This window comes from Ohtaekwangia sp. (genome assembly GCF_036786105.1).
Taxonomy (GTDB): Bacteria; Bacteroidota; Bacteroidia; order Cytophagales; family Cyclobacteriaceae; genus Ohtaekwangia.
Genome location: NZ_DAIQRQ010000022.1, coordinates 1 through 57671, shown reverse-complemented (window position 1 = coordinate 57671; position 57671 = coordinate 1). Strand labels below are relative to the sequence as shown.

Annotated in this window: 43 protein-coding genes (1 of these 43 running past the window's edge); 11 read left to right on the top strand and 32 right to left on the bottom strand. The window is 44.2% G+C overall.

The window, feature by feature from the left end:
• The 5 genes from treZ to surE all read right to left on the bottom strand — a co-directional run.
• Positions 1-750 carry the 5' portion of a malto-oligosyltrehalose trehalohydrolase gene (treZ, locus tag V7Q33_RS11475; RefSeq protein WP_333819926.1) on the bottom strand. Its footprint begins 1098 nt before the window's first position, so 750 of the gene's 1848 nt are visible here — the first part of the coding sequence; it begins with the start codon at positions 748-750; the stop codon falls past the left edge of the window.
• Entirely contained in the window at positions 728-2920 is a 2193-nt protein-coding gene (glgX, locus tag V7Q33_RS11470; protein WP_333819925.1) for a glycogen debranching protein GlgX, read from the bottom strand. Before glgX ends, treZ begins: the two co-directional genes overlap by 23 nt.
• The gene (locus V7Q33_RS11465; protein WP_331976012.1) at positions 2910-4211 is read right to left on the bottom strand and encodes a glycoside hydrolase family 57 protein; all 1302 of its coding nucleotides are present in this window, start codon (positions 4209-4211) and stop codon (positions 2910-2912) included. Before V7Q33_RS11465 ends, glgX begins: the two co-directional genes overlap by 11 nt.
• Positions 4198-5547 carry a glycosyltransferase family 4 protein gene (locus tag V7Q33_RS11460; protein WP_333819924.1) on the bottom strand — a complete coding sequence of 450 codons (1350 nt, stop codon included), beginning with the start codon at positions 5545-5547 and terminating at the stop codon, positions 4198-4200. Before V7Q33_RS11460 ends, V7Q33_RS11465 begins: the two co-directional genes overlap by 14 nt.
• 248 nt (positions 5548-5795) lie before the next feature.
• Complete coding sequence (gene surE, locus V7Q33_RS11455) at positions 5796-6530, bottom strand: 5'/3'-nucleotidase SurE (protein WP_331975018.1); 735 nt, start codon at positions 6528-6530, stop codon at positions 5796-5798.
• A gap of 92 nt (positions 6531-6622) precedes the next feature.
• Between surE and V7Q33_RS11450 the strand changes: the two genes are divergently transcribed.
• The 3 genes from V7Q33_RS11450 to V7Q33_RS11440 all read left to right on the top strand — a co-directional run bounded on the left by V7Q33_RS11450 (position 6623) and on the right by V7Q33_RS11440 (position 9101).
• Positions 6623-7510 carry a diacylglycerol/lipid kinase family protein gene (locus V7Q33_RS11450; RefSeq protein ID WP_333819923.1) on the top strand — a complete coding sequence of 296 codons (888 nt, stop codon included), beginning with the start codon at positions 6623-6625 and terminating at the stop codon, positions 7508-7510.
• Positions 7511-7800: 290 nt separating this feature from the next.
• The gene (locus V7Q33_RS11445; protein ID WP_333819922.1) at positions 7801-8439 is read left to right on the top strand and encodes a hypothetical protein; all 639 of its coding nucleotides are present in this window, start codon (positions 7801-7803) and stop codon (positions 8437-8439) included.
• Positions 8415-9101, top strand: coding sequence for a hypothetical protein (locus tag V7Q33_RS11440; protein ID WP_333819921.1), 687 nt, complete (start codon positions 8415-8417; stop codon positions 9099-9101). The genes V7Q33_RS11445 and V7Q33_RS11440 overlap by 25 nt, the downstream gene beginning before the upstream one ends.
• A 277-nt stretch (positions 9102-9378) precedes the next feature.
• Here the strand turns inward: V7Q33_RS11440 and V7Q33_RS11435 are convergent, their stop codons facing one another.
• From V7Q33_RS11435 to V7Q33_RS11400, 8 genes are all read right to left on the bottom strand, one after another.
• Positions 9379-9795 carry a hypothetical protein gene (locus tag V7Q33_RS11435; protein WP_331975010.1) on the bottom strand — a complete coding sequence of 139 codons (417 nt, stop codon included), beginning with the start codon at positions 9793-9795 and terminating at the stop codon, positions 9379-9381.
• 61 nt (positions 9796-9856) lie between these two features.
• A complete protein-coding gene (locus V7Q33_RS11430; RefSeq protein WP_333819920.1) occupies positions 9857-10837 on the bottom strand; it encodes an NAD(P)H-quinone oxidoreductase in 981 nt (326 codons plus the stop codon).
• Between the two features lie 211 nt (positions 10838-11048).
• Positions 11049-12026 carry a cytochrome b/b6 domain-containing protein gene (locus V7Q33_RS11425; RefSeq protein ID WP_333819919.1) on the bottom strand — a complete coding sequence of 326 codons (978 nt, stop codon included), beginning with the start codon at positions 12024-12026 and terminating at the stop codon, positions 11049-11051.
• 47 nt (positions 12027-12073) lie between these two features.
• Entirely contained in the window at positions 12074-12529 is a 456-nt protein-coding gene (locus V7Q33_RS11420; protein ID WP_331975004.1) for a hypothetical protein, read from the bottom strand.
• A gap of 146 nt (positions 12530-12675) precedes the next feature.
• Positions 12676-14352: a GAF domain-containing protein gene (locus V7Q33_RS11415; RefSeq protein WP_333819918.1), complete on the bottom strand. Its 1677-nt coding sequence runs from the start codon at positions 14350-14352 to the stop codon at positions 12676-12678.
• Between the two features lie 67 nt (positions 14353-14419).
• Positions 14420-14758 (bottom strand): hypothetical protein, encoded by a 339-nt coding sequence (locus tag V7Q33_RS11410; protein WP_331975000.1) that lies wholly within the window; start codon positions 14756-14758, stop codon positions 14420-14422.
• 132 nt (positions 14759-14890) lie between these two features.
• On the bottom strand, positions 14891-17167 hold the full coding sequence (locus V7Q33_RS11405; protein ID WP_333819917.1) for a GAF domain-containing protein: 2277 nt from the start codon (positions 17165-17167) through the stop codon (positions 14891-14893).
• Positions 17168-17318: 151 nt separating this feature from the next.
• On the bottom strand, positions 17319-20051 hold the full coding sequence (locus V7Q33_RS11400; protein WP_333819916.1) for a triple tyrosine motif-containing protein: 2733 nt from the start codon (positions 20049-20051) through the stop codon (positions 17319-17321).
• Positions 20052-20464: 413 nt separating this feature from the next.
• Between V7Q33_RS11400 and V7Q33_RS11395 the strand changes: the two genes are divergently transcribed.
• Genes V7Q33_RS11395 through V7Q33_RS11385 form a run of 3 tightly spaced genes read left to right on the top strand, consistent with a single transcriptional unit; the run spans position 20465 to position 24664 of the window.
• Positions 20465-22291: a PAS domain S-box protein gene (locus V7Q33_RS11395; protein ID WP_333819915.1), complete on the top strand. Its 1827-nt coding sequence runs from the start codon at positions 20465-20467 to the stop codon at positions 22289-22291.
• Between the two features lie 10 nt (positions 22292-22301).
• Positions 22302-22754, top strand: coding sequence for a response regulator (locus tag V7Q33_RS11390; protein ID WP_333819914.1), 453 nt, complete (start codon positions 22302-22304; stop codon positions 22752-22754).
• 2 nt (positions 22755-22756) lie between these two features.
• Entirely contained in the window at positions 22757-24664 is a 1908-nt protein-coding gene (locus V7Q33_RS11385) for a hybrid sensor histidine kinase/response regulator (protein WP_333819913.1), read from the top strand.
• 44 nt (positions 24665-24708) lie between these two features.
• On the opposite strand, the gene V7Q33_RS11380 is transcribed toward V7Q33_RS11385, so the two are convergent.
• From V7Q33_RS11380 to V7Q33_RS11340, 9 genes are all read right to left on the bottom strand, one after another.
• Positions 24709-27648: a PAS domain S-box protein gene (locus V7Q33_RS11380; RefSeq protein ID WP_333819912.1), complete on the bottom strand. Its 2940-nt coding sequence runs from the start codon at positions 27646-27648 to the stop codon at positions 24709-24711.
• Between the two features lie 30 nt (positions 27649-27678).
• Positions 27679-28098: a hypothetical protein gene (locus V7Q33_RS11375; protein ID WP_331974986.1), complete on the bottom strand. Its 420-nt coding sequence runs from the start codon at positions 28096-28098 to the stop codon at positions 27679-27681.
• 149 nt (positions 28099-28247) lie between these two features.
• The gene (locus V7Q33_RS11370; RefSeq protein WP_331974984.1) at positions 28248-28973 is read right to left on the bottom strand and encodes a sensor histidine kinase; all 726 of its coding nucleotides are present in this window, start codon (positions 28971-28973) and stop codon (positions 28248-28250) included.
• A 135-nt stretch (positions 28974-29108) separates the two neighbouring features.
• Entirely contained in the window at positions 29109-29603 is a 495-nt protein-coding gene (locus tag V7Q33_RS11365) for a GAF domain-containing protein (RefSeq protein ID WP_331974982.1), read from the bottom strand.
• A 106-nt stretch (positions 29604-29709) separates the two neighbouring features.
• A complete protein-coding gene (locus tag V7Q33_RS11360) occupies positions 29710-30381 on the bottom strand; it encodes a response regulator transcription factor (protein WP_331974980.1) in 672 nt (223 codons plus the stop codon).
• Positions 30382-30394: 13 nt separating this feature from the next.
• Complete coding sequence (locus V7Q33_RS11355) at positions 30395-30763, bottom strand: response regulator (protein WP_331974978.1); 369 nt, start codon at positions 30761-30763, stop codon at positions 30395-30397.
• Entirely contained in the window at positions 30756-33965 is a 3210-nt protein-coding gene (locus V7Q33_RS11350; RefSeq protein WP_333819911.1) for a PAS domain S-box protein, read from the bottom strand. The genes V7Q33_RS11355 and V7Q33_RS11350 overlap by 8 nt, the downstream gene beginning before the upstream one ends.
• A 490-nt stretch (positions 33966-34455) precedes the next feature.
• Positions 34456-34914, bottom strand: coding sequence for a low affinity iron permease family protein (locus V7Q33_RS11345; RefSeq protein ID WP_331974974.1), 459 nt, complete (start codon positions 34912-34914; stop codon positions 34456-34458).
• An 80-nt stretch (positions 34915-34994) separates the two neighbouring features.
• Positions 34995-37424 (bottom strand): glycoside hydrolase family 95 protein, encoded by a 2430-nt coding sequence (locus V7Q33_RS11340; RefSeq protein ID WP_333819910.1) that lies wholly within the window; start codon positions 37422-37424, stop codon positions 34995-34997.
• Between the two features lie 112 nt (positions 37425-37536).
• Between V7Q33_RS11340 and V7Q33_RS11335 the strand changes: the two genes are divergently transcribed.
• Positions 37537-38415: a pirin family protein gene (locus V7Q33_RS11335; RefSeq protein WP_333819909.1), complete on the top strand. Its 879-nt coding sequence runs from the start codon at positions 37537-37539 to the stop codon at positions 38413-38415.
• A gap of 114 nt (positions 38416-38529) precedes the next feature.
• On the opposite strand, the gene V7Q33_RS11330 is transcribed toward V7Q33_RS11335, so the two are convergent.
• From V7Q33_RS11330 to V7Q33_RS11320, 3 genes are all read right to left on the bottom strand, one after another.
• On the bottom strand, positions 38530-39684 hold the full coding sequence (locus V7Q33_RS11330) for a glycoside hydrolase family 5 protein (RefSeq protein ID WP_333819908.1): 1155 nt from the start codon (positions 39682-39684) through the stop codon (positions 38530-38532).
• Between the two features lie 584 nt (positions 39685-40268).
• Positions 40269-41963 (bottom strand): RagB/SusD family nutrient uptake outer membrane protein, encoded by a 1695-nt coding sequence (locus tag V7Q33_RS11325; RefSeq protein WP_331974967.1) that lies wholly within the window; start codon positions 41961-41963, stop codon positions 40269-40271.
• Between the two features lie 11 nt (positions 41964-41974).
• Positions 41975-44974 (bottom strand): SusC/RagA family TonB-linked outer membrane protein, encoded by a 3000-nt coding sequence (locus V7Q33_RS11320; RefSeq protein ID WP_333819907.1) that lies wholly within the window; start codon positions 44972-44974, stop codon positions 41975-41977.
• Between the two features lie 902 nt (positions 44975-45876).
• On the opposite strand from V7Q33_RS11320, the gene V7Q33_RS11315 reads away from it, so the two are divergent.
• Entirely contained in the window at positions 45877-46749 is an 873-nt protein-coding gene (locus V7Q33_RS11315; protein ID WP_331974963.1) for a glycoside hydrolase family 43 protein, read from the top strand.
• Between the two features lie 365 nt (positions 46750-47114).
• On the opposite strand, the gene V7Q33_RS11310 is transcribed toward V7Q33_RS11315, so the two are convergent.
• From V7Q33_RS11310 to V7Q33_RS11300, 3 genes are all read right to left on the bottom strand, one after another.
• Positions 47115-48422 carry a chorismate lyase gene (locus V7Q33_RS11310; protein WP_331974961.1) on the bottom strand — a complete coding sequence of 436 codons (1308 nt, stop codon included), beginning with the start codon at positions 48420-48422 and terminating at the stop codon, positions 47115-47117.
• Positions 48423-48523: 101 nt separating this feature from the next.
• The gene (locus V7Q33_RS11305) at positions 48524-48937 is read right to left on the bottom strand and encodes a hypothetical protein (RefSeq protein WP_331974959.1); all 414 of its coding nucleotides are present in this window, start codon (positions 48935-48937) and stop codon (positions 48524-48526) included.
• 924 nt (positions 48938-49861) lie between these two features.
• Entirely contained in the window at positions 49862-51430 is a 1569-nt protein-coding gene (locus V7Q33_RS11300; protein ID WP_331974957.1) for a GAF domain-containing protein, read from the bottom strand.
• 512 nt (positions 51431-51942) lie between these two features.
• Between V7Q33_RS11300 and V7Q33_RS11295 the strand changes: the two genes are divergently transcribed.
• The 3 genes from V7Q33_RS11295 to V7Q33_RS11285 all read left to right on the top strand — a co-directional run bounded on the left by V7Q33_RS11295 (position 51943) and on the right by V7Q33_RS11285 (position 54742).
• Positions 51943-52803, top strand: coding sequence for an AraC family transcriptional regulator (locus tag V7Q33_RS11295; RefSeq protein ID WP_331974955.1), 861 nt, complete (start codon positions 51943-51945; stop codon positions 52801-52803).
• A gap of 89 nt (positions 52804-52892) precedes the next feature.
• Entirely contained in the window at positions 52893-53732 is an 840-nt protein-coding gene (locus V7Q33_RS11290) for an MBL fold metallo-hydrolase (RefSeq protein ID WP_333819906.1), read from the top strand.
• A 125-nt stretch (positions 53733-53857) separates the two neighbouring features.
• Entirely contained in the window at positions 53858-54742 is an 885-nt protein-coding gene (locus V7Q33_RS11285) for an MBL fold metallo-hydrolase (protein WP_333819905.1), read from the top strand.
• 535 nt (positions 54743-55277) lie between these two features.
• Here V7Q33_RS11285 and V7Q33_RS11280 read toward each other — a convergent pair.
• The 4 genes from V7Q33_RS11280 to V7Q33_RS11265 all read right to left on the bottom strand — a co-directional run.
• Positions 55278-55718, bottom strand: coding sequence for a hypothetical protein (locus V7Q33_RS11280; RefSeq protein WP_333819904.1), 441 nt, complete (start codon positions 55716-55718; stop codon positions 55278-55280).
• A gap of 265 nt (positions 55719-55983) precedes the next feature.
• A complete protein-coding gene (locus tag V7Q33_RS11275; protein ID WP_333819903.1) occupies positions 55984-56181 on the bottom strand; it encodes a hypothetical protein in 198 nt (65 codons plus the stop codon).
• 163 nt (positions 56182-56344) lie between these two features.
• Entirely contained in the window at positions 56345-56782 is a 438-nt protein-coding gene (locus tag V7Q33_RS11270) for an SMI1/KNR4 family protein (protein ID WP_333819902.1), read from the bottom strand.
• A 12-nt stretch (positions 56783-56794) separates the two neighbouring features.
• Positions 56795-57671 (bottom strand): HNH endonuclease signature motif containing protein (locus V7Q33_RS11265; protein ID WP_333819901.1); only part of this gene is annotated, 877 nt, incomplete at its 5' end.

Genomic DNA, 57671 nt, shown 5'->3' with positions numbered 1-57671 from the left:
CTCTATAAAATAGTGCCGCACGCCATCGCTGCCGGCATCATCAAAATTCACGGCATTGCCCCAGGGTGTTTTGTATTTATCAGTAAAATACGGTGCATATTCCTGTATATAGTTTCCCTCCGGCCCCAGGTGATTATATACTACATCGAGCACAACGGCCAGGCCATGCGTGTGGCATATATCTACCAGGTACTGTAGCCCCTGGGCACCACCGTACGACTGCTGTACAGCAAAAGGAAAGACACCATCATAACCCCAGTTACGACTGCCCGGAAATTGTGCTACCGGCATGATCTCGATGGCGGTTATCCCCAACGAGAGCAGATAAGGAATTTTCTTTTCAATAGCACGAAATGTACCCTTATCGGTAAAGGTGCCTACGTGCAGCTCATAGAATATATATTCATCGATCGGTATATTTTTCCAGAGCTGGTCATTCCATTGAAAATGATTCAAATCAACAGCCTGTGAAGGTCCGTGTACGCCCTCGGGTTGCGAGAGCGATGCCGGATCAGGAAATTCTTTCTGATCGTCAAGCACAAAGCTGTACAGGTCGCCCGGGCGCAACAGGTTGGTTGTGCAAAGCCAGTAACCGTATTCCTGCTCCTGCAATCGCAGCAACTTGTTATTGTCGAGCAGGCGCAGGCACACTTTCTTTACGTTCGGCGCCCATACAAGAATTTCTGCAGTTCCGTCTCCCCGGAAATTTACTCCTATTGAACGCCTGCTATGCTCTATATTTCTTATCATACACAATCGGGTGTAACAGCAAAAGGATAGAACGTCCTTCTACTGATATAGTCTTAGTCGCATCATATACTTTCCCCTCTCCCTCACCTACTACACCCGCTGCTGTGTTCAGCAGCTCGATCCATTTTTTACCATATTTTGCCGGCGGCAATTTATACTGCAATGCTTCATGGTGTGCGTTGAAGATCAGATAAAAACTATCGTCTATCGTTTGCTCTCCCTTCGGGCCCGGCGTGTGTATACCTCTGCCATTGAGGAATACAGCCAGTGACTTGGCAAAATCGTGGCTCCAGTGCTCTTCGCCCATTTCCGTTCCATCGGGCAGAAACCAGGCTATATCTTCAAGACCTATACCTTTAATAGGCTGGCCCTGGAACCAGCGCCTTCTGCAAAATACCGGATGGTTCTTGCGCAAGGCTATTAACTGCCGTGTAAATTCAAGCAGTTCGTTATCGGCATCCTTCCAGTTGATCCACGATATCTCGTTATCCTGGCAATACGCATTGTTGTTACCTTTTTGTGTGCGGCTGATCTCATCGCCCGCGAGCAACATGGGCACGCCCTGCGAAAGAAAAAGTGTAGTGAGTAAATTACGTTGCTGTCGCTTGCGTAATTCCAGTACAACAGGGTCTTTCGATGGTCCCTCCTCTCCGCAGTTCCACGAGCGGTTATGATTTTCACCATCGTTGTTATTCTCACCATTGGCTTCGTTGTGTTTATCGTTATAAGACACAAGGTCGTTCAGGGTGAAGCCATCATGAGCGGTGATGAAATTTATACTTGCTGTAGGACTGCGATAATCGCCCTGGTACAGATCGGAGCTGCCGGTAAGGCGCTGTGCAAACTCGCCCAGCATACTATCGGCACCACGCCAAAAGTCGCGCATGCAGTCTCTGTATTTACCGTTCCACTCCGCCCAGTCAGAAGGAAATTTACCTACCTGGTATCCACCTTCTCCTATATCCCACGGCTCCGCGATAAGCTTTACCTGCGATATAACGGGGTCTTGATGAATAATATCAAAGAATGCACTGAGCTTGTTTACTTCATGCAGTTCGCGGGCCAGTGTAGAAGCTAAATCAAACCGAAAACCATCTACATGCATTTCCAATATCCAATAGCGCAGGCTGTCCATCATCAGGCGCAGTACGTTCGGAAGATTTGCATTCAACGTATTGCCCGTTCCGGTAAAGTCCATATAGTAACGCTTGTCTTCGTTCACCAATCGATAATAACATTCATTATCGACACCGCGAAAACAAAGTGTGGGTCCCATATGGTTGCCTTCTGCTGTGTGATTATATACTACATCGAGTATAACTTCAATGCCTGCTTTGTGCAATTCCTTCACCATGTTCTTAAACTCGGTTACCTGCTCGCCCAACACACCACCGCTTGAGTACCGTACTTCCGGTGCAAAGAAACCAATGGTATTATAGCCCCAATAGTTAGTCAATCCCTTTTCAACCAGGTGACGATCGGCTATAAAATGATGCACCGGCATCAGCTCAACGGATGTGATACCGAGATTTTTCAAATATTCAATTACTTTCGGATGAGCCAGCGCGGCATACGTGCCCCGTATATCTTCCGGTATATCCGGATGCAGCATGGTGAAACCGCGTACATGCATTTCGTAAATGATAGTCTTGTGATAAGGAATACGGGGTGGCTTGTCGCCTTCCCAGTCAAACTGTTGATCCATTACCACGCACTTCGGCAAAAAAGCAGCACTATCGAGCTCGCTATAGCTGAGATCTTCATCTATATGCCCTACTTCATAGCCAAAGAGCGAATCGTTCCATTCTATCTTTCCGGCTATAGCTTTTGCATAGGGATCGATCAGCAGTTTAAATGGATTGAAGCGCTGGCCGTTCTTCGGTTCATACGGACCTTCTACCCGATAACCATAAAGTTGCCCGGGTTTCATATCCGGTACATAGACATGCCATATCTGGTGTGATCGCTCAATCATTTTGATTCGCGCATACTCTGTTTCATCTTTAGGATTTTTAAAGAGACAGAGATCAACACCGGTGGCCTTGTCGGCATATATTGCAAAGTTTACTCCGTTGCCATCCCATATCGCGCCTAGCGGATAGGGACTTCCCGGATATGTTTTAATTTTTTGTGTTGTTACAGGTTCAACATCCAGTTCATTAATGTTCATACGTATTCTCCAGGTTCATAGCCCATGTGGGAACGTGTAGCTTTCTTCTCCCTTCTTCAGATTGTATGGCCCCGGCTTTTTGATTGTTTACCGGATGGCGCTCGTGCTTGCCTACCTGGTAAGCAAAATCATTCAGCACATTCATATAGTTCATGAACGCTTCATACGGTGAATTATAGGGACTGAAGTATGCATGCACATTTCCATCATCATTCTTCTTGGTTGACATATAGTAAAAATGATCGCTCGTCTGCAGCCAGCGCCAGCGCTCCAGCAGTTCGGGATCGTCCAGATTTTTAACTTCCTGTTCAAGTTTTACCAGCGTATCGAATGCATCGCGTTGCATATCGTTGCCCAGCCAGGCCGACAAATCGCGTTCCTGGTCTGCCCATGATATATAGGATGGTACCGACAATACATCGTATGGTTTTACCTGTTGTATAACTTCAGAAGGTGTTGCCATCTGAAAGCGTTTCTGTTTTGCTACGGCTTTCAGAAATCCTTCGAGGAATTTTAATATACCTGTATTGCGCTTCTGATGTTCGCCAAACGTTTCATAGTCCATGGCGAGCACCACCAGATTTTCATGTGCCGGTATACCATTCAGCCAGTTCATATACTTTTCAACGGTAAGCCGTTGTCCGCCCTGGTTAAAGCGGAATGCTATATCATCGCTGAGGTGATAATTGCGTGGAAATATTTTCAGCATCTGCTGTTCAGGATGCTGGTATAGATGGTGCGGACTGCGATGATGCAAAACGCGTTCGATACCATCCACAAAGATGCCGTTGAAGCCAAGTGCTTCTGCACGTCTTCCAATCTCATCACTATAGATCAGTTCGGTATTACGAAATACAGACGGGCGCACACCAAAAAGCTCGTGAAGTTTGGCAGCGTGGTCCAGCACCTGCATTTCAAATTCATCGCCCGGTATAAGGCAGGCCAATGAATGATGATCTGTTTCCGACAAAAATTCGACAGAAGATGTAGCTGCCAGTGCACGGAAGCTGTCTAACACTTCGGGAGTATATTCGCGAAACTGGTCGAGGCATACACCCGAAATGGAAAACACAACTTTAATCTGCGGATAATTGCGAATAAGTTTCAGCAACAGCGCATTTGTGGGCAGATAACTTTCTACAGACACACGCTCGGCAATCAGTCGGTTCTGTCGTTCATCAAAATATTCTGCACTTGATCCAATATCAAAAAACCGGAACGGGCGCAGTCTTCTGGGTTGATGTACTTGAAAGTATAATACCAGGTGTTGGGTTGTTTCAATTAAGCTCATAGTAAATTGTTTTAATTTTTTTAGCTGCCTTTTCCCACGTCATGTTCTTGATCTCATTGAAGCTGTTCTTCTTCAATGTATCCGATAAACTTTCGTACGCTAACACATTGCAGATGGCATCGGCCAGTGCATCAATGTTCCAGAAATCGACCTTGATGGCGTGCGGCATTACTTCTGCCACACCCGACTGGTTTGACATAATTACCGGTACACCCGCCTGTATAGCCTCCAGGGGCGTTATACCGAAGGGTTCGGAAACGGATGGCATTACATATAGATTGGATATAGACCAGACTTTATCAACGCTTTCGCCTCTTAAAAAACCGGTAAAGTGAAAGCGAGACGAAAGCCGTAACTGTGCCACCCGCTCAACAACCTGCGGAAAAAGGTCCCCTGAGCCTGCCACTACAAAATGTACATCCGGAAACTTCTCTAACACTTTGCGGGCCGCCTCTATAAAGTAAAACGGCCCCTTCTGAAAAGTAAGTCGCCCGAGAAATGTTACAATCTTGGCATTATCAAATGGCTCATACGATGCCAGTGCTTTATAGCGTTCGCGTGGCGTTATACCATTGTGTGTAACTTCTACTTTATCAGCATCGGCCTGATAGCGCGATACCAGTATTTTTTTCGTCCAGTTGCTTACAGCAATGATGCGATCGGCCGCTGCTATACCTTTACGTTCGATCTCGTATACTACAGGATCTACACTTTCTCCGGAGCGATCATATTCCGTGGAATGTACATGGGCAATCAGTGGCTTGCCACTTGCTTCCTGCGCGGCTATACCGGCAGGAAATGTCATCCAATCATGTGCATGGATAACATCAAATTCATATTGCGTTGCAAGGGCTGCAGCTACTTCAGCCAATTGTTGAGTCTCCAGTATAAGATTGGGACCATACGTTCCTGAAAACCGATGGGTAAACGTATCAACAATCTCAATTTCTTCTTCCACAAATGATACTGTAGGATCAAGCTGATAGTTCCAGCTCTCCATGGCAACAAGCGGTGTAGTACTTCTTGCCGTGCGATAGGGTGAAAGAAACGATTCTACTTCGAGTGTGGTAATATGCATGTGTTCGCCTTGCAATATTTCACCCGGCTCTTCAATTCTTTGTGTAACCGTTATGCGGCGCCTGTTTGCGGGAACAGGAACCATGCCGGCATCAATGAAGTGTACCTTTGCAACATTCTCATTGCCATATAACTTTGGTACAACAAACAAAATATCAACTCCTTCCTTAATCAATGATTTGGTTAGTCCAAAGCAAGCGGTTCCAAGTCCTCCCGAAATGTGCGGAGGAAATTCCCAACCAAACATTAACACTCTCATATCAGCGATCTCCTCATAAATTTTATGTGTCCAGACAATTACTCACTTACCAAAAAATTGCAGCGCTATTAATTTCTTTAATTTTTATGCCAAGCAATAGCAAGTGCGTGATTTTATTTTCACGTTATAACACAGAGGAGTATATGTATCGTGTTTTCTTATACTTTTCTTCACACATCGTTAATATGTTGATACATCAAATGCAACCGGTATACAGTATATATAGTATAGATGTTATAAAGCTTTTTTTAAGTAGTGGGAGTTTTCTGTAGCACTTTCATCAATTCCTGTTCGTTGGTAAGATCAAGCCGCAGCGGAGTGATCGACACCCACCCGTTATCAATGGCCCAGCGATCTGTTCCTTCTTCAGCAGCCTCCAGGGGCACTACGGTAAACCAGTAATGTTTGCGGCCCATGGGGTCAGTACCCGGAACAATCTTGCCATCGTATTGCTGCACGGCCTGTCGTGTCCACTTTATACCTACCGGGTTAGGTGGAAAGTTTACATTTACCAAGGATAGGTTCGGGTTCTCCAACAATAGCGAAAGTGTTTTCTCTACAAAGGGTTCTAATGTATTAAAGTCAGGCTCTGCTTTACCGGCAGGTGTACTCAATGCTATACCTTTCATGCCCAATAATACTGCCTGCTTGGCACCTGCCAGCGTACCGGAATGCCACATGGAATTGCCCAGGTTGGAACCCATATTTATACCGGAGAGCACTACATCTGTGCTTGACAAATGCGAGCCGAGTGCTACGCAATCAGCTGGCGTACCATTTACCCGATAGGCCTCTATATTTCCGAAGTTGATAGGCGACTTCTTATAGAACAATGGACGTGATGCAGTAATGGCATGTCCCATGGATGACTGCTCCACATCGGGCGCTACTACACGTACTTCGCCGAAGCGGGCGGCTATCCTGGCAAGGCACGCTATGCCAGGGCTATAGATGCCATCATCATTTGTGACAAGTATTTTCATGCAAGACTTCTTTTCTATCGAAATAAGATCATTAATATTCGTACCAGGCACTATAATTATTTCCGGAGTGCTATCAGAATGAAGTCGCTCGTATGAAGTCAGCAAAGTTTATACACAATCCCAAGGCAGGAGAAGGCTCTGAGATCGAACACAAAATCGTTTCATCACTACTAAAAGCCGGATATACATGTAGCTATTCCTCTACAAAAGAAGAGGGATGGGAAAAATTGGAGGCAGGCGAAGAAGACTTCATTGTTGTAGCAGGTGGCGATGGCACCGTGCGGAAAGTAGTGATTGAATTATTAAACAAGCGATTGCCTATTGGCCTTATACCACTCGGTACTGCCAACAATATTGCCAAAACACTCGACTTGCCGGAAGACGCTGATTCGATTATACAGGGATGGAGCGCCCAGAGGACAAGACCGTTTGATGTAGGACGCATCTATAATCTGAAAGAAGAGAAATTCTTTCTGGAAGGACTTGGTTTCGGAGTTTTTCCCAAACTGATGCGGGCGATGCAGAAGGAAGGCAAAAAGAAAGAGGTTCCGGACAAGAAGCTGCGCACAGCCCTGGAGTTGCTTCACGATATTATTATGACCTACGAAGCGCGCACATGCCGGATACAGATTGACGATGCCGAATACAGCGGTAACTACCTGATGGCTGAAGTGATGAACACACGATCAATCGGCCCGAACCTGAACCTGGTTCCGTTTGCCGACCCGGGAGATGGCGAATTTGAGGTGGTATTGATCGCAGCCGCTCAACGCGACCAATTTGCCAACTATATTCTCAGTAAGATTATGGGAAAAGAAGAGCCTGCCTTTTTCAACATTCTCAAAGCCAAAAAGCTCAAAATATACTGGGAAGGCGTTCACCTGCACGTAGACGATGCCTACATCAAATTATCGAAGGCCATCGAGATCAAGGTGGAGCTGCAACCCGATGCCGTCCGGTTCCTGACGGTTGAACATTGATGATTTTTACCCGGATATTACATCGGTCAGAAAAAAAATTTTAAACTTTTTTTTGGACTTTTTTTTCAATACATATCTAAAACTTAGGTATATATTTTCAAAATTTATACAGGTAATTATTGTATATATCCCCCTTGTACTCATTAACTCGAATTTTCGGGTATACCATATTCGGTATAATTCAAATATACTTGTACTATAACCGATAGCTTATACCTAAAACGAATCAACTCAACTACATTATATCTATGAAACGAAAACCTATCCTATCAAAACCTGCGGTCATTATTATGGCGCTTATTATCAGCACGGCATGTTCAGAGCATCCCGTAACGATACAGAACGATTCTCCCGGCAGCTCAGGCACCGGTACAGTAAGCAGTGCAGCGCGAACTGAGCAACAGACAAATCCTTTCAACCCAACGGTAGGTGCCCCTATTGATTATGACCAGGGCGAGCGTTGGATCGACAATTACGAAAGCTCCAGTACCACTCAGGCAACTTATACCATTAAATCCGCTCCACTGGCCGCCATTCTAAGCGGTGGTAACTGCGTGGGCATCAGCCTGGTATATGCCGTGGACTTTCAACATCGCTTACACATACTCCCTATTGGTGTGAATTCGAATGGCCGGTGGATCAAGTCGAAAACGGTGTACACTCAAAATGGTGATGTAACGTGGCAAACAGCACAATGCTGGATCAAGAATTATACGGGGTCGGTACAGTCTCACTTTTTCGGGCAAAATACGTTCTCACGCCTGTGGACCGGCGGTAAGGCAGATGTGGTGGTATCGTTTGCCAGAGACGACAACAATAATCCACAATTGCTGTTAACGGCTCCTTCGCCAGCTCGCACAAACGGCAGAACGGCAGGCTCAGGTTATGAAGATGCATCTTCTCCATGTCCACCGGTATGTCCAAAGTAATGAGCGATATGGTGCATGAAATCTCCAAGGCACTGATTTATATCTCTTATTTTTCAATCGTTGTGCCTATCTATTTTCTCGTTAGAAGAAAACATGTTTTGAAGTTTCGGCAATACCGGCTGCTGGGTATTTTCTTCCTGGCATCGGTAGTTACGGATATTGGAAGTTATATATTGGCGAGATACCAGATCGCCAATATATTCCTGATCAATGTTTACTTTATCGTCAGCTTTGGAATATTGAGCCTGATGTACGCACGCTTACTTCGCAATGCAAAGCCTGCCATATACTCGTTCTTTGCATTCAGCGCGGCCGTATTCGTTATCGATACATTCTGCATTCACGGTATAGAGCGCATGCAGAATTACGTTACTACGCTATGCAGCGTATTGGCGCTTGGTTATGCCGTTGTATATTACGACCATCTGTTGGGTACAACCGATGCCCAGAAGATAAAGCGGTTGCCGTTCTTCTGGATCAACACCGCTGTGGCGTATTACTTCGGACTCAACCTGGTGATCTTTATCTTCAGCACATTCGTATTTGAAAACCTTCACGAAGATGAAGTGCTCACCGTCTGGATGTTTCATAACCTGAATAATATTATGAGGAATCTACTGCTCGCAGCTGGGCTATACTATGCCGGGGAAAAGAGGAGTTGATTGTCTATGAAAATTGAACAAGAACATCTGATAACGGATAACTAATAACCGGATAATGAATACTTATTTTCCGTGTCATTCTGTGAAATCTGTGGGAAATAAATGCATTTTGTTCCCGCAGAAATCACAGAATAGCACAGATCGTTACAGGGTAACCGTTAGCATACTCTTCCTGACAACGATTAACAAATGTCGACCCGTTGGAAATTTGCTATCAGTACTGAAAAAACAGAAATTTAAAAACTCGCTGATATTAGTGTAAGCTGGCTGTTCTCCGCTAACTATTCACTTCTACTCTAAAGTGATCGAGCCACTCCAGAGCTTCGTTCTGCTTGTTGAAAAGCTTGGTGGTAATGGAAAACTTATTTACTGCGCCTAAAATAAGATTGATATAGTATAATTTGAATGCATTACCATTGGTAACGATCGCTGCTCGCCTGAGTCCCGCCTGTGCGGCTAACGGCATCATCTCTTTTTCAAACCACTTGCGATTATCCGGACTGATTACACCCTGGCGCGATATATCCGAAAGCATACAATCCACCGGGTATTTCCTGCCATACTCAAGCATGGCCATAAACGGTTTTTTATATTCTTCGGTAGAAGGGCTGCCATCCCAGATCAACACCAACAGTCGCTTTTCAGGATAATAGGTTACAGAGGCATAAGGTGCCTCAAAAACTTTCGGGTTCATGCTTCGAATCTACAAATATTTTACACGGCAAACATACCTCTCGCTCTATTTCGCCATTTGTTCACGTAAGCAAAACAATCTTGCCAATATGCTCGCTGCTCTCCATAAGGCGGTGTGCAGCGGCAGCTTCTGCTAAAGGAAAGGTCTTGTAAATAACAGGCTTTATTATACCGGATATGAGCCATGGCCATACATATTTTTCGAGGTTGGCAGCTACAGTCGCCTTAAATGCACTATCGCGAGCCCGCAGGGTCGAGCCGGTAATCGTAAGGCGCTTGCGCATGATCTGTGAAAGTTTCATCGACACTTCATCACCCCGCATTACATTGATCAACACAAGTCTTCCTTCTTCCGCCAGTATATCAAGATTGCCCGAAGTATAGTCGCCACCGATCATATCCAGTATAACGTCTACACCTCTGCCTTCTGTTACCTGCAGCATAACATCTCTGAATTTCTCTGTTTTATAGTTGATTGCCCGACTGGCACCCAGCGACTCGCAAAAGTTACATTTCTCTGCGCTGCCTGCTGTGCTATATACCGTTGCTCCCCACGCCTTTGCCATCTGTATAGCGGCTACCCCTATACCACTGGAACCCCCATGCACAAGCAGGCTCTCTCCCGACTGCAGTCTTCCACGGTCAAACACGTTGCTCCATACGGTGAAGAATGTTTCGGGCAATGATGCGGCCTCAGAAAAATCGAGGTTGGCAGGTATAGGCAGGCATTGTCCTTCCGGCACGGCGCAATACCCGGCATATCCACCTCCTGCTACCAAGGCACATACACGATCTCCAATGTTCCAGCGAGTCACTCGCGTGCCAATCTTCGCTACAATGCCTGCTACTTCCAGCCCCGGTATATCTTGTATTGTTCCTGCAGGGGGCGGATAGTGACCTTTGCGCTGCGCTATATCGGGACGGTTCACACCTGACGCTTTCACTTGTATAAGCACTTCCTGTTCAGCAGGTTCAGGTTGCGGGCGCTCCTGCAACTGCAACACTTCCGGGCCGCCCGGTTGTTCAATCACGATCGCTTTCATATACTATACATGTTCTATGAACAATGTTAGTAAAAAAATGATTACTTGGGATTGACCTATCCCCCACCCATCTGGGCACGAACAAAAAATGGGCACACCCGAAAGTATGTCCATTAAAATTTATTTCCCGGGAAGCAGAAGAAGATTTAAATCACTCGCGCGGGAGGATTAACGGATGACAACAAATACTGTTAAAAAGGGAGGAATTGTACTACTTGCAAGACTGTTGTGCACGCTCGGACACTGTTGAAAGTGCAGAGTTATAGTCCAGGAGATCTTTTGTCTCCTTATCCAGTATCACCGTAATCTCTTTAATTACCGTGTCGAGCTCGTTCGCACATTTCTCCAACATCTCAATATGTGAATTAAACGTCTGGGGTGAAAACTCATCTTCTGATGACCTGGTGAGTTTGACCAGATATACAAGACCCAGAATCCTTGCCAATGGCCCACGTACTTTGTGAGAATTGAAAAATGCGTACTCAATAAGCTTCCGATTCAACATCTGGATATCTTTTGTTCGCTCTTCAACCAACGCTTCCAGTCTTTTACTGTAACTGGCGATAACCTCATTTTGCGCAGATACTTCAGCATTTGCCTCCTCCAATTTTTTATTGGCCTCGAACACGCGCTCACGTTCTCTTTCAAATTCAAGTTTATACTCAAAGCTGATATAAAGTATATTACCGATACGCATCAGTATTTCAAGAACGTTCATAGCAACGTGATCATCACTGCGCAAATCTGCAACCCATTCCGGTCGATAGAGCTGGGTAAGGATCATACCCGTCATAATCATCAAATAGAGAGCAACGAAAACTATGCGCTCCCGGCCGGTAAAAATAATGATCAACGCAATGATAAGACCAAACATGTCGAATCCATTCACGCTAAACATACCGCCCTGAAAAAAGAATCCCGCTGTAATCGAAGTCATAATCATGCCAACGGATACATATTTAGACCATCTGGAGCCGTGGCTGCGGATTACCCATATATAGCAGGCTACAAAAACCATCGCGGTAATAACAGCTTTCAGAATATTATCAAAGCCGCGTCCACAAATAGCGTCGTACAGTATATAGATAAAAATGATCAATACTGTACTGCGTAAAAAACGCAGTAAAATATTCACCTCAAGCGTAAAGCTTTGCTGCGGATATGGATTGATCAGTTTCATTTGCATCATTCTGTTCCTGAATTTGCTAACAGGCACATGGTATGATCAGTACATCTTTATTTATGAACCAGGCATGCCTGCATGTTGAGAATAGTATACGCCTGCTCAACATTATCAACATAAACGGTTTCAATCCTGGCCTCCGTTAATTTCATAAAGTAACCAGTGGCACCGCTGTCGCGATACGTGTTCTCGCGCACTACCATAATTCTTCGGAATCTTTGCTCCGGGCGGACAATTGAAAAGTATTTCTTTACATATTCTGACAGTGCCAGCACAGCGTACTGCTGCGACTCAAAACTGATCCCCTGATGGTTTAATGTATTGAATATGATTGCCGTTGGATAACGCTCTGCAGCCAGATCCGACATACTGTCTATACCGGCACGAAATATACTCTCGGGTGTAAATCCCTCCCACGTTACCTCCATAACCTCACCTTCCAGCATGGTAATGGTAAGATATTTACGACCCGATATAGTAGTGAGCTTCAACAACTCTACTGCACTCACGGAGCTTTTACAATTTGTTATTGTTTTATTGCGTGACATCCCTGTGATATTATTCGATAATCCTACACTTCCTTTTCTTCATGGCACTTACCCTGTCTGGCAATACCGTTTCAGTTTCTGACAGCAACTTTATATACCAGCCTATACTATTGGCCCGCTTTCAATCTCCGAAGTTCTTCTTCTGTAGCTTTAAGTTTCTCTATTATTTTAGTGGTAGCCTGCCGGTTGCTCTCCGCTACTTTTTTAGCACGTTCAGCTTCTTCTTCCCGCACACGGTCTAATTCCTTTTGCTTGCGCACCATTTCCTCCTGGGTGGCCTGCAGTTCTTCGAGATTCTGGCGCATCTCCTCTTCTGTGGAGCGCATCTCTTCTGCCTGACGCTGTGATGCCTCCAGCAGACTCTGCATCTTATCTGTGGTTCTCACGGCCTGCAATGCAGACGCTACAAACTCTCCTGCCTTCTCAAGGAATTGGATCTGGTGATCCTCAAATTTTTCAAGGCTTGCAAGCTCAATGATCGCTTCTGTTTTATCGTTGTACTTCATCGGCACAATCAATAAACAGCCTGGCGTTGCTTCGCCCATACCGGATGTGATATAGGTATACCCCTGCGGAAGTTTGGTAAGCATAGTAGTTTGCCCTTCCAGATAAGCCTGACCGATCATGCCCACGCCAATCTCGATTCTGCGCTCAATGAATTTTCTTCTATCGAAAGCGTAGCAAGCTGCCAGCTCCAGGTAAGGTTTTTGTTCATCTTCTTTTATCACAAATAAACCTCCCTGCTGCGCCTGCATGTAGCGGGTTAAGAAGCGTATTACTTCCTGCGACAATTCACTCAGATTATTCTGATGATTTCGTACCGTCTCCGAAAATTTGGTAAGTCCTTCGTTTGTCCACAACCTGCGCTCTTCCTCGCGTTTCATCTGCTTCAGCTGATCACGCATATTGGTAAGTCTGCCCGCGAGGTTCGTTTCGTTCAAAGGTTCGTTTTCATCATTCAAACCATTCCACTCGATGCCATATTTACCCTGCGATATACTCTCAATAAATTCGCTCGCCTGCTGCAGGTTCACGATGGAGCTCTCGATAACTTTCTTCGGATCTGTTATTGTCTGGTCGGTACCGGGGTTAAAAACATATTTCCGGTTATTTTGATCCAATTCTATGAGCAGCGTTGATCGACTGCGATCATCGTTGCGTATTTTGTAAACCACGTACCCCAGTGTTGGCAATCCTATGAGTAGTATAAATGCCTGCAAGTACAAATTATTATTCACTGCGGCCTGATACTCTTCTTCGGCTGTTGTTTTTATCTGTCCTTCAAATGCTACGATTTTGGTATTTATTTCGTTCCATTGCAAATACACTTTAAGACCACGGTCTTCCGCCAGCATGTTACGAAATGTAGCCATACTGTCTATGTCTACCATTCGCTTCATTTCAAGGATAAATTCTGCATACTCCTTGTAAGTGTTGCGTAAGCCATCCAGCGGCCCAACATCATAACCTTGTTTAACCAGTCCTTCTCTTAAGATGTCGAAATTTCTATCAATGCGGCCTGTAGCTTCTTCTGCGGGACCAAACATTTCCGGCTTTTTGGTAATAAAATAGCCACGAACAGCAAGATCGAAATTATGCAAGAAGTAATTAACAAGTTGATCTGATCGAGAGATTATTACTTCTGATTCGTGCATGGTCTCGCTATTCTTTACAATAATCTTTTTGTTATAAAAGATCAGCGCAACGTTAACAACAAGTAATGCCGAGACAAACGCTATGACAGCAACAATGCTATTTTTCTTAAGAACTTGAAGAAATTTCATAAATGTTTTATCTGTTTAACAACTCACAATCCTTACTTCCGCAGTACATCTGTCATCCAGTAACTTCTCAAAACTTTCTTATCCACTCCAGCGCAGTACTTGCCTCGATGAAGTATTTTGTGTGCATCACTTTCTTCTCTTCCGCCTCGGTATGAGCCGCCTGCATATCGAGCTGGGCGAACATATTCTCCGGAACAATAAAGGCAACATGGGTAATACCTGCCTTCACCACCTCAGGGAACCACACATTTCTGACGTGGTCTACTCCTCCTTTAGGATATATAGCAATCTTCTGTAAGTTCACAATACACTTGCGGATGGTATAGTGGTGTATCATCATCAATTCATACCGGATTGCTTCTGCGAGTTCTTCATAGGAAACGAATCCGCTAAATATTATATCCAAATAGCCATCGGCATGGTTAAAACTTATCCGTACATGTTCCGTCTCCAGGTTTTTCATCCAGCTTTATATTCATTCCGTGATATATACTTGTTATTCTGATATATACCCGGATATACGTTCGCGTGCTTCATTTTAAACAGGATTGCTCAGTGCGGCAATGATCTGTTCTTTCTCTTCAAGTTGCTGACGCAACACCGCTTCATTTTCTATAAATTCTCTCACCGTTTGCTCCATCATCGTTTGCTGTGCTATAACCTGCTGCTCCTTCAAGGCAAGCTCATCTGACTTCGCCCTGGTTTCAGCTTCCTGTATACGCAGCTTTTCAATAGTCTTGGTCATCATCTGCTTTTGTGCTTCCAGTTGAGCCGCGTTACGTTCTAATTCACGCGTGCGCTTGGCTTCACTCTCCATTGTAGCCTGCAGTTCTTCCATGGTCTGGCGCAACTCTTCTTCCTGTGCCTGACTTTCCGTCAATAACCGGTCAGCTTCCTGTTTTGCCTGCATAATCACGGTTACATCCTTAATAAAGACAGCAACCGCAGTTACTGCTCCATCCACGGAACGAATCGGAACATAATGAACTATATAATTTTTGCCTTCAGACTCATTCTCCATCTCTATCAATTCGCCAGCAAGCGCCCGATCATATATTTGTTTTAGTCCTTCATACGAAGAAAGAAGCGTTAACAAATTAGCACCTGCCTCCAATCGGATTCCCACGCGCTTAAACTCTTCAATTGCTGCCCGGTTATAGCTTAATACCTTATAAGCATGATCGAAAGTGACAATGGAATCGGTTGATGCGTTCATCATCTCCTGCAGAAAACGCTCTTTGTTTTGCGTCTCTGTAAGCACACGCATCATTTCGTCCTGCGTAGCGGCCAGCTCTTCCATATTCTGGCGCATCTCTTCTTCCTGTGCGCGCATTTCTTCTGCCTGCTGGCGGCTCAGTTGCAACAGTTTCCGGGTTTGTTCGTTAGTGCGTGCTGCCGCTACAGCAGAGGCTATATTTTCGCAGACTTTTACAATGAAATCCTGCTTATAGGTTTTATAGGGCTCGAATGATGCAAGTTCCAAAACACCATATATAGTCTCGTTTACTTTGAGAGGCACAATAAAGATGCAACGTGGCGTAGCATAGCCCAATCCGGATGTTATGTTCACATAATCTGCCGGCACCTGACTCATGAATATGGGCGCACCTTCTTCCCAACACTGCCCTACCAGACCCTGACCTCTGTAGATGATCCGTTCTTCGAATTTCTTTTTATCCCAGGCATAGCATGACAACAGTTTGAGATGCTCCTCTTCTGAGTCTTCAGAAGCACTTTCACAGATGAATAAACCTCCCTGATTGGAGTCTGTATACCGTACCAGGTTACTGATAATAGCATCGCCCAGTTTTTGAAAATCGTTCTCGTTGCGAATAATCTCGGCAAACTCGGCAAGGCCAGCCACAGACCAGTTACGCTGGCGTTCGTTTTCAGCATTGCGCTTCAGGTTCTGACGCATGTCGATCAGCGCTTTTCCCATTGCATCCTTATCACTCAGTAATGTGAAGGAAGTGTCGGTATAATTGCCGTTGCCGATCTGCTCGGCGAACGTAAGCCTGGCGTTCATTCCTACCATCAAGCCCTTGATCGCCTTCATGATCAATCCAATTTCATCATTACGCTCGTTGAACTTGACGTCAACCATATCGCCTTCACCCATCTTTACAATGACTTGTTTTAACTGCATAATCGGTTTCACAACCTTTTTAACAGTGAAGTAATACGAAGCAATGGATGCCACCGTGCAAAACACGAGCATGCCTATAAGTAAATAGATAATGGTTACCCGGTTGTATGCCTTCTCGCTATAAATGGCTTGCATGTGGTTTTTTTGGAAGAGCAACGTCTTGTCGAGCTTGCTTTCAATTTGCTTCACATTGGGGGTAATGTTACGGTCAAGAATCTTGATGGCCTTATCTAATCGTACCGGATTGTAGGAAGAATCCGTCTTCAGCAATTCCATGATTTCATTTTGGCCCAGCAGCATTTTCTGAACATCGGTCAGCAAGCCATTTATTTCTTCCGTGAGCTGAGCGTCATGGGCATCGGCGCATATCTTTTCAAGCCTGCGCTTCAACGCAAGGTAGTCTACCTTGTGTATATCAATGAGCGTTTGCTTGTCTTCAGGATTTGGTTGAAAAATCCAACGGTTTGTAAGACGCAGTGAGTTATACTGCAATTCGTTGAGATCTTTCAACGAAAGATATACAGGAGAATATACCTGCTGAACTTTGTTTTCGAGCTCTTCATTGGTATTAAGAGACCGATAACAAACGAATGTTACTAGGGCCGCCACCAAAACGATAAACAGGTAGCCGGCTGACATCTGCCCTGATAAAGTAAATCTAATTTTCATACTCCACGGTTGGGACACTTGGGTCGATTTTAAAAGAACTATGGCAAAGGTAAATCTGCGGTATACAATAGTATGTCTGGTTTAATGCTTACCCACGAATCAATATTTACTGAAAATCGCCTCCGTATAAATACATAGACCTAGCCCTATATTAGGTAGCACCCTTACCCGAGAGAAACGTTTTCAGGCCTTTTTCTACCGGATAAACCAGGAGGGCAATAACAGCCTGCACAAAGAAGTTCACCACGGGCGAAGTGTCTGTAGTCCAATAACTGGCAGCCAGATTCTGAATCAGTTCAATGATGAGGATCAAGGTGAGAAATGTGAGTATCCGCGTAATAAATTCATAGCGATTGCCTTTTTGATTCCGGTTTAAACGGAACGTGAGAAACAGCAGTGATCCGAAGAAAATTATTTCGAGTAAATAGAACCACGAAGTCTTCCAATAAGGAGGCACTACTCTAAAATGCATGAGATGTGTTTCCGATGTCTCACCCAACGCGTCCTTTATACGCACGTGGAGGTCATATGTGCCCGCCGGCAACAGTTGATACGACAAAGAAGCATCTGAAGTCCAATCTGTCCAGTTTCCGGATAGGCCATCCAGCTTATATTGATACTGTAAACCTAACAGGCCCAGGTAATCGGGATGAATAAATTCAAAGGCAAGCGAACTGTTATCCTGATCAACTTTCAGATTTTTCAAAGGCAGTGGCTTTCCATCCTTACTTAACACCTGTTTTACCAGCACTTTATGCAGTGAAGGTTGAGCGGTGTACGTCTGCGATGATATTTTGTATAACTCATTCGTTCCGGTCGTTACCCAGAACTGTCCATTAGGCTGCACGTACAGGGATTTGATCTGCTTGAAGAATCCCAACACGTTAAGGCTTTCGTGCGATATGCGGCTGTCAGACAAACAGGTCCATTGTGAATTGTGATATACCCAGATGTTTTCGTTGCTCTGAATAACGCGATCAATCTTGCCAAGCTCTTTTCGCATAGCCCGATCGTGCAACAGGATGTTGCGGGTAGAATCGTAGTAAAAACAGTCGTGCGAAGCAATGAAATATATGTTGCCCTTGCGGGTGAACGCGTAGACATTGTCGTTATAAGCATTCTCGATACGCAGCGTACTGAACTTGGAGTAGGCCTGGGCACTGTCTTGTTTTAACCGGTATATGGCGTTGCGGCCACTGAGCCATATCTCATTCTTTCGTTCGTTATTGATGTGTATTACTTCATCATCAATAGTGCGGGAAGTAACCAACGCCCAGGATGCCTGTTTCTTGGAGAATATCTTAAGCCGGTGATCTACCGTAAAAGAAACGATTTCGCCCGTGCTGCCATTACAGGCAAATGCCAGTGTATGGTCTGAATCGATCTTTGTTGCTTTTCCATGTTGAATTTCAAAGAGACCACCACTGCCTCCCGCTATTATACTGTTTCTCCATTGTTTTATGCTCACACTCTTGCCAGTATAGCCGGCTACCGGCCGGTAGCGATACTGTATTTCATCAGGTGCCGATTTTTGCTCTGTCCGATTTTTGTGCGAACGCACGAGAATCTTATTCTGAATATTTTTTACCTCTGTCTTGGTATCTGCTATAACAGGAGGTGTCTCTTTTTCTTTCGCTTCTGCTTCTTCAGATTTCTTCTTTTTGGAACGCAGGAATCCAAAGAGCTTGCGATTTGATTTTGTTTCTACCGGAGGCTCACTCTCCTGCACGGCTACCTGTTGCGTTTGCACTGGTTTACGCTGTGTTGCCACGTTACGCCTGCCAGTCGATACAGGCGCTTCTTTCACTGCCTTTACCGTTTCCAACAGGTACAGGCCTGTGCTTGTGCCGATGTATACGGAGCCTTCAAAGGGCATTACTGACAGGAGATTACCATCTATACCTGGAAAATTGGAATAACAACGGAACGGCAATGCGGGGGCAATGCGTGTAAAACCATACGCGTGTGCCACCCATATACCCTGATCGCGATCGCTTCCGAGGGCATACACCTCATTGTCAGGCAGGCCCGTGTGATAGTTTACAATCTTATCCAGTGTACCCGTGGTGGTTTTGATGAATACTACACCTCCGCGAAGCGTGCCTATAGCAACAAGGTCTTTGTTTACCCACCGGCACGAGGTAGGCTCCGACCGTTCCAGGTATCGGTCATCGTTCAGGTTAACGCGTGTAGCACCGCCGTTGCGCAACCAGAATAACTCGTTCTGATGTGTGGCCACGAGAGATACGGAAGGGTTTTCAGGTTGTGCTGCTGCGAACACGACCCATGCACCTTTAGGCAGCCCCGTTTCTGTTACCTGCAACGTTTTTCCCGCAGGTATATAAAATGATTTGTCTTGTGCCTGCACGATCAGTTTGCCGGAAAGCAAAAACATATTCACAAGGCTGTTGTCTTCAGGTGCGGGAATGCGTTGGATGGTTCGCTTCGCCTGATGGTATATGTAAAGCGCTTCGCTGCTGAGGAAGAAGATATCATCGCCCTGCTGTTCAATCTTGAAAACTCCTTCAGAAGATACTTTTTGAGGCAGCGCTATATATTGAGCCATAGAAAAGCCCATGGTATATTGCAAATACCCAATGCCCATTTTACCGGCAACATATACCTGGTTGGCAGGCGTTACATGTATATCATATACAGTACCGGGGCACGACACAAGATCCCAATGGCGCCCATCGTAGTGTAAGACTCCATGTTTGTTGGCTACATAAACAAGCCCGTTAGCATCTTGCTCTATGGCGAAATTCTCTGTATCGAAACGATTATTATCGTAGGTATGCTGTGTTAAAAAATAATCCCCCTCCTGTGCAGCACCTGTTATGTAATATAAAATCAAAAAGGCTGCAATAATTACCTGTCGCTTCATCCTGTTATCGGTTAGGTGTCCCGCAAGTTTCGAACAATGCGTTGCACAAGCAGACTGTGCGGGACCTATATGTACACTCAAATGTAGAGCAATCCGAAAAAACTGTTTCTCTGCAATATTCAGGAAGGGTACGTGCTTTAATTACCGAGCAAAATGTCTGTAATTCTACGGAACACCCCTTCGGTAAAACGTTAGCAAACGTACCGTTACGTTCATGTGCGTTTAAACGCCTGCACAGATAAAACCAGATGGCCCGGAGCCACCGGTAAATTCAAATCATTACGCTTGGATAAGTTCATGCAGAAGATTATCTTAAGTAACGATTCTGTTACTCTATAGCAACATACTTGTGTCGGGGCGGTGTGGAAACCAGTATGAAGCACCACGGATTGGAGATTAACCACGTTAGTATCATGATCGAACCGTTCGCTACAAAACCGTTAACTGAAAATGCATCCCTGCAAGCTTCTATTGTAGAAAACGCTGAAGATGCTATTGTGAGCAAAACTCCGGATGGTACAATTACCAGCTGGAATCGCGGAGCTGAAAAACTGCTGGGATATACGCACGCCGAGGTAATCGGTAAAAATATAGCACAGATCATTCCGGCCGATCGTTTGCAGGAAGAAACGCTGATCACAACACGCATTCTCAAAGGTGAATTCATCGATCATTACGAAACAGAGCAGGTACATAAGAACGGCAAAACTATATATCTTTCCATAATGGCATCGCCGATCCGGAATGGCGCAGGAGAAATTACGGGTATCGCCAGCATTGCGCGTGATTTCAGGCGGCATCATACACCACAGGAAACATTCAGATCGCTGTTGGAATCAGCACCTGATGCCATGATCATTGTAGGCAACGATGGAAGGATACAAATGGCGAATACGCAAACTGAAAAGCTTTTTCTCTTCACCCGCGATGAGTTGCACAATCAAAACATTGAAGTACTTATCCCCGATCGTTATCACAAGCATCATCCTAAACACCGTGAAGGATTTTTCCATGATCCGCGCGTGCGCGGCATGGGTATAGGCCTGGAGTTATACGGTAAACGAAAAGATGGCACCGAATTTCCGGTAGAGATTAGTCTCAGCCCGCTGGAGACAACGGAAGGTATACTGGCACTGGCGGCGATTCGCGATATAACGGAACGAAAGAAATCGGAAGAGAAATTTAAAGGATTGCTGGAGTCTGCCCCCGATGCCATGGTGATTGTAGGCCAGGATGGAAAGATACAAATGGTGAATGCGCAGATTCAGAATATATTTCAATATGAAAGGCGTGAGATAGAAGGTAAGGAAATAGAAGTACTTATACCGGAGCGGTTTCATGGTGCACACCCGGGGCATCGTAAAAATTTCTTTCGTGATCCGCGCATCCGCGGCATGGGCATAGGCCTGGAGTTATACGGTAAACGAAAAGATGGCTCTGAATTTCCGGTAGAGATCAGTCTTAGTCCGCTCGAAACAGAAGAAGGTACATTAGCACTGGCGGCGATACGCGACATTACAGAACGCAAGCTTGCCGAGCAACGCATCCAACAGCTGAATCTTGAACTGGAAGAGCATATCGTAGAACTGGAGTCATTTTCTTATTCTGTATCGCACGATTTGCGTGCCCCTCTCCGGGCCATCGATGGCTTCATTGCCATGTTTCTGAATCGCTTCGAAACCACCGATGAAGAAGGTAAACGTTTACTTGGCAATATTCGCCGGAACGTTACTAAGATGGGCAATCTCATTGACGACCTGCTTACGCTCTCGCGCATCGGTATGAAAGATATACAGGTCACGCCCATCGATATGAATACCCTGGTGCAATCGGTACTCGAAGAGCTGAAAGAAACAAGAGGTAACGCCGAAGTTGAAGTGCATGAACTACCGATGGCAGAAGCAGATATAGCGTTGATGAAACAGGTATTCCTGAATCTCGTTTCCAACGCGTTTAAATATTCATCCAAGAAAGCCGCACCGCATATCATTATAGGATGTATACCGCAGCATGGAGAAACACATTATTATGTAAAAGATAATGGTGTAGGTTTTGACATGGAATACTATAACAAGTTGTTTGGAGTTTTTCAGCGGCTTCACAATCCGCAGGAATACCAGGGAACCGGTGTTGGACTCGCCATTGTGAAACGAGTTGTATCGCGCCATGGAGGAAAAGTGTGGGCGGAGGGTAAAGAAGGCGAAGGTGCGATTTTTTATTTCTCTCTGAAAAAAAACTAACCCCATTTTAATGGAACACGCGGACCGAGTTGAAATTCTTTTGGTGGAAGATAATCCGGATGATGCCGAGCTCACGATCTATGCATTGAAGCAAAGCGACAAGCATATAAATTTTCTTCACCTGAACGATGGTGTAGATGCACTGGATTTTGTGTTTGCCAAAAAGAACTATGAGAACAAGCGCATTCAAAACGATTTGAAACTTGTGCTGTTGGATCTGAAACTTCCGAAGATTGACGGCCTTGAAATTCTGCAACGCATTCGAAATGACGAGCGCACGCGATCATTGCCCGTGGTAATTCTGACCTCTTCGCGCGAAAAGAAAGATATTTGTACAGCGTATAACCTGGGTGTGAACAGTTACGTTGTAAAACCCGTTGAGTTTGAATTTTATGTGCAGGTAGTAAAAACATTAACTACATACTGGAATAGCATTAATGAAAAGCCGGTTGGGCAACTCTAACGATGAATACAACCACCGCTCCCGATGCTGACATTGTTCTGGTAGAATATAGCGACCAGGACTCCAAGCTAATTACCGACACACTGGTAAAAAACAATATTCTAAACACAACCGTACGGTTGAAAGACGGCCATGAACTGCTGGACCTTGTGTTTGCACGTGGCCCCTATGAGAAAGCATCTGTGAAGATGCCAAAAGTTATTTTATTAGATGTGCATCTTCCTACAGTAAGCGGCCTGGATGTTTTGCGCGAGCTGCGCAACAACAAGCGCACAAAGAATATACCGGTAATGGTGTTCACCTCTCAGGAAAGCGACAGCGAAGCATTTGAACGATACAAGCTGGGGGTAACTGCCTATATTCACAAGCAGCTCGACACCGAAAAATTTGAAGAGGCATTGCTGCAGGTACAGCTATACCTGAAAACCTATCGTATTCTGATACTCGAAGATAATCCTGATGATGCCGAGCTGCTGCTATACCAAATTGCCTCCTTCAACATTCAGCTCATATCACGTATTGCCGGCACCCGGGAAGAATATATACAGGCACTGGATACGTTCGATCCGGATGTAGTAATAGCCGATTTTAATATACCTCCTAACTTCAATGCGATACAAGCCATTCGTTTGCTGCGCAAGAAAAATCCACGCGTGCCTTTTATACTCATCTCGGGAGGATTGACCGAAGAATTTGCGGCAGGTTGTCTAAGCGAAGGTATAGATGACTACCTGCTGAAATCAAACCTCAAGCGCTTTCCTATCAGTCTCACCAACATGCTTCGCAAGAAAAAAGTTGAAGATGAAAAGGATCTTGCCTTGCAAATGCTGAAACAAAGTGAAGAGCGTTATCGTGAGATTATTGAAACAGCACAGGAAGGTATATGGGTGCTGAATGCCGAAAACCAAACCATCTTTGTGAACAAAAGGCTGGCCGAAATGCTTGAGTATACCGAAGAAGAGATGATGACGAAATCTTTCTTCCATTTCATGGATGAAGATGATCGTGCTACTTCGGCTGAACATTTTAATACATTGGGTAAAGGAAAAAAGATTCAGCTTGGAATCAAGCTCAATTCAAAAAGCGGAAAGAAGGTGTGGACATCTATTTCCGGAAACCCGCTCTATAGTAAAGATGGTCGCTATACCGGTGCCTTTGGTATGATCACGGACATTACTGCACTTAAAACTGTGCAGTTTAATCTGGAATCGAAAGTAACAGAACTGAATGCTTTTTTATATCACACCTCGCATGTATTGCGCGGACCAGTATCATCCAGTCGCGGGTTAATCAATGTGCTGCACATGATGTCGCAGGACCCGGAAGAGAAAGAATTTCTAAAGATGCTGGATGATTGCAACGTAGATATGATTACCATGCTGGAAGAGCTCACACGTATCTCCACACTCTATTACAAACCGATGATCCATGAGCGGATCGACTTTGGCGATGTAATACAAGAAGCCATCAACGATCTGAAGGAATACCCGGGCGTGAGCCAAGCCCATTTCTCCACGTATATAGATGATCACATTGAATTTTATAGCGATCCTTTTGTGCTTCGGCCAGTCTTTATATCGTTATTCAAAAATTCAGCTACCTACTGCAGCGAGACCCGCACGTGTAATATATATACCACGGTAACCCAAAAGAATGGCACTATTCGAATTGAAGTAACCGACAACGGCGATGGTATTGCGCCCGAATTTCAATCGCGGGTATTTGATATGTTTTACCGTGCTCACAAAAAAGCCCGCGGGCCGGGATTAGGATTGTATATCGTAAAACATATTGCAGAACGCATGCAAGGCCAGGTTTCCCTGCGAAGTGAAGCGGGGAAAGGCACAACGGTTATACTTTCGGTCCCTCTATCCTCCAGCTCCGTTGTAGCCTCCTCCTCACTTAACTAACAAACCATAAAACAAACAACCCAATACTATATACAAAAGCCTTTCTATACTTTTTCCGTTTTTGCTGTAGTGTACTTGATCAGTTTGGCCCGCAACTCATCCGGGTTGAACGGCTTGCTGATAAAATCATTCATCCCCATTTCCACCACTTTATCGCGCATGCCATTCATGGCAGATGCCGTTAACGCTATAATGGGTATATCTCTGAAATATACTTCTTCCATAGAGCGGATTTTGTCAGATGCTTCATATCCATCCATGCCTGGCATCTGCAGATCCATAAATATCAAATTGTACGACTTGCTCCTGATCATTTCCAGTGCTTCGAGGCCATCGTTGGCGATCTCTACCTGTGCACCCCATTGCTGCAGGAAGTTTGAAGCTACAAGCTGATTGATCTTGTTATCTTCCACCAGCAACACTTTCACCTGTTTGTCAGGCAGCAATTGCTTTGTGTCTGTTGCATTTTCTGCCGCTACGGTGTTCTCACCTTCTTCGAAGAGCAGTTCGAACGAGAAGGTTGATCCTTTGCCCGGCTCACTCTCCAATTCTATTTTGCTGTTCATTAAAGCCAGCAGACCTTTTGTAATGTTCAGGCCGAGCCCGGTTCCACCAAAGCGTCTTGTGATATCATTATCAGCCTGCGAAAATTGCTCAAATATAGTCTTCAGCTTATCCGGTGCTATACCTATACCGGTATCTTTTATCTGAAAGCGCATTTTAACTCTGCCTTGCTCCTCGCCTACCTTGCTAACGGAAAACTCTACATATCCCTTCTCGGTAAATTTGATAGCATTGCCCAACAGGTTGGTAACAATCTGCGACAATCGCACTGTATCGCCTTTCACAAATTCAGGCAAAGACACATCGTAGTTGAAGCGAAGCCCGATCTGTTTTTCCTGCGCCCGCATCTCCAGCATCTGCCATGTATCCGACAACATATCGCGGAGATTAAAATTTATGGACTCCAATACAATCTTACCTGCTTCAATTTTGCTGAAGTCCAGTATATCGTTAATGATGATGAGCAGGTTCTGTCCCGAGAACTTCAGCAGATCCAATCGTTCCTGCTGATCTTCGCGCGGAGCATTCTGCAACAACAAATTGGTAAGTCCTATAATCGCGTTCATCGGTGTTCGTATCTCATGGCTCATCATCGACAGGAAAAGGCTTTTTGCTTTGGTAGCTTCTTCTGCCTTCTCTTTGGCGATCTGCAGAGACGCTTCAAACTCTTTGCGCTTCGATATATCGCGGGCAGATGTCTGGAAACCGATCATATCACCTTTGCCATTAAAGAAAGGATGTGCGTTCGACTCCAGCCATACATACGATCCGTCTTTGCGTGTGGCGCGGTACTCTACCATTGCCGACTTTCCACTGAACACAACAGACTGCATCACTTCTTTTACATACGCCTCATCGTCCGGATGTATATTATCATACGGCGAATGGCCTATCATCTCTTCGGGTGTATATCCCAGTATCTCTTTTACGGAGGGGGAAATATAGGTGCGTGTTGCCGTTTCGTCAATGAGATATAGTGTGATCAGGTCTTTCGAGTTACTTGATAACAGCCGGTATAGTTCCTCGCGTTCACGAAGCTTGTTATGCACTTCTTTCAACTCGGTTATATCGCGGGTAGTACCTATATATCCCTGCAACGAACCATGCTCATCCAGCATTTGTATGCCTTCACTGTTCACCCAGCGAACACCGGTTGTGGGATTTATAACACGGAATTCCGTCACAAAATTTCTGGCACCGGCCAGTGCATCGGCCCATTCGGCCAAAACCTTGTGGCGATCTTCGGGGTGAATTACCTTCATCCATCCTTCACCTCTCGCTTCACTCTCGGAAATACCACCTATCTCGCACCATCTTTTGTTTACGTACGTACAGAGGCCGGCAGCATCCGTCTGGAATATGCCCACCGGAGCATTTCCCGCCAGCAATCTGAATCTCCTTTCACTTTCTGCACGCTTAATATCAATATGCTTAAGCTCCGTTATATCACGGGCAATGACGCTAACTTTATATACATGTCCATGTTCATCAAAGAGCATGCGTACACTTTGACCAATCCATTTTTCTTCTCCCGATTTGGTTACCATCAGGAACTGGTTGTAGCTGCTGCTCTGTAAGTTCTTTCGCTGTGTTTTATAAAAATTGATTACACTCTGCTGATGGCTGAGATGCACCAGCTCCCAGTACTTCATTTGCTGCAACTCTTCCTTGCTATAGCCAGATACGCGTTCCATTACCGGATTTGCAAAAGCAAAATTTCCACTGGCTTCTAATTCATAAATAAGGTCCGGAGCTTCTTCTACAAGTTCGCGATACTGACGTTCGCGTATCTCAAGATGATCCTGCAGCATCCTGATGTGCTCAAGATTACTGCGGATCTCTTCTTCACTTGCCAGCAGCTCCTGATTCAACACACTCAATTGAAAGTTGGATTCTTCAAGATACTTCGTTTTAACATTCATCTCGGAGATTACATACTTCAATTCAATCTGTCGGGTTACATTGTTGGCCAACGTGCGCAATCCGTTGAGCTGAAAATCATTCAGCTCCCGCGGTACGCTATCCATCACACACAACGTTCCTATCTTATGTCCTTCAGCGGTCGTTAACGGTACGCCTGCATAGAAGCGTACACTCATTTCGCCAGTAACGAGTGGGCTATCAGCAAAGCGTACATCTCTGCGCGCATCCGTCACAATCATGATGTCGTCCTGTAATATAGCATGCGCACAGAATGCATGCTCGCGTGGCGTTTCCTGTATTTGCAACCCCACACGCGTTTTAAACCATTGCCGGCGATCGTCCATAAGGCTGATGACGCACATCGGTGTTCCGCATATACTTGCTGCTAACGTTACAATATCGCTCAGTCCTTGTTCATCTTTAGTATCAAGGACCCGGAATTTGCGGAGTGTATCCAACCGACTTATCTCACAAGCATTTGAATGAGAGGACTTCATGATGCACATGATTTTTTCGCAGGGATATATTTACCTAATACCGCTCAGCATAGTTTTAGCCTCATCCATCAGGGTTTCATGCGATGCAATGAGTATACTGATTCCGTCTGTAAAATCAGTAGTATTGATATGGGCTGCACTTTTATCTTCCAGCGCTACAATTTCATGATACAATGTATCTACGCACAACAGTGATGTAGATGACTTGAGTTTATGCAATAAGCGTTCGGTGCGAAATGCATCATGGGTCATCACTACATTTCGTAATTCTTCTAACAACGGAGGTGTAAATTCCACAAACGCCTTGAGTAATTCTATTTTGATCTGGTCTGAGCCGGCAGTGAGTCTGTTGAACTTTACAGTATCAAGCAGCAGATAATCCTGTACAGCAGTTTCTACTTTCTTCACCTGGCTTGCACTGAAATGACCGGTTGAATTGTTCTTGTTCATAGTGTTTGTTGTTTGGATTGTTTGTTTGTATAGCAAAGATGTACGATGATAAGCTGTGGAAAATCAGGCTTCAACGGATTTGATAAAAATCAGGAGCCACGTTTCCCGATCAGTGTTTTCCTGATGTTTTCGTCCGCGAAAGCCTTATGCTATGCCCGCAGGTTGGGGAGCCACACGAAGAAGCTTGTTCCATAGCCTTCTTCCGAATTTACGGTAATACTTCCTCCCATCTTGCGCAATACTTCACTTACAATATAAAGTCCTAACCCCGCGCCCTTCGATTGTTGTGAACCGCGATAGAACAACTGGAATATATTCTGTTGCACTTCCTTCGGAATACCGATGCCATTATCAAGCACTTTGATGTGGCACCCGGTTTCATTCACCCGCACGGTAACATCTATATATTTATCTACTTTGGCGGCATCACTAAAAACAAGTGCGTTAACCACTAACTGCAGCAACACCAGATTGAGGCGTTCTACATCGGTATAAAGTGCTATCGGTTGTGTAATGTTTTTTGAAAAACGTATACCTTTCTCTTCTGCTTCATGCGCATAGCGTGTCAACACTTCGTTAATCACTGCATTCAAAATAACAGGTTCGATGATCAGTTCTTTCCGCGAGTTTGCCAGAAATTGCTCCAGATCATTGAGAAGCGCTTCCATTTTATCTACCGTTTTCTGAATCAGCTCCAGATGTTGCTGGGGATTGCGTATAGCATCAGCTTCCTGGTGTTGCAACAGATTTACCAGGCCTGCAATCGACTTTAACGGGCCGCGCATAGAATGCGAGCAACCGTATAGGAATTTATCAATAACTCCTTTGGCTTTGTTTAGCTCTTCTCCGAGCAGCTCGCCTGATTTCTTGCTCATAGTCATAGACATTTCTTTTTTTAACCGCCAACAGAAATAGTGGATCAAAATTCAGCTTTGCAGCATTGATATACATCGGGGCAATACGGATTTGAAAAAAATCAGGAACATCTATCAGGGCTATCGGTAAATTCCCTACAGCTTGTAGAGTTTTTCTTTGAGCCCCAGGTGAATGGTAACAAGTCTGCTTAATATACCCAGCGATTGAATTTGCTCACCTGAAAATTTGCGCGGCTTTGTATCGGCCAGACCAATGGCACCAATGACAGAACCTTCGCTATCGATGATGGGCATGCCCGCCAGAAAACGTATCACCGGAACTTCAAGTATCTGTGCGTTGAACTTGTAATGCGAATGCCGGAGCGTATCTTCAATCTCTATATAATTTTCGCTGCGCACTAATGTTTCCAATAACTGTCCGCGCTCATAGGAGATTACATTTCCGGCAGAAGCCACGATAGAAAAACCGGGAGTTCCAAAAAAACCGATGATCACCGAACCTGTGCGGCTCATGTTAATGGCCAGGTGCACAATCTCCCGGAAGAAAGGCTCATGCACACTGTCTTTCTCTATATACGATAACAGTTCTATCAGTTTTGTATCGGGAGCCGCGTTCAGTTCTGCCGTCATGCCAGGTGCTTTAAACGACAAATTTCGGTCAGCACTTCCTGCTAACAGACAGGGAGAAAATGATTTTTAAAAATCAGTAAAATCCTGATACATGTAAGGGAATGGCTTATCGTGCAGGATTTTTACGTTCCAGCGCATACCGCACCAATTGCGCTGTACTGGAGAGTCCGAGTTTATCCTGAATATGAAGTTTATGCGTTTCAACAGTCTTTACGCTGATGAACAGCTCTTCACCTATTTGCCGCAGACTTTTGCCTTCGGCGATCAGGGCCAGCACTTCTTCTTCGCGTTTGGAAAGTATACTGCTCTTGGGCCGTTCACCTTTATCGACATCGTTGTCTTTCGGTTTTGTGCCCGATGAAAAATCATCGAAGACAAGCGATGTAACATCAGGGCCAAAGAATTTTTCTCCTTTCATTACACTATGTATAGCCTTGAGCAGAAGATCAGACGTACTGTCTTTATTGAGGTAACCATCCATGCCGCTGCGCAAACCTGCCCGGATAAAATCTTTGTTTACTTCACTCGACAACAGAATCACTTTTATCTGCGGGTTCTGTTCTTTGATCCAACGTGTGGCTTCAATGCCTGTCATACCTTTCATCACAATATCCATCAGCACTATATCGGGCGAGTATTCTGTAGCCATGTTAACAGCCTCTTCGCCGCTGTCTACACTCTTTAAAATTTCCACTTCGCCAGACTCACGCAGCAGCGAAACAATTCCCTGCCGTACCAGCCCGTGATCATCCACTACAATTGCTCTGATAGAACTCATGTTCTGTTAAATGTTATTGGTCCAGTATATCTTTCACAGCAACCAGCAAGTCGTCCAGTGAACAAGGCTTTTTTATAAATGCCTTCACGTTCAGACTTAGTGCCTTTGCTTCATTTTCCTGAGGTGGTTTGGCAGAAAATATCGCGACCGGAATTTTCTTTAATGCTTCGTGTTGCTTGATTTTTTCAATCAGTGCAAAGCCATCCACTTTCGGCATCAAAAGATCGGTAATGATCAGGTCAGGTCTGCTGGTGGCAAGTTTCGTATAGGCATCATCTCCGTTAATACAAGGCTCTACTTCATACCCTTCCATGGTGAGAAAATCAGTAACATGCTGAAGAAGGTCTTGCGTATCTTCTACTACCATTATTTTCTTAGGCATAGGGTAACGGAATTACAATGGTGATTTCAGTGCCTTTACCAACAATACTTTTTACATCGATATAGCCTCTAAGTAAATCTACAGCTTTTTTTATAATGGACAACCCCAAACCGGTTCCTTCAATATCATTGGCGTTGCTTCCTCGATAGAAGGGTTCGAAGAGATTTTTTATATCCCGCTCCGGAATACCAATGCCATAGTCTTTTACTTGTATCGTGAGTTTCTTCGCCTCATGTGTTACCGTAAGTTCTACCATATCGGCTTCCGGAGAGAACTTGATGGCGTTTGTAAGCAGGTTAATCACTATGGTGCGAATCAACTTCTCATCCATGCGCAAGATTCCTTCGCCGTATACCTGCAACTCGATAGAATGTGTATTGCCTTTGGTCTGCTCTACTTCTGCCTTCAATCGTTCGAGCGTTGACACCAGATTTACTTCTGACAGGTGTACCTGCATTTTGCCGGCTTCTGTTTTTCCAATCAATAGTACATCGTCAAGCAAATGCGTCATGTGGCCTACCTGCTTTTCGATATTCTCCAGGCGCTTGTCGATCTCATCCGGCGAAATGCGCTCTTTATATTTTTTGATGAAACCGGATGCAAGGGATATAGACGACAAAGGTGTACGAAACTCGTGTGACGCAATCGACACAAATTTACTCTTCATCTCCACGAGGTCTTTTTCCTTCTGAAGTGCTTCATTCAACTCACGGGTGCGATCGTACACCATACGCTCCAGATTCTGTTTATACTCGATCAACTCGGTAATGTTCTGCCCTACGATAATCACACCAATTATATTGTTATCAACATCTCTGCGGGGGGCAATACTAAGTAGCAGTATGAGTTTCCGGTTTTTGCGCGTAAGCAGCGGCAGCTCAAAATTACTCACGGGTGTTCCTTGCAAAGCATCGTTAAGAATAACCTTCACCACTTCGTGATATTCTTCCTCCAACAATGTTTTTATCCATTCGCGACCTATCATCTCAATGCGCGAGTAGCCCGTTAGCTCGAAAACAACACGATTCCATTCGTTGATCGTGCCGTTCTGATCGGTGCCGAAAATCGGCACATTGGCATGTTCAATAAGGTTAGACAACTCACGCGCAATGGCGGTGATCGCTCCCTCAAATTCTTTCTGATCAGAAATGTTACGGGCTTCTATACAGTAACCCATAAATTTACCATCGCTCGAAATCACCTGACTGATGGAAACATTGAACCACGCAGCTTCGATACCATCTTCACGTAAATGTATCTCGTACGAAACGGGCTCACCATGTTCCACGCGATCGAGCATTTGGCGAAACATAGCTTTGCGTTCATCCGGTATATAACTCAGAAGATCATCGCCTACACGGAGCTCACGGTTGGTGCGGAGCAATACATTCTGAAAGTTGGCGCGGTTGAAGGCTACAATCTTATAATCGGGCGAGAGCAGCGTAAACGAATCGCGTGTGTTATTGAAAATGGTCTTGAGGTTTGCCTCTGATTCACGGATCATATTCTCCTGCTCCTTTTGCTGGGTAATATCAAAAGCAATAAGGGCTACATTGCTGATCTTGCCGCCGATCATCACCGGCTCGTAGCGCACCGAGAGATACATAACACCCGATGACAGTGTATGCTGCGTCGTAGTTCTGATAACTTTACCTGCTGCCGCTTCCTGGAACTGCTGCCGAACCATCTCTTTATTTTCAGCCGCTGTTGTGTCCCATATATAACAACCGGTTTCCGGTCTATGCCCGAGAGCCTCCCCTGCAAATTCATGAAACGACCGGTTGAACAGCAACAACCTGCCTTCCATATCCAGCAATGCAATCTGCTCTTGTGTATTGCTAAAAATAACATCAAGCTGTTGCTGATAGCGAAGCATAAAGTCTTCCGCTGTGCGTTGCTGCGTAATGTCGATCGCGATTCCCTCCTGCCGCACCGGTATATGTGCTTCATCATATACAATCCACACACGCTCAAAGAGCCAGCGATATATACCGTTGGCCATCTGCACGCGATAGGTACATTCTGCGTATCCGGTTTCTTCCAGCTTTCGGTTTGCTTCCACCTTTGTGGCCCGATCATCTTCATGCGTGCGCTCCATCCAGTAATCCGGATTGTTCAGCATGCTGTTGTCGATAGCAGCACCAAACAAGATTTCTGCCGAGCGGCTCACATAATGTTTCCCTTTACCCGTGAGATCGAACGACCAGATCACATCATTACTCGCGGCCAGTACACGGCTGAGCTGCTCCTCTTTTTGCTGCAGAATTATTTCTGTCTGCTCACGAATCTTGCTCTGTGCCTCCTCGAGTTTTTCGTTGGTCAATCGCAGTTCTTCGTTGAAAGACGCTACTTCGCTATTAATGGATAGTATCTCCTGGTTTTTCTCTTTCAATATACGATAGGCCTTCTGCTTCTTTCTCCAATAGAAAACCGCCAGCATAGCCAATGTAACTATCAATACCAGGCCGCCCAGGAGTATATAAATGATGTGCTGCTGATTATAATAACGCTGCGCCTCCTCATCCATTTTACGTTGCAGCCGTGCAAGCTCACGCTGCTGCTCGGCAATTTTGGTTCGTTCCAAATTCATTACCTCTACATCCCGGCTGTCTATACGAGCTGTATGAAGTATATTTTCATGCTGATATGGTTCATGGTGCAGTATACAACTGGCCAGCCGAATGGCGTCTTCGCCCCCGGTAGGATATAAAAAAGTAGCATCGAGAATATTCTTTTCTACCAGTTCCATACCATTATCCTTTCCGGGCAATCCATCAGCCCCTATATATCGTAGCTTGTTGCTTACGTTCCGCTCACGTGAAACCGTATAGACAGCATGCGCCATCACATCGTTGTGCGCAAATACAACGTCGTAAGCCGGCAACGTATCAAGTGCCTTTCTGAATTGTGCCGCTGCGATATCGGCTTCCCATTTACCATCGATCGTGGCTACGATGCGTAGTTGCGGATGATTCGCGAGTTCTTCTATAAATCCGCGATGGCGTTCTATTGCTGGGGATGAACCGGCAAGGCCGCGTACTTCGAGTATATTTGCACCGTCTTTTGCTATGGATGCTATATAGTTGGCTGCCAGTTTGCCAATATCGTATCCAACTGTATATATAGGAGCGTTCTGCTGCGGGCGGCAGGCGAACATTACTATCAGCGAACAAAGCACGAAGGAGCTCCAGACTTTCCTCATTCTGTAACGTAAATTTACCATGTATACATGGATACCATTCCGGTCAGGCATGTAGATTCATGCCAAGTCATTCATCGCACACATCCATAAAGGCAACCGGTGGTTTCCGGAAGTAATAATCTTAGAGGATTAACATGGATGAAGAAGCCGGTTGTTAATATTTCTCTAATAAAATTATTCCAGAAAATAAGAATTATTCCTGGATAAAAAAATTCAATGCAATGCAATTACAGGAAGTTTATAAAAATGGCCTGTAGGAGATTAGTTGTGAAATACTGCAACATGATAAATGAAAAAAGAAAATCGATCAATGTTTAACCGTTAATCTTGTCGCACTGGAAAAAAGAAAGAGCATGCACATACAACAACCGAAACTATATATAATGATCGGGAAATGCTTGCGTTCATGAGACCGCTTATAAAAAGCTTCTACACGATTTTTTAATGAAGCCGGTAAAAAGCAACTCTCAAAAGTTGGTAAAGCCGGACGTTATTTTTTGTGTTCCTCACTTTTTTCTTCATGCAGCTCTTCCGCTTCTTCAATGGAATGTGTCTTCTGCATGTCAGCATCCTGCTTACTCATTATTGCCAGCTTCGTGTAGAATTTGCGCAATACTTTGAGTTCTTCTTCAGTAAGATCCTCTACCGATACCAACCGGTTGCTGGCACGGCTGTGTGCTGCCACCAGTTCATTCAATTTCAAATTGATGGCAATGGATTCTTTATTCTGACTTCTCTGTATCAGAAATACCATGAGAAACGTGATGATGGTAGTGCTTGTGTTGATCACCAGCTGCCATGTATCAGAGTAATGAAAGAAGGGCCCGGAGACAAGCCATACCAGGATTAATGATACTGCAATAAGAAACGCGGAAGAGCTGCCGGCAATAGCGGTCACCACCGTGGAAAATTTTTCCAGCGGGGAATTTTTTTTACCATTTGTGTCCATCCCGATAAGATATTTAGTGAATAGATAGTTATGGAATGGTATAAAAAAATCGTTCCCGTTGCAACAGACACCCACAGCCTTTATTGAAACAATATTTTTACCTGATCTCCTTTCATGAGGTGAATAGACGCCACACCGTTGGCAGCTGGCAGATCCGTTGTCTTTCCTTTCTTCACCAGTTTCAACTTCGTGCTGTATGCCGGTACTTTTATGTGAAATGTGTTATCGGCAGTGGCCAGTATTTCTGCTTGCTGTAGCTTACTGTTTTTCCATTCAGCGGATACTTGCGCTCCACCACGCACGCAGAGGCCGCTGTATTTGCCTTGACCCCACACATCGGGAAGGGCCGGCAAAAACTCAATGTATCCCTGGTGACTTTGCACCAGCATTTCGGCTATACCGGCAGCGCCTCCAAAATTACCATCGATTTGAAAAGGCGGATGCGCACAAAAAAAATTGCTATAGGTACCACCCCCATTTTGCATATTGGTTTCCGTATTGCTGACGGGATTTAACAAATGTTGCAATAGTTTATGCGCATGATTACCCTCATGTAGCCGTGCCCACAAATTTACTTTCCATGCCAGCGACCAGCCCGTGCCACCATCGCCCCGTACGTTCAGTGTTTTCTTCGCTGCGGTTGCCAGTGCCGGTGTTTTTTCTACGGTGATCTCTTCGGCAGGATATAGTCCCCACAAATGCGAAATATGGCGGTGATATATATCTGTTTCCGGATATTCCTGCAGCCATTCCATAATCCTTCCATCGCTCGCTATACGTGTGGGGGGAAGTTTCTGTGCTGCATCCTGCAATTGCTTTCTGAATGCTTCGTCTTTATTAAGTATAGTACTGGCTTCGGTGGTATACTGAAACAATGTACGAATGATCTGGTTATCCATAGTGGGCCCCATGCAAACATTGGCAGTCTTTCCATCCGGGAGGCGAAATGAATTTTCGGGTGAGTTGGATGGTGATGTTACCAGCCAGCCAGTAGCAGGGTCTTTAACAAGCGTACTCAAATAGAATGAAGCAGAACCTTTCAGAATCGGGTACAATTGTTCAAGGTATATTTTGTCGTTCGTAAAAGTATAGTGGTCCCATAACATCTGGCAGAGCCACGCTGAGCCGGTATTGAACGCTCCCCACGAAGGATGCTCCCCCGGAGAAGTATAGCCCCATACGTTGGTGATTACGTGAGCCACCCAGCCATCGGCATTATAGTATATCCTGGCAGTCTTTGATCCTGGCTCCACCAAACCGGCTACCAATGAATGGAACGGTTCATTCAACATCGGCAGATTGCCCACGTGCAGTGGCCAGTGATTCATCTGAATGTTAATATTCAAATGGTAATCACCATTCCACGGAGTATGAATGGTGTTGGCCCACAATCCCTGAAGGTTGGGTGGCAATAGCCCGGGGCGCGTACTGCTGATGAGCAGGTATCGGCCAAATTGAAAATACAGCACAGCCAATCCCGGGTCGTTTGCATCTTTGGCAAATGCCTGCAAGCGCTGGTCTGTTGGTAACGACTGCGCACTATTATCACCTAACCATACCGTTGCGCGATTGAACAATTGCTGATAGTTGCGGGTATGTGCCGCTTTTTCAACATCGTACTTTGTACCCACGGCAGCCATGAGTGCATCGTTGGTTTTGTTTTCAAACTCCGGATTGCGAAAATCAGTGGACGATGAAATATAGATCGTTACAGCATCCGCATCCGTAAGACGTAACTGGTTGTTTTCAGAAGTGATCTTCCCTCCTGTGGGTACAAGCTTTATGCGTGTTCTATAGCGCATGCCTTTGCCATCAGTGCCGTTGTTTAACTGCCCGGTCATTTGCAGTTCTCCATTTACTATAGAGGCAGTATATCGCTCCGGGCGATCGATGGATAACGCTATCGCAATCTTCTTGCGTTGATCTGCCGTTAACCGGATGATCATGACATCGTGATTGAAGCTTGCCAGATATTCGCGCCTGAAGGTTGTGTTGTTCAAGGTATATTTCGTAGTTGCCACGGCATCTTCCAGTGACAGAGCCCGTTCATACATCGTTGGTTTCACACGGCCCGAATCTATACCATAGAGGTAATCGATGTGCAACGTGCCAAGTGTTTCATACGATCCGTAGGGAACAGCAGAGCCGTTGCCATAGCCGGAGCCTGCGCCCTTGCAAACAAACGAGCTATACATGAGCGCCTCGGCCTCTGCATTTTTTCCCTCAAACAAAAGCTGTTGTATCTGTGGCAGAAATCGCGCGGCATCAGGAGCATCTGCATCCTGCTTGCTGCCCGACCACAGGGTAATGTCGTTGAGTACGATATTCTCACGATATATACCTCCGTCTGGCATCGCACCCAGACGGCCATTTCCTATCGGTATACAGGCCTCCCACTGCTGCGCAGGCTCCCTGTACCACATGCGTAAAGGAGATGTGGCTGACGACTGAGCAAAAACGGCAGATATACCTGCACTCACAATAAAACTAAGGAGAAAAAAGAATCGCATGACGGATAGAACTATTATAAATTGAGGTTATAAATTAAACAACAATATTCGTAAAAACCGGGGAAGAAATTATCGGTGGTAAAACTATCTTTGAAAACTCAAATCCGATAATATGTCGAACATTAACCTGATCATTGAAGAACGCCCTCGCGACATTGGTAATTTTATGGTAGGACGATTACTCCCGTTTCGCGAGAAGCGCATGGTGGGGCCGTTTATCTTTCTGGATCACATGGGGCCTGCTGATCTGCGCGATTATCAGAACATAGACATTCCTCCGCATCCGCATATAGGATTATCTACGCTCACGTATCTCTTTGAAGGAGCGATCATGCACCGCGACAGTCTGGGAACAGCAATTGAAATCAAACCCGGTCAGGTAAACTGGATGACTGCCGGTAACGGCATTGTTCACTCCGAACGAACACCCGAATACCTGCGCCACTCGGAGAAATCGCTTCACGGTTTACAAATATGGGTCGCGCTGCCCAAACACCTGGAAGACATGGACCCGATATTCTACCATGCTGAGGAAAATGAACTGCCTGCCTGGGAGACAGACGGTGTTTTTTATAAACTGATTGCGGGCACAGCCTTTGGTAAACAATCTACGGTACCGGTATATAGCAAGCTGTTCCTGCTGGAAGTAAAAACTACCGAAACAAAAACCATTTGTATTGGCGATGAGCTTTTTGGAGAAGCTGCTATATATATACTGGAAGGCAGCCTGGAAAGCGAAGGGAATATATACGAACCAAAGCGCATCCTTGTGAGCAAGGAACCAACACTGTGCGAATTTACATTAGCAGCCAACACCACAATATATATTTTCGGTGGCGAACCATTCCCGGAACAACGGTATATTTACTGGAACTTTGTTGCCACCAGCCAGCAACGCCTCGAAGAAGCAAAGCTTCGTTGGAAAGAACAACGCTTCCCTCCTGTATCCGGAGAAACTGAATTTGTGCCGCTACCTATGGCCAGTCACTAGCGAAATAATAAATCCACGCTGATCTGCGAAGTTTATTCTTGCAGATCAGCGCAGCATCTACAACTATATATTCATTTCGTTTTCTCTGGTATCAGAAGCCAGCAGCCAACAGCATCAATATGGATATTTCCCTGCAGCCGCGCCTTTCATCAACCCTGTCAGCGCCTGCTTATCCGATACACTTCCATTTGAGCGGTTGAACACTCCGGAACCATTGTCCCAGAAGAAAGGAACAATACCGTTGTCTTTCGCCTGCTCCACTATATATTCAAAGAAATAGGCACGTGATGCGAGATGATGCTCCAGGTCGGCACCGGTTAACGATGGGCGTGTGATCGCACCAAATTCTCCCAGCATAACCGGATATCCCTTATCAACAAAATTTACTTTCATTTTCTGAAACTGAGCCTTTACATAATCCTCTTGCCCCCGGTCAGATATAGGGCCATATTGGGCAAACTTCGTTCCCCACAAAAATTTCATAGTTGCCCATGCTTCGTTTTTCTCCAGGCCACAGAAATCCCAGGGATCATAGTAATGTACCTCTGTAATCAATCGCCTGTCAACATTATCGTGGGGCATTACGAGTTTGCTTACGGCTAAATCTATATTGGTATTGTATGATTGCACGAGCAGGTTGCGATAGGCATTTCGACCACCGGTAGATCGCACTGCATGTACAAACGTCTGGTTAAATGACATCTGCGCATCAAAGTTCTCGTCAGTGGGAGTACCATCTACGTGCACTTCGTTCGTGCCTGCAAAAAGTAAATGTTCATCGTAATCGCGGAAATATACCGCGATCTGCTGCCACAATGCCTTTTGCTTTGTATTTATCTGCACCTGGCTGGTACGCACCGGATGATTCTCCAACCAGCCGCCATCCCAATGTATATTGATGATCACGTACATATCATCCTTCACACAATAGTCAACTACTTCTTTTACACGTGCCAGCCACGATGCTTTTATTTTACACGTAGCCTGATCTTCAATATAACTGTCCCACGCGCAAGGAATACGCACCGCGTTGAAGCCTGCTTTCTTTACTGAATCAATGAAAGCCTTCGTAACTTTAGGATTCCCCCAGGCGGTTTCATCACCCGGCACTTCGAGCGAGTTACCGAGGTTCCATCCAATGTTGATTTTCGATGCCAGTTCAAACGCATCATGACGCATACCTGATTTATCGTTTTTCTTTTTGTCGCTATAATCCGGATACACACTTATTGGTTGCCGGGTGCCCGGCTGCGCTGTAACCTTGAACACGACCACTGATAAAAAAATACAAAGCGAAAGCTTCTTTACTAACTGCATATACTTGGGTGATAAACTAATTTGATCTTTCAAAGTCATGCTTACAAGCACGCAAAACACATCAAACAAGCTCGCAACTTATACAGTTTCATAATACTTTCAAAACCGCACCACTTGCCGGGACATAAATATGCCCGCACGTTGAACTTCTGTAAGAATATATATACCACATAACAAGTTACACCCAAACCACTAGTATTACAGGATATAGAAGGAACAGCTTGCAAAATCGCGGCTTATAAAAAAGTTATCAACAAATGGCTAGTGGTCTCCGGAGGCCAGCTACTGAAAGGCATTGATTTAGTCTGCGCAAATTCTGCCAGCGGCGCTCTTACCGAGTAACCTGTAATGAATGACTTATTTTTCTGTGCTATTCTGTTCCCGATAGCCATCGGGATGTGGAAACAAAATGCATTTATTGCCCACGTATACTTCTCCTGATAACGATTAACGAACGGCTAACGGTTAATAAATAAAAAACTACCGCAGCAATCCGCCACGGTAGTTCCTTTTAAAAGTACGGCTATAGATCTCTGTTAATAGCCAGGGTTCTGTGCCAGATATCCCGGTATGTTCGAAGCCGCATCTACGGCCGTTTGAGGAATCGGGAATATGCGTTTTTGAGGATTGCTGTCGTTCTTCTCAGTCCATGTACCTTCATATTTACCGAAGCGGATCATGTCTGTGCGGCGTACCATTTCCCAATAGAGCTCGAAGCCGCGCTCGCGGAACAGCAGTTCAAGGTTCATGTCGGTTAATGCAGGTGCAGGTGTTACTGCCTTACCATTGCTGGAGGTACGTGACGCACGTACAGTATTCACATCCACTAATGCGGAAGCTGCATCGTTGCTCTTGCGGAGCTTCGCTTCAGCACGCATCAGGTATATATCTGCCAGACGGAGAACAATAATGTCTGCATCACCAATCTTACGACCATCAGTCGTTTTTGTACAGAACTCATATTTCTCAACACGATATCCTTTGTCATAATCACGGCCATCTGCAGTATAGTCTACAAGCTCTTTGAAATCTACAGCCAGATCACTGCGGCTACGTGTCCAGTTATAGAGCTTGTCAATTTTGTAAAGACCATTATCACATTTTACGAAAGCACCGTTTTGCTTGATCAGACCATATTGCTGCCCGCGTAATATACCACGGTCAATTTTATAATCAGCTGCAGAAATACAACCTACAGTCGGGTCAAGATTCTTCTGATAGAAACGAGGATCAATATCAGCGGGATCTGTGTCACCGTAAGCATCTGTCCAGGTATGATAAAAGTCTGAAGTTATTGCAGGACCATCCGTACCGTTAGCGCTGGGTGCGTTGGCCAGCGGGTACATATCTCCTGATATAGAGAAGTATGCCATACGGTTGTGACTACCCGGGATATCAAAACGCTGATCGAGCGCGAAAATCAATTCCTTGTTGGTGTGATTGTCATTGCTGAACACGGAGAAGTAATCCGCAGACAGGCTATATTGTCCGGAGTTGATGATCTTGTCGCAATATTGAATCACCTGATCCATATCATCCGATGCAAAGTTGAAGCTTGTAGCATAACGGTCGCGGTATACTGCCGAGTTCAGATATAGGCGTGCCAGCAATCCCCACACAGCGGCTTTGGTAAGACGGCCCGGGCCTGCGGTTGTAGACAAGGATGGTTCAACGGCAAGCAATTCACTTTTAATATACTCCAGTGCATCTGCACCGCGCAATATAGTGGATGTCGCCTTCGGATCTTCTTTTACGAAGATCAGGCCAAAGAGATCTAACGACACCATGGAATAGTAAGCACGCATACCTCTTGCTTCTGCCAGGTATACATCTTTATTGGCATCATTTACTTCGGGCAATGTATTGATAGCCGTGATGGAACGCGATACCGCGTTGATCAGTACCCCCCAGGTATTCGCCAGGTTAGGATCGGTAGCGTTGTAGGTATGCTGGTGCATACCTACATAGATACCATTATCACCCCAGTCTTTACCACCGCGAAACGGAAGGATTGCTTCATCTGTAGAGATTTCCTGTAATGCAAAGTAGTTGGTGTGATATAGCAGATTAAACAACGGTGCATATACCGGTGCCAGAATACCATCTGCTACCTGTTTATCCGTAAGGCCGGTAGAAGAAGTTTCATCCAATACTTCTTCATTCAGGTCAGTGCATCCTTCGATAACAATGATACCGAGGAACAGTAAGAATATATATAGTTTTCTTTTCATGGATCAAGCTGTTAAAATGTAACATTCAGTCCGAACAGGATCGTTCTTGCTTTCGGATAGCTCAGGTAATCTATACCGAGCGATGTTGTGCCGGCAGAAGAGGAAGTAAACGTAGAACGGTCTGTATTTACTTCCGGATCGTAGCCGGTATATTTCGTGATCACAAACAGGTTCTGCCCTGTAACTGACAGGCGAAGCGCTGATATCCAACGATCGAGGCCGAATTTTGAAGGGCTGAAATTATAGCCAAGTGTCAGGTTGTTCAAACGGAGGAACGCACCGTTCTCCAGGTAGCGTGATGATACTGGCTTAGGGTTTGTTACACTTTCAGTCGGATACTGCACAGCTTCCGGTGTGGTGTTCACCCCATTGGCAATGTTGTTCTTATAGAAGTTTGCGTTGGCGGTGTTGTTGAATATTTTGTTGCCCGATACACCGTTGAAGTTAGCGGTAAGATCAAATCCTTTAAAGCCGACACCTGCGTTGAAGTTATAGAGCACGGTAGGCAGCGCGCTTCCCAGTTTCACACGGTCTTTATCGGTTATGTTTCCATCACCATCCAGATCCGTATAAACAGCATTGCCGGATTCATCGATACCGATAAACTGGCGCATGAAGAATGTACCAATAGGCGACCCGTTAATATAGCCGTTTACAGTGGTTCCGGTAATACCTGAACCCACTGCAGTTCCGGATGCAATTACAGAGTAAGGTGATCCGGTAACTTTGTTGTGAATAAAGGTTGCATTACCTCCTACATTAAAGGAGAATGTATTAGCACCTCTATACTGGTAGTGAAGGGCAACTTCCAGACCTTTGTTCTTGATCTTCATATTCTTCACATTCGTCCAGGTAGTAGATGCAGGCTGGATCGGGTCAGCAGGAAAAACTTCCAGTAGTATATTGCTTGATACCTTATCGAAATAATCTACCGAACCAGTAAGCGCTCCTCCCAGGAAACCAAAGTCGATCCCTACGTTTGTCTGTGTAGAAACCTCCCATTGCAGATTCGGGTTGGCAAGACGCACATACGTTGTACCGGCAGGGTATACATTGGAGTTATCCAACGGATAAGTTGAACCAGCGGCGATCTGTGATGTAAACAGTGCCTGGGTATATTTAGGAGGAATCTCCTGGTTACCGGTACGCCCCCATCCAGCGCGCACCTTCAGATTGCTTACCGGCAGGCTCTTCATGAAGTCTTCTTCGGTAAGTCTCCAGCCCAATGAGAATGACGGGAATGTACCATACTTGTTATTGGCACCGAACTTCGAAGAACCATCGGCACGAACCGTAGCGGTTAACAGGTATTTATCTTTGAAAGCATAGTTTACTCTTCCGAAGAAAGATTGCAGCTCATTTTTTACGGCAGTACCGGTAGGCTTATTATTGGTAAGCGTCAGATCCTGACCGAGGCCGGGATTATAGCGAGGATCGATATTCGATATAGCAAATTTGTTAATACTATAGGAACGTTCCTGTATAAAGAACTTCTGATAAGAATGACCTGCCAATACGGAGAAGTTATGATCTCCTTGGGTTGCCGTATAGGTAAGGTAGTTCTCAATCAGGTTATTGTTATTGTATTTATAGTTGGTGATCAGATAACCATCCTGTGCAGGAATAAGGCTTGGGAATGATACCTGGTCGCGTACCGAATTGGAGTTATCGATACCGTAATTCAATTTATACACCAGGCCCTTCACAATCTCGAAGGATGGCGATATATTTCCAACAATACGCGTGATCGTGGTAACGTCTTCCCAAAGCTGTAAAGCACGCAGCGGGTTCAAACCGTTGGCATATTTATAGGGTGCTCCGGTAGAATCGTAAGCCGGCAAGGTAGGATTCGCCGTAAGTGCAGAACCTAATATAGTAATAGAGGCACCGTTGTTACCTTCTGAAGGGGGACGTGTGTTTGTAGTGCTCGATGCGCTCAGGTTCAGATCAACGGACAGACGATCATTCAGTAATTTTTGCGTTACGTTGATACGACCGTTATAGCGCTTCATGTTGCTGTTCTTGATGATACCATCCTGGTTCATCATACCCAGCGAAGCATAGTACGAAAGCTTATCAGCACCACCGCTCAAAGCAATGTTATGATTTTTTGTGATCGCTGTGCGACTGATCTCTTTTTGCCAATCTGTATTCGCACCGCCATCAACCAGTGTACCACCCAGTGAAGTAACTTGCTTGCGATATTCATCCGCTGAAAATACATCAATCGGCCGGGCCATCTTCGAGATACCCACGCTTCCGGAATACGTAACGCTGGAACGACCTGACTTTCCACGCTTGGTAGTGATCAACACAACACCGTTTGCACCACGCGAACCATATATAGCCGTAGCAGATGCATCTTTCAACACATCAACAGACTCTATATCCTGCGGGTTAATAAAGTTAAGCGGGTTAGTGGAACCGCCCGTTGATGAGTTGTCGAGCGCAAGTCCGTCTACAACGAATAAAGGTGTACTACCAGTACGCACGCCCCCGGGACCACGAATGGTAATGGCCAGCGTGCCCCCCGGTTCACCGCTGGCAGATGTAACGTTTACACCGGCTACTTTACCTTGCACCAGTTGCTCTGGTGAATTAATGATACCGCGGTTAAATTCTTCACTCTTTACAGAGGTCATGGCACCGGTAACATCTTTTTTCTCCTGTGTACCGTACCCTACCACAATCACTTCTGAAAGTGTAGAGGCATCGCCCGCCATCTGTACATTAATTTCAGTTTGTGTGCCCACCACAATGTTTTGTGATATCATGCCCACAAAGCTGTATACGAGCACAGCCTGACCGGATGAAAGACGAAGGCTATAGCGACCGTCTGCATCCGTAACAGCACCATTGGTAGTGCCTTTCTCCAATACGTTTACACCGGGCAGTGGAGCGCCCGTATCGTCTGTTACTTTACCCGTAACCATAACGGCCTGGATAGACGCAGAAACGGCAGATGCCAGAACCTGTGTAGATATAGCCCCGGCCAGCAATATGCATAACATTATAACGAAAAATCTTTTAAGCCCCTTCGGGAGAAGATTTTTTCGTTCATGGTCAAGATAGATTTTGTGCATAGGCAGTTTGTTTATAGTGTTAAAATGAGTTAGGTTACTTTATCAAAAATAGTAAAGAAGCCTGCTGAATTTTGGCGCCAAATAAATACTTGAAAATGGCGTACGGTAATTTAAATTGTTACGGTTGTATTAAGGTTCAACCCGGCAATAATCAGCATTATCTGCCCATAACATCGCCCTTTGTGCTGGCACATCTATACCCGGAAACCTATCTATACAGCCTGTGATTTTTTACCATGCTCAAGGTCGTGGCGACAATACCGGACATTGCTGTGCTTCACTCCGGTATCGATTTCATGCAGGGCTGGCGAAGATCCGCACAATTCAATCGCTTCCAACAAAACATTCGTGATATCTCCCTTACACTGTCGGATTCCGTTAGCGGTAACACCACGCTATCAGCAAATATATCTTTTCAAATACACAGAAAAGTGTCTAATCATGTGTCTGGCGGTTCATAACATTGAGATAAAGTTAAGGAAATACTGCGTTATACTTTTATAGGTTGATCAATTATCCTGACGGTGAGAATCAGTACTTTACCACTTCTTTTCCGCTGTATAGCGGCATGATTTGTCCATGTTCTGCAAATGCAGAACACACAACGCACACCGATCAATATAGTAATAATCGACAGTCCTGCTCACGCTGCGCCAAGCTATCCCATTCACCGGTGCTTTTGGCACGAACTAATACATGGTATATATATGGTCGAAAAAAAATCGCCAGGTATCTGAAAGACTCCTTACCGCTGGCACTACTTTTAATAATGATGTGCTGAGGCAGTAAGACAAATGAATAAGCTTTTGACAACTTAAAATAACGTTACCATGGCAAATCCGATAATTACCCATAAATACACCGCTGACCCCACAGTAATCGTAGTAAATGACGTTGTATATCTGTATACCGGTCACGATAATCCTCCGGATGGAATCGATGACTACGTTATGAATGAGTGGCTTTGCTTTTCATCACCCGACCTGGTGCAGTGGACTGAACATCCTGTGCCTTTGCGGCCCGAATTTTTTTCGTGGGCCAAAGGTGATGCTTATGCATCGAAGGTAATACAACACAACAATAAATACTATTGGTTTGTGGCGACAACTCCCCGAGGTCATGGGGGAAAGGCGATTGGTGTGGCCATAGCAACGTCTCCCCTGGGACCGTTCAAGGATGCGTGCGGATCAGCGCTCATCGACAGTTCAATGATCAGCAAACCTGATAGTGACAACTTCGACCCCAGCGTATTGATCGATAATGGCGAAGCCTATATCTTTTGGGGCAAGCATACATGCTTCTATGCAAAGCTTTCTTCCGATCTCACAAGCATAGAGGGGGAAATCAAAATTGTTTCACTGCCGGATTTTGAAGAAGGTATACACATTCACAAGCATCAGGAATGGTATTATCTCTCATACGGATATGGTTATCCTGAAAAGGTAGCATACGCCATGAGCAAAAGCATTCATGGCCCCTGGGAGTTCAAAGGAATTTTAAATGAGCTTGCCGGCAACTGTATTACCAACAGACCTGCCATTATAGATTTCAAAGAACAGTCTTACTTCTTCTATCACAATGGCGGATTAAAAAACGGGGGTAGTCACAGGCGGTCTGTATGCATCGATTATTTATATTACAATGACGACCGTACAATAAAACGGATAGTAATGACTTCAGAGGGAGTAAAATCTGTTTTATAGAGATCAATGCCAAGGCCAAATATTTCTCTTATGGGCCGGCTTCAGATATAAACCGCCTGCACCGGTAACAATTTGCTTTTCATAGTAAATGCAGGGAACCTGCTATACCACTGGTGGCACAGCTGGTTCCCGCTTTTTTCTAAATCTTTTTCCGAAGTTGACAAAGCTGGATTAACGGATAAAACTATTAACGGCTAACCTGTAATGAATAACTTATTTTTCTGTGCTATTCTGTTCCCTATAGCCATCGGGATGTGGGAAATAAATGCATTGTCCCCACGGATTTCACAGATCATTCGGAATAACCGTTAATATACTATTCCTGATAACAATTAACCTGTAATAAATAACGATTTCCATTCCTGTTACTCAACATATCGCGGAATGTCTGGCATGAACACTTCTGTTATCAGCAGTGGATTACCGGATATAGTAAAGATAGACCTTCGTGCCCAGAGGTTGTTTTGACCGCGCTTTTCAAATGCGGCTTTGTAAAAATTCTGATGCACCAATGCATCGAAAAGAAGCTCATCGTCTTGCGTGAGGCGTTTTACTTCAAATATACTCCTGGTCATGGTGGGGTTATTGTAGAGCATCGTCTCTCCTATTGGGCGGGTACCCAATGCTTCGAGTTCTTTCTTGTTGGCAATGTATGTGCTTTCCGGCATCGTTACGCGGGCATACACCAGCGGATTACCTTTATCACCCAGATAGGTTTCGCGTACATAGCCATCGAGTGAATCGTAGCATTTCAACGCTGCAACCTCATCCGCATACAACGGCTTCACACTTTGATCGGATATTTCTACCTTAAAGTCACGGCATACCCTGCGCAGCGCCTGGCTTAGTACCATTGGCTTGCATAACCATTCGCGAATGGAATCCGGCATGGAAGCGATCAATGTTAAGTTGATCGTCTTCCAGTATGTAGTCTCATAAGCATTTTCATCTTTTACCGGTTTATAGGCGATCATGCCTACACGTTCGCGGCCGTCCATGCGAATGCCTTCCGGAAGAGAGCCTTCTTCTTCTCCAAAATACCTGAGATCCTTTATTATAAAACCGGCTTCCTCAAATGCGACACGCAGATCATCCGCATCAATATGATGTATCTGGTTTGGTAAATGGCTAAATATACCAGGGTGGTCGCTGAACCGCGAAAGATCATCTATATACCCTGCCCAGCGTGTGCCGTGCTGCTTGCGACTTTCATAAAGAGGAATGAACGAGCTTACGTGACTGATATAAGGAGTAAAGGAAACTACGAACACTTCACCGCCCGGAGCAAGCCAATCGTATATTTTGTGCGCACCCAACTCGATCTCTTTACCGGTAAGGAACGGTAACACCTGCGACATATATACTGCTCCAAGTGAACCGGAAGGCATATCAAAATCGGGGAACCGCGCCTTCCTGGTTTCCAGGTGCGGCAGCAACATGGTATCCAGCGATGCACGCAGCGTATCCAGGTGTTTATCCTCTATGTCTACGGCTATAACTTTGGCGCCCGTAAGCACCGCGGGTAATGTGGCTATACCATACGCAGCGCCGATGTCCATAACAGGCCTCGATGATTTGGAGGCAACGTTAATGAACGCTTTTCCAAAAGAGGTAAGTTCGTACGTAAATCCCTTCTTGTTATTAGTCGAAATGGCTTGTTGTTGAATTCTCATAACTATATATCCCCGGGTTAAATTCCGATTTGACTACTACCTGATTTGTAAAAAGATGACAGACCAAGACATGGTCTGTCCGTGAAAGAGAGAGAAATATATCAGCTCAGATTTCTGAACCAATCTTTCGCAGTTTTAAGATCACCAAACATTTGCACCACCATGTTGTCGCCTTTCTTCTCGCTGTTGTCGGCATACTTTTTTACTGACATGTTCCCGAAAACATTATCCGGTAATACAAACGCAACGTGATATATACCCGCCTTCAGTGCACGCGGGTTCCATTCATCGGCTACCCATTTGGTATCCTTATCGGGTTGTACTACATGCTTGCTTGTATCGGCCAGCCAGAGGATTTTGTCATGATCTTGCTTTTTTTCAATGAGATAATCGAGCCCCTTGTTCAAAAAAAACCGGAACTGATCGCTGTTCATAAAACCATTAAACGTTGCAGTAATGCAGGGAACGGACGCATCGTACTCGAGCGTGCCATACTTCTCTTCAAAGAGTTTCATAGAGTGTAGGGAAGATTGGGTTAAAATAAAATAAGTGTTGCAACTGATAAAAATCAGACTGATCTTTTATCAGCGATAGATCAAGATGTTGAATAAATACACGTCACTTTTTAACGATACAACGGAATCATTACACGCAAATGATTTACCACAATTATATACTTCTTTAGTACAATTATACTACTACGCATGGTATAAATATACCATGAGAAATCGATTTCGGGTGCAAAAACCAAATGTATACTTGTTACTAAAAAGTAATTATATAGGTTAAAAGAATCAAAAGTATGCGTATATGGTACACGTTGTATATTTACTCGTTTAATTTATGGCAATGGTCGAAAAAAAATGCACCATTACTTCATATAAAAAGTAAATTTACTTCAATGAACCACGAACCTAACCTACCCTCCGAAACATCGGCATTTACAGCTGACGCCGCACCAGTCGAAAAAATATACCGGTATCCTTCCCTTGCGAAGAGGTATAAAGCTGTTTATTGACACCATGCTCATCCTGGCCGCACTTATGACAGGAATGATCATTACAGAAGAATTTGAACACAGAACTACCATAATGGTATCTCTTGGATGTATTCTTATACTTCGATACGAGCCGATACTCACGGCTTATTCCCGAACGATTGGACAACGAATTATAAAAATCAAAGTTGGCTGCTGTAACGCGCACAAGATAAAGCAGCTGCAAATCGTCATCGGACACATGTTAACTGCTGAAGAGCTCCGCCGATTAAATTACCCATCGTGATTATATAAATAATGAAAGCCCATGCAGCAACTAGCTCATGGGCTTTCATTTTATCATTTTTCATCGGTGCCGCATTCATGTTTATCAATACTGTGGTGCCAGAGGTATTTAGTATGTTTTCTTTTACCACAGAAATCATGAGCCGCTTACATACACTCAACTGCTTTTGGCCCGTCCGTTTTCTTCTCTCCGCATGCGATTCATAGCCTCCTGGGTCGCCTGCAGTTCCTCAAGGTTCTGGCGCAACTCTTCTTCCGTTGCACGCATCTCTTCGGTTTGCCGCTGAGACGCTGAAAGTAATTCCTGCATTTTTTCGGTGGTACGCACACTTTGCAATGCAGACGCTACAAATTCGCCAGCCTTCTCAAGAAATGAGATTTGATGGTCTTCAAATTTTTCGAGGCTCGCTATCTCAATGATGGCTTCTATTTTATCATTGTACTTCATGGGAACAATTACCAGGCAACCGGGAGTTGCTTCGCCCATGCCCGATGTTATATAGGTATATCCTTCCGGTAACTTCGTAAGAAATGTTGTTTCACCCTCCAGATACGCCTGGCCAATAAGTCCTACGCCAATGTCTATTCTGCGCTCTATAAACTTCTTCCTGTCAAACGCATAACAGGCTGCAAGTTCCAGGTATGAATCTGCTCCTTCTTCACGCAATACAAACAGACCACCTTGTTGGGCACCAAAATATCGTGTAAGAAATCGAATAACCTCGTTGGATAATTCTGTTAAGTTACTTTGATGATTGCGAACAATCTCCGAAAATTTAGTGAGACCTTCATTCGTCCATAACCTGCGTTCTTCCTCACGCTTCATCTGCTTTAATTGCTCGCGCATATTGGTGAGTCGCCCGGCAAGGCTTGTTTCATTAAGCGACTCATTAGTATTATTAAGCCCTGCCCATTGAGCAGTATATTTACCTTCTGATATGTTTTCAATAAACTCACTGGCTTGCTGAAGGTTTACAATTGAATTATCAATCACTTGTTCGGGATTGGTAGCTGCAACCGCAGTGCCCGGGTTAAAAATATACTTTCGGTTATTTTCTTCCAGTTTAGCAAGCAACAACAGTCGCTGTTTTTCATCACTTTGTATCTTGTATATAACATACCCGAGTGTAGGCAATCCGATCATCAGAATAAAGGCCTGCAGATACAGATTACTATTTATGGCAGACTCGTATTCTGCATTTGCTTCTACGTTCAGACTATCTTCATTCCTAATGATCTTCATCCCCACATCATCCCATTGCATAAACACCTTTAGTCCTCTGTCTTCCTCCAGCATTTTCTGAAACGTACGCATACTGTCTACCGCCAGAGTGTCCTTCATTTGCATAATAAAGTCGCCGTAATCGTGATAGGTTTTGCGCAACGTTTCCAGCGGAGCGGTATCCTGGTGCTGTTTTTCGAGTACTTTTTTTATAAAATCAAATCTCTTGTCTATCGCTTCTATAGCTGCTTGGGTAGGAGAAAACAGTTCTTCTTTTTTGGTTATGGCATAACCACGTATACCTAAGTCAATACCATGCAGCAGTTCGCTCACCAATCCCCCAACCTGGCCGCGAATCGATTCCGATTCCCGCATAAGGGCACTGTTCTTTATAATTTTGTTTTTGTTGTGATAGATTAGAATTGCATTACCAATGAGTAACATCGACACAATGGCAATTACCACTGCAATACTTCTTTTTTTGATAAATGATAATAATTTCATGGATATTTCCGATTCTGTTATAAACTATGATTCCTCAATTGTTCATTATATTACCTTTCTCTGTCCGGAAAAATCAGGCTCGTATTTCTCAAATACCGGATGTTATATGCCGACAGATTTCAGGCTATATATGATAAAAGTAAAATTCGCAAACACAGAATTATTGAAGGCTGGCTCGGCATCTTTATTACCAATGCATCAAAAAAGAGCGGATATATCCTTTACTCCTTATTTGTTTGCGACCGAGTTGGGAGGGTTGCACGATTTAACATATTATGTTCAATCTTTTTTGCGGTCAAAGATATGAGACGGAAGTCTTGTGACACGGTATGATTTAGTCCGCTAAAAACGGATAATAAGTCCTCGTGGGGGTCTGGAATGTACGGAAAACAGGGGCTATTTAACCCACTGCTGACCGATCGGTAAGTTTTGAAGGTAACAAAATTGTAACATATACTTTATTCAGCCACGAATGGGGATAATTAAATCGTTTGTTTTAAGTTGTCTGAATTATGATACATTTTCATTTTCAGAAGTATAAATACGGGAAGGAGCTGCTGGTAGATTGTTTTAATCTGTCTGAAATTCCAGGGCAGAGTATTTCAATGAAAGAACCACATGCTGCTTCTTTCTATGAAATATTTTTCTTCCTGAAAGGAAGTGGCTCTATGGTATTGGACGGAAAAAAACTCGATTTCAAAAGCCCGGCTATTGTACTGCTTCCACCTGCAAGACCACGACAATGGGTTTTAAAATCTGTTCCCGAATGCATGATGATAATATTTGAAGGGGAATTTATGGAAGCATTCCTGAAAGACCATTTATTTCTGAATCGCCTTTATTTCTTCGGGAATTACGACAGCCCTCCCCTGTTACCGGTAACCAACAAGAACATGCAATATTTTCATGAGCTTTTGCATGCGATCAAAAAAGAAATCAGGAATTTATCCGAAGACAGCCAGCAACTGTTAAGAGCTTATTTATATCAATTGCTAATTGTACTGAATCGTCATTACACGGCCTGCTATAATCTGAAAGGAAATTTATACCGGAATACAGACATACTTAAATTCAAAGAGCTGCTACGGCAGCATATTCGCGAAAAGCAGAAGGTAGCTGAATATGCGGAACTTCTGCGCATGAATCGCAATCGCCTCAATCAGCTCTGCAAGGAAGTATTTGGTAAGGATGCGCACACAATAATACGTGACGAATTATTACAATCGTGTAAAAATGAGCTGTTGCTAACGACTAAAACTATTGCCGAGATAAGCTACGAATATAATTTTTCAGCGCCTTCCAATTTTGTCCGCCTTTTTAAAACACAAACCGGCCTCTCGCCTGCTGCTTACCGCGGGCAGTATGCAAACTGATAACAACGCGTGCATTTTGATAGCGATACCGCACAAGTGCCAGTATAGCTTTGCATCATATTATTATTCTTATGGAAACAAGTAAATATATGATGCCCGACGATTTTACTTCAAGCTATTACCTGGTGAAAGATACGAGCCATGTCAAAGTACACAGTTTTGTCTCGCCAGGTTCCATGTTTGCGAATGCAACACACATTATCGAGCTCCCCACGCAGCTGATCCTTATTGACGGACAGTTTTTTGCACAGTATGCACAGGAATTTAGAAAATTAGCCAATGGGCTCAACAAGCCCATTACACGCTTCTACATCACGCACGATCATCCCGACCATTACCTGGGCATGGGCGATGCCTTTCCGGATGTAACTGTATATGCACTGCCGGAAATCAAAGATGCTATTAACCATCGCGGCAACCATGAGCTTACAGACAAACAACACCATTTTGGAAGCCTTATAGCCACCAGACTCAATTATCCGTCAATCACTGTAGAGCCTGGAGTAGAATGGATCGATGGCGTTCAATTTGTTTTTGAAAGAGTTCTCAACACAGAATCGCCCGTTACGCTCGTTATTAAATTACCCGATCTGGCCATAGCCATTGTACAGGACATTCTGTATCACAACACACATGCATTTATTGCAGCACCTGTTGCTGAATGGGTGGCTGCACTCCAACGCCTGCAACACGAACCATACAACATTTTCCTACCGGGACATGGTATACCGGCCGGCAAGGCCGACATTGATAATGCAATTTCCTATCTTCAAAAGGCTTATGATATTTTTCTGAAAGCAACAACGGAGGAAGCATATAAACAGAGTCTTTTAAAGATATATACCCATTATGCCGGTGCAAAGCTGATTGACATTTATCTCCCTTTACTGTTCCGCAATAAGGAAGTAGCCGCTACACATCCGGACTAAACTTCATTCATAACCCCCACAAGTGTTCTAACGCTATAGCTGTTGTATTGATGGGTGCCCTGCGGCAGAATCAACACAACTTACCTTTCTATTCACATCGAAAAAAATTTTTAACCTATTTATATATGAAAAAAATCATCTTGTCATTTACATTACTCCTGGTTCTGTTCAGAGTCTCTACTTCACAAAATTTACCGAAAGCTTCTGTAGTGCTGGCCGCACAAACTAAAAATTTCAAGATATATACATTTGTGTCGCCCAATGAAATGTTTGCTGTTACCAGTCATGTTATAGAATTGCCGAGTCAGCTGATTGTGGTGGATGGTCAGTTCTTCGCTCCCTATGCACAACAATTAAAATCCTTTACCGATAGCCTGAACAAGCCTATAACAAGGTTCTATATTTCGCATGACCACCCCGACCATTATCTCGGTTTTGGAGATGCATTTCCCCATGTAGAGGTATATGCTTTGAAAGAAACCAAAGAAGGCATTGAAAAAGAAGGGCAAGAGACATTAGTCAAAAGACAACAACAGTTTGGAGCTATTATAGCCCAATCGTTACGTACGCCTTCTCATATACAGAAGGAAGGCAGGGAAACAATAGAAGGCGTAACGTTCCTGTTCGAAAAATCACTAGACAATGAAGCCCAGGTTTCTTTAATCATTAAAATTCCGGAAGCCAAAGCCTATATTGCACAGGATATTGTTTATAATCACACACACCTGTTTATACATGGCCACACAACCGGCTGGCGCAAAGCATTAAAAGATATTCAAAAAGACAGCCAATACACTTTAATACTCCCCGGCCACGGCAAACCGACAGACCGTAGTGTTATTCAGGAGGACTTAAAATATCTGGATGCTGTAGATAAAGCGCTGGCAGAATCAAAATCGAAGCAGGAATATAAATCCAGACTGCAGGCAGCGTATCCTGACTATGCCGGGGTGCAGCTTATGGATATTTACCTGAACTATTACCTAAAGAAAGATTGGGCTGTAAAATAATCTTTGTAATGGCAGTAGCAATACTGCCATTACTTTTTTATTCTGAATCCGTGACATAGCAATTCGGCCAGTGCCCATTTGGCTTCATTACCAACATCCTCTGTCGATATTACAGATGCCAGCGGGAACCGGCTTTATCCCAATCACAGATATCTGGAGGATATAGGCGATTCTATATATCAAAAGTATGCGCTACGATATACAGATATGATTACCAAACGATCTGCCGGTCATCCGACATTGCTCGCGTTTGGTATAGACAATGAATCCGCCGAGGGCAGAAATTCAAGAAGGCAATTGCAGTTATTTTTTACAATAATTCTGTAACCATGAACAAGAACTCCCAAACCGGAGGCAACAATTCCAAACCAGAATGCAAGAACTATAAAACCAGAGACTATAATTCCAAGACAGGATACTATAATTCCCAACAGTAATCTACTTGCCTACTTTGCCGTTTCTTAATACCTCTTCAAATTTGCTAAAGCACATGGCCACCATCTCGAAATTTCTGATACTTGTTCATAATTACACCTCATTCCAATTCTCCTAACATCTTTTCATCTATTATCTCATTGCCATTATTAAGTACGTTAGCATTAAGAAAAATTGCCATATCGAGCAGCTTCCGTAAATGCTCTTGTGTAATAGGCTTTTGAAAAGTTGTACCAATAACACCGAAATCTTTATTAAATGTTATTATTACGTCGTAATACTTTTTCTTGGTACTAAATTCAGCATACACCTTACTCTTGCTATGAGTATCAAGTATACTTTGTCTAAATTCCATTGGTATGGCCTCGAGGTTGTCCAATGTCTTGCGTCCATCAGCGGTGTCTTCAAGCCATGTATAGTAGTCTAAATTTTTATCAATAAATTCAATCCATTTTTCATGGTTTAATTTTTGCTGGACATTCGCTATATAATCAAATTTCTCCTTCGCAATCCAAGGATCTTTTATCTCTCTTAGTTTCATAATCATTTAAGGGAACATTTCACTAAACTGTTGAAATATAGATGAACATGAAGAACAAAGACATAAGTCACTTATGATTTTTACAAAGAAATGAGTTGAGAAGAATCCAACTTTACTATGTCGGATCCAATATTCTTAGACTCTTCCAGAGCTATTCTTTGTAAGATTGGTTGCAAACTCTTGTAAGCATACGAATAGTCTGTAAATGTTATATTAAACACTTTGTTGGCAGCTTCAGTACCATTAGGACCGAACTTAATTGAACTCATTTTTCAAATATTACTTCAACCCTATTTTCAATATCATAAGCGTCTTCAATAAAGTTGACTTTATTAAAACCCTTTTCCGTTGCCCACATTCCTGTGATCGTTCCCAAGGCAGCATCTTGTCTACTTAGCCCTTTCTTAATCCCCTCTTCAAATTTGACTAAATTGAATGATTTAGCGCCATATTCCTCATACAATGTCGCGTCTTTAATCCATTACCGTGTCTTTTTCAATCAACACATTTGCCTGACCGGATGTTTTTATAATGGCTCCAAAAATTAAAACCGCTATTATCAATACCTGTTTCATGGAAGATTTATGTGTCCCCATACATTTAGTACCTAAAACATAATAAGTATATTATTCTTCGGGCTGAAGACCATTTATAAAATCCTCAAAACTCTTGCATATAAAGTCAAACGCCTCTTGGTAGACTCTATCCATCCTAAATAGATAAACTTCTCCATACTTATCCTTTAGCAAGGAAATACAAAACACCCATCCACCAGGATCAAAACCGAATGGTAACCAATTAATTTGAGGTTGTTCGTCATTCACTAAGGCGAGATAATCCTTTATGGTGCGATTTGAATTGCTATCAAGAACAGGCAAGAAATCACAAATAACCACGTCTTCGTGCGGTAATTTATATACTGTTTCATTAAATCTCCCACCATTATACATCAGTATGAAATCAACGTAATTTTTTGGGAATGCTACATCTATTTCTTTCTGAATATTTTCAATCTCTTCCTTAGATAACTTCTGAAAAGTATACACTACGTTTAGATTTTTCATACTCATTTACTTTTAATATCCCGAACCATTAAATGCTTTATATTGTCCTACCGAACCGGTATGTGTCATTCCTATCGCAGTATGTGCATCGCGTTCAACCAATTGCATAGTACACTCACCTGTGGTTGAATTAAAATCGTCCAAGTGATGCCAAGTATAATTAGTCACTTTGCCGTTAATTGTAATTACCGGTGGACTGCTCGTATTTCCGAAGCCAGCCAACTGATTAGACACCTTAAAATCGCTTGTCCTGTTTCCAGTCATCTTAATCTTAACGATATTTTTTTGATTTCCGGTTATGGGGTACAAGTATTTAGAGCCATAAAAATCAGGTGCAAGTAAATTTTTACTTAGGGGAACATCTATGTTAGGATTAGTCGATGGTTTATATGCTGGCTCAAATTTGTAAAGGATATGATCGCCATTTTGTTTTTTTACAACACCGTAAACGGTATTTCTATTGACTCCTTCACATTGCACCAGCAATCGTGCATCTGAGTCTTCAATTACATTCAGAACCGTTTGATTGCTTATTGCACTGTTTAGTTCATCGCATACCTTTTCCTTAGCTGCTACACCTGATAGTCTGGCTCCAGAGTTGTCTACATAACGCAATGATGTTTTACCTAGCCATGACCTTAGTTTTTCTGTGCCTTGCTGTGTTAATTTATTGACTAGACTTGAGGGAACATCAATTTCTGACGCAACTTTTTCACCCAAAGTTATCTTTTTTGTTTTACTAGGGGTGCCACTCATTTCTATTTCTGACTGCACCTCGCCATTTACAATCTTTTGAAACTTGTTCTCTGATTGTATTATACCATCGCTGTATAGATCTACCCATCCATCGCTGGCATACAACGCTCTTGAAGGCAGTTGTTTCGATAAT

Bases quoted from the DNA above. Each gene is read 5' to 3' on its own strand.
- glgX (WP_333819925.1), bottom strand. From the start codon at position 2,920: ATGAACATTAATGAACTGGATGTTGAACCTGTAACAACACAAAAAATT.
- V7Q33_RS11465 (WP_331976012.1), bottom strand. From the start codon at position 4,211: ATGAGCTTAATTGAAACAACCCAACACCTGGTATTATACTTTCAAGTA.
- V7Q33_RS11460 (WP_333819924.1), bottom strand. From the start codon at position 5,547: ATGAGAGTGTTAATGTTTGGTTGGGAATTTCCTCCGCACATTTCGGGA.
- surE (WP_331975018.1), bottom strand. From the start codon at position 6,530: ATGAAAATACTTGTCACAAATGATGATGGCATCTATAGCCCTGGCATA.
- V7Q33_RS11450 (WP_333819923.1), top strand. From the start codon at position 6,623: ATGAAGTCAGCAAAGTTTATACACAATCCCAAGGCAGGAGAAGGCTCT.
- V7Q33_RS11445 (WP_333819922.1), top strand. From the start codon at position 7,801: ATGGCGCTTATTATCAGCACGGCATGTTCAGAGCATCCCGTAACGATA.
- V7Q33_RS11440 (WP_333819921.1), top strand. From the start codon at position 8,415: ATGTCCACCGGTATGTCCAAAGTAATGAGCGATATGGTGCATGAAATC.
- V7Q33_RS11435 (WP_331975010.1), bottom strand. From the start codon at position 9,795: ATGAACCCGAAAGTTTTTGAGGCACCTTATGCCTCTGTAACCTATTAT.
- V7Q33_RS11430 (WP_333819920.1), bottom strand. From the start codon at position 10,837: ATGAAAGCGATCGTGATTGAACAACCGGGCGGCCCGGAAGTGTTGCAG.
- V7Q33_RS11425 (WP_333819919.1), bottom strand. From the start codon at position 12,026: ATGATGCAAATGAAACTGATCAATCCATATCCGCAGCAAAGCTTTACG.
- V7Q33_RS11415 (WP_333819918.1), bottom strand. From the start codon at position 14,352: ATGAAATTTCTTCAAGTTCTTAAGAAAAATAGCATTGTTGCTGTCATA.
- V7Q33_RS11405 (WP_333819917.1), bottom strand. From the start codon at position 17,167: ATGAAAATTAGATTTACTTTATCAGGGCAGATGTCAGCCGGCTACCTG.
- V7Q33_RS11400 (WP_333819916.1), bottom strand. From the start codon at position 20,051: ATGAAGCGACAGGTAATTATTGCAGCCTTTTTGATTTTATATTACATA.
- V7Q33_RS11395 (WP_333819915.1), top strand. From the start codon at position 20,465: ATGATCGAACCGTTCGCTACAAAACCGTTAACTGAAAATGCATCCCTG.
- V7Q33_RS11390 (WP_333819914.1), top strand. From the start codon at position 22,302: ATGGAACACGCGGACCGAGTTGAAATTCTTTTGGTGGAAGATAATCCG.
- V7Q33_RS11385 (WP_333819913.1), top strand. From the start codon at position 22,757: ATGAATACAACCACCGCTCCCGATGCTGACATTGTTCTGGTAGAATAT.
- V7Q33_RS11380 (WP_333819912.1), bottom strand. From the start codon at position 27,648: ATGAAGTCCTCTCATTCAAATGCTTGTGAGATAAGTCGGTTGGATACA.
- V7Q33_RS11375 (WP_331974986.1), bottom strand. From the start codon at position 28,098: ATGAACAAGAACAATTCAACCGGTCATTTCAGTGCAAGCCAGGTGAAG.
- V7Q33_RS11370 (WP_331974984.1), bottom strand. From the start codon at position 28,973: ATGAGCAAGAAATCAGGCGAGCTGCTCGGAGAAGAGCTAAACAAAGCC.
- V7Q33_RS11365 (WP_331974982.1), bottom strand. From the start codon at position 29,603: ATGACGGCAGAACTGAACGCGGCTCCCGATACAAAACTGATAGAACTG.
- V7Q33_RS11360 (WP_331974980.1), bottom strand. From the start codon at position 30,381: ATGAGTTCTATCAGAGCAATTGTAGTGGATGATCACGGGCTGGTACGG.
- V7Q33_RS11355 (WP_331974978.1), bottom strand. From the start codon at position 30,763: ATGCCTAAGAAAATAATGGTAGTAGAAGATACGCAAGACCTTCTTCAG.
- V7Q33_RS11350 (WP_333819911.1), bottom strand. From the start codon at position 33,965: ATGAGGAAAGTCTGGAGCTCCTTCGTGCTTTGTTCGCTGATAGTAATG.
- V7Q33_RS11345 (WP_331974974.1), bottom strand. From the start codon at position 34,914: ATGGACACAAATGGTAAAAAAAATTCCCCGCTGGAAAAATTTTCCACG.
- V7Q33_RS11340 (WP_333819910.1), bottom strand. From the start codon at position 37,424: ATGCGATTCTTTTTTCTCCTTAGTTTTATTGTGAGTGCAGGTATATCT.
- V7Q33_RS11335 (WP_333819909.1), top strand. From the start codon at position 37,537: ATGTCGAACATTAACCTGATCATTGAAGAACGCCCTCGCGACATTGGT.
- V7Q33_RS11325 (WP_331974967.1), bottom strand. From the start codon at position 41,963: ATGAAAAGAAAACTATATATATTCTTACTGTTCCTCGGTATCATTGTT.
- V7Q33_RS11320 (WP_333819907.1), bottom strand. From the start codon at position 44,974: ATGTTATGCATATTGCTGGCCGGGGCTATATCTACACAGGTTCTGGCA.
- V7Q33_RS11315 (WP_331974963.1), top strand. From the start codon at position 45,877: ATGGCAAATCCGATAATTACCCATAAATACACCGCTGACCCCACAGTA.
- V7Q33_RS11310 (WP_331974961.1), bottom strand. From the start codon at position 48,422: ATGAGAATTCAACAACAAGCCATTTCGACTAATAACAAGAAGGGATTT.
- V7Q33_RS11305 (WP_331974959.1), bottom strand. From the start codon at position 48,937: ATGAAACTCTTTGAAGAGAAGTATGGCACGCTCGAGTACGATGCGTCC.
- V7Q33_RS11300 (WP_331974957.1), bottom strand. From the start codon at position 51,430: ATGAAATTATTATCATTTATCAAAAAAAGAAGTATTGCAGTGGTAATT.
- V7Q33_RS11295 (WP_331974955.1), top strand. From the start codon at position 51,943: ATGATACATTTTCATTTTCAGAAGTATAAATACGGGAAGGAGCTGCTG.
- V7Q33_RS11290 (WP_333819906.1), top strand. From the start codon at position 52,893: ATGATGCCCGACGATTTTACTTCAAGCTATTACCTGGTGAAAGATACG.
- V7Q33_RS11285 (WP_333819905.1), top strand. From the start codon at position 53,858: ATGAAAAAAATCATCTTGTCATTTACATTACTCCTGGTTCTGTTCAGA.
- V7Q33_RS11280 (WP_333819904.1), bottom strand. From the start codon at position 55,718: ATGAAACTAAGAGAGATAAAAGATCCTTGGATTGCGAAGGAGAAATTT.
- V7Q33_RS11270 (WP_333819902.1), bottom strand. From the start codon at position 56,782: ATGAAAAATCTAAACGTAGTGTATACTTTTCAGAAGTTATCTAAGGAA.